Source organism: Actinomadura macra NBRC 14102 (genome assembly GCF_001552215.1).
Classification (GTDB): Bacteria; Actinomycetota; Actinomycetes; order Streptosporangiales; family Streptosporangiaceae; genus Spirillospora; species Spirillospora macra.
Genome location: NZ_BCQT01000007.1, coordinates 1 through 57,671, shown reverse-complemented (window position 1 = coordinate 57,671; position 57,671 = coordinate 1). Strand labels below are relative to the sequence as shown.

Annotated in this window: 41 protein-coding genes and 1 tRNA gene (1 of these 42 running past the window's edge); 17 read left to right on the top strand and 25 right to left on the bottom strand. The window is 74.1% G+C overall.

Annotated elements, in window-relative coordinates; genetic code table 11:
• The 3 genes in view from AMA02S_RS13580 to imuA' are tightly spaced (at most 9 nt apart) and all read right to left on the bottom strand, a layout consistent with a single transcriptional unit that may run on beyond the window.
• Positions 1-917, bottom strand: the start of a protein-coding gene (locus AMA02S_RS13580; protein WP_067457359.1) for an error-prone DNA polymerase. It extends 2,398 nt beyond the left edge of the window; the window shows 917 of its 3,315 coding nt (coding positions 1-917); the start codon lies at positions 915-917; its stop codon lies beyond the left edge, outside the window.
• Between the two features lie 9 nt (positions 918-926).
• A complete protein-coding gene (locus AMA02S_RS13575) occupies positions 927-2,507 on the bottom strand; it encodes a DNA polymerase Y family protein (protein ID WP_067457356.1) in 1,581 nt (526 codons plus the stop codon).
• Positions 2,504-3,295, bottom strand: a complete 792-nt coding sequence (imuA', locus tag AMA02S_RS13570; RefSeq protein ID WP_245667515.1) for a DnaE2-dependent mutagenesis accessory factor ImuA' — start codon at positions 3,293-3,295, stop codon at positions 2,504-2,506. The genes AMA02S_RS13575 and imuA' overlap by 4 nt, the downstream gene beginning before the upstream one ends.
• A 148-nt stretch (positions 3,296-3,443) precedes the next feature.
• Here imuA' and mtnA point away from each other — a divergent pair, with 148 nt between their 5' ends.
• Positions 3,444-4,514, top strand: a complete 1,071-nt coding sequence (gene mtnA / locus AMA02S_RS13565; protein WP_067457353.1) for an S-methyl-5-thioribose-1-phosphate isomerase — start codon at positions 3,444-3,446, stop codon at positions 4,512-4,514.
• Here the strand turns inward: mtnA and AMA02S_RS13560 are convergent.
• Entirely contained in the window at positions 4,504-6,630 is a 2,127-nt protein-coding gene (locus AMA02S_RS13560; protein WP_157430566.1) for a M28 family peptidase, read from the bottom strand. The two genes, mtnA and AMA02S_RS13560, sit on opposite strands and share 11 nt — an antisense overlap.
• A 123-nt stretch (positions 6,631-6,753) precedes the next feature.
• Between AMA02S_RS13560 and recD2 the strand changes: the two genes are divergently transcribed.
• Positions 6,754-8,985 (top strand): SF1B family DNA helicase RecD2, encoded by a 2,232-nt coding sequence (recD2, locus tag AMA02S_RS13555; protein WP_245667514.1) that lies wholly within the window; start codon positions 6,754-6,756, stop codon positions 8,983-8,985.
• 152 nt (positions 8,986-9,137) lie between these two features.
• Here the strand turns inward: recD2 and AMA02S_RS13550 are convergent, their stop codons facing one another.
• Entirely contained in the window at positions 9,138-10,667 is a 1,530-nt protein-coding gene (locus tag AMA02S_RS13550) for a peptide ABC transporter substrate-binding protein (protein WP_084265114.1), read from the bottom strand.
• 218 nt (positions 10,668-10,885) lie between these two features.
• On the opposite strand from AMA02S_RS13550, the gene AMA02S_RS13545 reads away from it, so the two are divergent.
• Entirely contained in the window at positions 10,886-12,337 is a 1,452-nt protein-coding gene (locus AMA02S_RS13545; protein ID WP_067457350.1) for an LVIVD repeat-containing protein, read from the top strand.
• Positions 12,338-12,423: 86 nt separating this feature from the next.
• Here the strand turns inward: AMA02S_RS13545 and AMA02S_RS44670 are convergent, their stop codons facing one another.
• The 3 genes from AMA02S_RS44670 to AMA02S_RS13530 form a co-directional block, all read right to left on the bottom strand.
• Positions 12,424-13,671 carry an FUSC family protein gene (locus AMA02S_RS44670; protein ID WP_281181876.1) on the bottom strand — a complete coding sequence of 416 codons (1,248 nt, stop codon included), beginning with the start codon at positions 13,669-13,671 and terminating at the stop codon, positions 12,424-12,426.
• 155 nt (positions 13,672-13,826) lie between these two features.
• Positions 13,827-14,360 carry a CGNR zinc finger domain-containing protein gene (locus AMA02S_RS44095; RefSeq protein WP_067457344.1) on the bottom strand — a complete coding sequence of 178 codons (534 nt, stop codon included), beginning with the start codon at positions 14,358-14,360 and terminating at the stop codon, positions 13,827-13,829.
• Between the two features lie 440 nt (positions 14,361-14,800).
• Entirely contained in the window at positions 14,801-16,285 is a 1,485-nt protein-coding gene (locus AMA02S_RS13530) for a type I glutamate--ammonia ligase (RefSeq protein ID WP_067457341.1), read from the bottom strand.
• A 76-nt stretch (positions 16,286-16,361) separates the two neighbouring features.
• Between AMA02S_RS13530 and AMA02S_RS13525 the strand changes: the two genes are divergently transcribed.
• From AMA02S_RS13525 to AMA02S_RS13490, 8 genes are all read left to right on the top strand, one after another.
• Positions 16,362-17,504, top strand: a complete 1,143-nt coding sequence (locus tag AMA02S_RS13525) for an amidohydrolase family protein (protein WP_245667512.1) — start codon at positions 16,362-16,364, stop codon at positions 17,502-17,504.
• Between the two features lie 65 nt (positions 17,505-17,569).
• The gene (locus AMA02S_RS13520) at positions 17,570-18,955 is read left to right on the top strand and encodes an FAD-dependent oxidoreductase (RefSeq protein ID WP_067457335.1); all 1,386 of its coding nucleotides are present in this window, start codon (positions 17,570-17,572) and stop codon (positions 18,953-18,955) included.
• Positions 18,956-19,243: 288 nt separating this feature from the next.
• Positions 19,244-21,400 (top strand): DUF4132 domain-containing protein, encoded by a 2,157-nt coding sequence (locus AMA02S_RS13515; protein ID WP_067457332.1) that lies wholly within the window; start codon positions 19,244-19,246, stop codon positions 21,398-21,400.
• A 32-nt stretch (positions 21,401-21,432) separates the two neighbouring features.
• A complete protein-coding gene (locus AMA02S_RS13510; RefSeq protein ID WP_067457329.1) occupies positions 21,433-24,726 on the top strand; it encodes a DUF4132 domain-containing protein in 3,294 nt (1,097 codons plus the stop codon).
• 15 nt (positions 24,727-24,741) lie between these two features.
• Positions 24,742-25,836 carry an ATP-binding protein gene (locus AMA02S_RS13505; protein ID WP_067457326.1) on the top strand — a complete coding sequence of 365 codons (1,095 nt, stop codon included), beginning with the start codon at positions 24,742-24,744 and terminating at the stop codon, positions 25,834-25,836.
• Positions 25,836-28,226, top strand: coding sequence for a DUF5682 family protein (locus AMA02S_RS13500; protein WP_067457539.1), 2,391 nt, complete (start codon positions 25,836-25,838; stop codon positions 28,224-28,226). The genes AMA02S_RS13505 and AMA02S_RS13500 overlap by 1 nt, the downstream gene beginning before the upstream one ends.
• Entirely contained in the window at positions 28,223-29,380 is a 1,158-nt protein-coding gene (locus AMA02S_RS13495) for a VWA domain-containing protein (RefSeq protein WP_067457323.1), read from the top strand. Before AMA02S_RS13500 ends, AMA02S_RS13495 begins: the two co-directional genes overlap by 4 nt.
• Positions 29,377-31,359, top strand: a complete 1,983-nt coding sequence (locus tag AMA02S_RS13490) for a YehQ family protein (RefSeq protein WP_067457320.1) — start codon at positions 29,377-29,379, stop codon at positions 31,357-31,359. Before AMA02S_RS13495 ends, AMA02S_RS13490 begins: the two co-directional genes overlap by 4 nt.
• A 103-nt stretch (positions 31,360-31,462) precedes the next feature.
• Here AMA02S_RS13490 and AMA02S_RS13485 read toward each other — a convergent pair whose 3' ends face one another.
• The 13 genes from AMA02S_RS13485 to AMA02S_RS13425 all read right to left on the bottom strand — a co-directional run bounded on the left by AMA02S_RS13485 (position 31,463) and on the right by AMA02S_RS13425 (position 44,614).
• A complete protein-coding gene (locus AMA02S_RS13485; RefSeq protein ID WP_067457317.1) occupies positions 31,463-31,831 on the bottom strand; it encodes a hypothetical protein in 369 nt (122 codons plus the stop codon).
• A 288-nt stretch (positions 31,832-32,119) separates the two neighbouring features.
• Positions 32,120-32,347 (bottom strand): hypothetical protein, encoded by a 228-nt coding sequence (locus tag AMA02S_RS44995; RefSeq protein ID WP_067457313.1) that lies wholly within the window; start codon positions 32,345-32,347, stop codon positions 32,120-32,122.
• Positions 32,317-32,643 (bottom strand): MBL fold metallo-hydrolase, encoded by a 327-nt coding sequence (locus AMA02S_RS44990; protein WP_067457311.1) that lies wholly within the window; start codon positions 32,641-32,643, stop codon positions 32,317-32,319. The genes AMA02S_RS44995 and AMA02S_RS44990 overlap by 31 nt, the downstream gene beginning before the upstream one ends.
• Positions 32,640-33,836 (bottom strand): vWA domain-containing protein, encoded by a 1,197-nt coding sequence (locus tag AMA02S_RS13470; protein WP_067457308.1) that lies wholly within the window; start codon positions 33,834-33,836, stop codon positions 32,640-32,642. The genes AMA02S_RS44990 and AMA02S_RS13470 overlap by 4 nt, the downstream gene beginning before the upstream one ends.
• A 2-nt stretch (positions 33,837-33,838) precedes the next feature.
• Positions 33,839-35,020 carry an AAA family ATPase gene (locus AMA02S_RS13465; protein ID WP_174550956.1) on the bottom strand — a complete coding sequence of 394 codons (1,182 nt, stop codon included), beginning with the start codon at positions 35,018-35,020 and terminating at the stop codon, positions 33,839-33,841.
• The gene (locus AMA02S_RS13460) at positions 35,010-36,314 is read right to left on the bottom strand and encodes an ankyrin repeat domain-containing protein (protein ID WP_067457302.1); all 1,305 of its coding nucleotides are present in this window, start codon (positions 36,312-36,314) and stop codon (positions 35,010-35,012) included. The genes AMA02S_RS13465 and AMA02S_RS13460 overlap by 11 nt, the downstream gene beginning before the upstream one ends.
• Positions 36,311-37,444 carry a leucine-rich repeat domain-containing protein gene (locus AMA02S_RS13455; protein ID WP_218004950.1) on the bottom strand — a complete coding sequence of 378 codons (1,134 nt, stop codon included), beginning with the start codon at positions 37,442-37,444 and terminating at the stop codon, positions 36,311-36,313. The genes AMA02S_RS13460 and AMA02S_RS13455 overlap by 4 nt, the downstream gene beginning before the upstream one ends.
• Positions 37,444-38,901 carry an SDR family NAD(P)-dependent oxidoreductase gene (locus AMA02S_RS13450; protein ID WP_218004949.1) on the bottom strand — a complete coding sequence of 486 codons (1,458 nt, stop codon included), beginning with the start codon at positions 38,899-38,901 and terminating at the stop codon, positions 37,444-37,446. The genes AMA02S_RS13455 and AMA02S_RS13450 overlap by 1 nt, the downstream gene beginning before the upstream one ends.
• Positions 38,902-38,932: 31 nt before the next feature.
• Positions 38,933-39,005, bottom strand: a tRNA-Arg gene (locus tag AMA02S_RS13445).
• Positions 39,006-39,062: 57 nt separating this feature from the next.
• Positions 39,063-39,995, bottom strand: a complete 933-nt coding sequence (locus tag AMA02S_RS13440; protein ID WP_067457300.1) for a DUF5954 family protein — start codon at positions 39,993-39,995, stop codon at positions 39,063-39,065.
• A 77-nt stretch (positions 39,996-40,072) separates the two neighbouring features.
• A complete protein-coding gene (locus AMA02S_RS13435) occupies positions 40,073-41,125 on the bottom strand; it encodes a rod shape-determining protein (protein WP_067457298.1) in 1,053 nt (350 codons plus the stop codon).
• A gap of 265 nt (positions 41,126-41,390) precedes the next feature.
• Positions 41,391-43,466 carry an ATP-binding protein gene (locus AMA02S_RS13430; RefSeq protein WP_067457295.1) on the bottom strand — a complete coding sequence of 692 codons (2,076 nt, stop codon included), beginning with the start codon at positions 43,464-43,466 and terminating at the stop codon, positions 41,391-41,393.
• Between the two features lie 86 nt (positions 43,467-43,552).
• Complete coding sequence (locus AMA02S_RS13425; protein ID WP_067457292.1) at positions 43,553-44,614, bottom strand: polyprenyl synthetase family protein; 1,062 nt, start codon at positions 44,612-44,614, stop codon at positions 43,553-43,555.
• 265 nt (positions 44,615-44,879) lie between these two features.
• Between AMA02S_RS13425 and AMA02S_RS42835 the strand changes: the two genes are divergently transcribed.
• Positions 44,880-45,959 (top strand): terpene synthase family protein, encoded by a 1,080-nt coding sequence (locus AMA02S_RS42835; RefSeq protein WP_067457289.1) that lies wholly within the window; start codon positions 44,880-44,882, stop codon positions 45,957-45,959.
• Entirely contained in the window at positions 45,956-47,497 is a 1,542-nt protein-coding gene (locus AMA02S_RS13415; protein ID WP_067457284.1) for a prenyltransferase/squalene oxidase repeat-containing protein, read from the top strand. The genes AMA02S_RS42835 and AMA02S_RS13415 overlap by 4 nt, the downstream gene beginning before the upstream one ends.
• On the opposite strand, the gene AMA02S_RS13410 is transcribed toward AMA02S_RS13415, so the two are convergent.
• The gene (locus tag AMA02S_RS13410; RefSeq protein WP_067457281.1) at positions 47,395-48,825 is read right to left on the bottom strand and encodes a cytochrome P450; all 1,431 of its coding nucleotides are present in this window, start codon (positions 48,823-48,825) and stop codon (positions 47,395-47,397) included. The genes AMA02S_RS13415 and AMA02S_RS13410 overlap by 103 nt on opposite strands.
• Before the next feature lie 214 nt (positions 48,826-49,039).
• On the opposite strand from AMA02S_RS13410, the gene AMA02S_RS13405 reads away from it, so the two are divergent.
• The 4 genes from AMA02S_RS13405 to AMA02S_RS13390 all read left to right on the top strand — a co-directional run bounded on the left by AMA02S_RS13405 (position 49,040) and on the right by AMA02S_RS13390 (position 53,841).
• Positions 49,040-50,074 carry a Rieske 2Fe-2S domain-containing protein gene (locus AMA02S_RS13405; protein WP_169806819.1) on the top strand — a complete coding sequence of 345 codons (1,035 nt, stop codon included), beginning with the start codon at positions 49,040-49,042 and terminating at the stop codon, positions 50,072-50,074.
• A 20-nt stretch (positions 50,075-50,094) separates the two neighbouring features.
• Positions 50,095-50,934 (top strand): PP2C family protein-serine/threonine phosphatase, encoded by an 840-nt coding sequence (locus AMA02S_RS13400; RefSeq protein WP_084265122.1) that lies wholly within the window; start codon positions 50,095-50,097, stop codon positions 50,932-50,934.
• Positions 50,935-51,013: 79 nt separating this feature from the next.
• On the top strand, positions 51,014-52,909 hold the full coding sequence (locus AMA02S_RS13395; protein ID WP_067457273.1) for an N-6 DNA methylase: 1,896 nt from the start codon (positions 51,014-51,016) through the stop codon (positions 52,907-52,909).
• Positions 52,910-52,929: 20 nt separating this feature from the next.
• A complete protein-coding gene (locus AMA02S_RS13390) occupies positions 52,930-53,841 on the top strand; it encodes a serine/threonine-protein kinase (RefSeq protein WP_067457270.1) in 912 nt (303 codons plus the stop codon).
• On the opposite strand, the gene AMA02S_RS13385 is transcribed toward AMA02S_RS13390, so the two are convergent.
• From AMA02S_RS13385 to AMA02S_RS42830, 3 genes are all read right to left on the bottom strand, one after another.
• The gene (locus tag AMA02S_RS13385) at positions 53,842-54,837 is read right to left on the bottom strand and encodes an aldo/keto reductase (protein WP_067457268.1); all 996 of its coding nucleotides are present in this window, start codon (positions 54,835-54,837) and stop codon (positions 53,842-53,844) included.
• A gap of 104 nt (positions 54,838-54,941) precedes the next feature.
• A complete protein-coding gene (locus tag AMA02S_RS13380; RefSeq protein WP_067457265.1) occupies positions 54,942-56,027 on the bottom strand; it encodes a C40 family peptidase in 1,086 nt (361 codons plus the stop codon).
• 255 nt (positions 56,028-56,282) lie between these two features.
• Positions 56,283-57,671: maltokinase N-terminal cap-like domain-containing protein (locus tag AMA02S_RS42830; protein WP_067457262.1), on the bottom strand; the 1,389-nt coding region annotated here is incomplete at its 5' end.

Here is a 57,671-nt window from a genome sequence, read left to right as displayed (position 1 = left end):
GCGCCGCTCCGCAGGTGCGCGGTGCCACCCGCGGGCAGCCACCCGACCATGTCGTCCAGGCCGCGCCGGGCCCGGACGGCGGCCATCGCCTGCGCCAGCCGGGCGTCGGGGCCGGGCGCCGCGAAGTGCACGTTGTTGGACGCGACGGTGTCCACCCCGGCACGGGCCGCCAGCGCGAACAGGACGTCGTTGCGGTGGTCGTCGCCGGGCTGGTCGTGGTCGACGAGCTCGACGAACACGTTGCCGCGCCCGAACATGCCGATCAGCCGGTGCAGCTCCCGCTCCGCCGCGGCGGGGCCGCCCGCCGCCAGCGCCGCCGGGACCGGGCCCTTGCGGCAGCCGGTGAGCACCGCCCAGTGCCCGTCATGCGCCCCGGCCAGCGCGTCCTGGTCGTACACCGGGCGGCCCTTCCGGCCGCCCGCGAGCTGCGCCGCCGTGATCGCCGAGCAGAGCCGCGCGTAGCCGGGCGCACCGCGGGCGAGGACCAGCAGATGCCGGCCCGCCGGGTCGGGTTCCCCGGTCTGCGGGCCCGGGAGGCCGAGGCTCAGCTCCGCGCCGAACACCGTCCCGACGCCCGCCTCGTCGGCGGCCCGCGCGAACTGCACCGCCCCGTACATCCCGTCGTGGTCGGTGATCGCCATCGTCTCGACGCCCAGCCGCGACGCCTCGGCGACCAGCGAGTCCGGGTGGCTCGCCCCGTCCAGGAAGCTGAACGAGGAGTGGCAGTGCAGCTCGGCCCACGGCACGCCGCCGGACGCCGCGAGCTCCGGGCGCCCGGGTTCCGAGCGCCCGGGTTCCGGGCGTCCGGGACGCGGCGGATATGGCTCCGGCGGCCTGTCCGTCCCTTTGGGGCCCCGCCAGGACAGCCGCTCCTCGAACTCCCGCCACGGGATCGGCGGATTGTGCCAGCCGGTCATCCGACGCTCTCAGTCATAGGTCGCCTCCACATGCCACCGGCCGCCCTCGACGCCGAGCAGGTACGCGGCGCCGTCCTCGGTGACGACCTGGAAGCGGGCGCGGCGGCGGGCGCGGGCGGGGTCCCACCAGCGTTCGTCCGCGGGCCAGGGACCCGTCCAGCCCGTCACCGCCGCCGTGGCACCGTCGACCGCCAGCGCGGCGGGCGCCGCCGACACCGCGCAGCGCGCCGACACCGCGACCGGGTCGCCCGCCGCGTCCACGACCTCGGCGCGCAGTGCCCGCGGCGGGACGGCGGCCGGCGCGGGCGCCGTCACCCGGCCCGGCCACGGCCCGTCCGGGACGCCGCCGGGCGGCAGGTCGCCGACCGGGACCCGGACGACCTGCTCGCCCGGCCCGCGCCCGCCCGTCAGCACCGGGCGCGTGATCGCGGCGTGGCCGAGCAGCGCCTGGACGCGGTCGGCGGCTCGCGCGATCCGGTCGGTGATCGAGGACCGGCCCCACAGGGCCTCCTGGCGCCCCTCGTCCGGGACGAGCTGGTCGGGTGTCAGCTTCAGCCACGCGACCCCGCCCCAGAGCGTCTCGCCTGACTCCTCGCCCGTCCCGTCCAGGGCCGGCGTCTCGATGCCCTCGGGGTCCGTACCGGGCGCCGGGCGCTCGCTCCGCCAGGCCGACAGCTGCCACCGGACCCGCTCGGCCACCGCGAGCGCGGACAGCCGCCCGTCGTGCCGCCACAGCCGCCGCAGGACGCGCCCGTCCGCGAACCCGACCGACGCCTCCAGCCGCACGCAGGTCAGCCCGCCCGCCGCGAGGCCCTCGTGCAGCTCACCCGCAAGCCGTTTCGCCGCGAACACGATCTGCTCGGCCTGCCCGGCGGGCGGGTCGAAGTCGTCGCGCACCGACAGGTCCGCAGCGCCCGGGAGGGGGGCGAGCGGGCGCGGCTGCTCGCCGCGCGCGAGCCGGTGCGCGAGCGCGCCGTCCGCGCCGAACCGTTCCGCGACATGCCCGGTCGGCAGTGCCGCGAAGTCCCCGAGGGTCTTCACGCCGAGCCGCCGCAGCAGGTCCGCCAGCTCCGGGCGGTCCAGCACCGACAGCGGGTACGGGGCGAGGAACTCCGCCGCGCCGCCCTCGGGCACCACGACACCGCCCTGCCCGGCGCGGGCGGCCAGTTCGGCGGCGAACAGCCCGTCCGCGACGCCCGATCCGCAGTCGTGCCCGGCTTCCACCACCGTGTCCTGGACGAGCACGCGCAGCGACTCCTCGCCGCCGTAGAACCGGGCGGGCCCCCGCGCCTCGATCGCGCACAGCCCCGGCCGCACGACCTCCACCCTCGGCGCCAGCTCCGCGACGGCTGCGGCGACGTCCTCGAACAGCCGCCCTTCGACGTCGGGGTCGCGCTCCCGGACGGCCAGCTCGGGGCACCGCCGCTGCGCGTCCCGGATCCGCTGCCCGCGCCGTACGCCCTCGGCCCGCGCCGCCGCCGTGCACGCCACGACCCGCCCCCGCACCACCACCGCGCCGGGCGTCGCCGCCTCCATCCCGGTCGCCGTCGCCGGCCAGTCCGGGCACCACACCACCAGCACCCGCGTCACGCGATCTCCTCCTCGGGCGACGTGTGGACGGGTCCGCCGGACGAGACTTGCCCTCTGCCGTTGCGGGGGGTGGGGGGCGTCGTTCCCTCACCGGGGTCCGCGCCCGGGACGACCGTCAGCGCCGGGACGGAGTCGTCGTCGGCGACGGCGCCGTCCGGGCCGGGGAACCAGAGCCGGGCGCGGCGGCCAGCACCGGACCCCTCGGCCACCACGTCGGCGAGGCGACCGCGCAGCCGCCCGTGGCCGTCGCCGAGGCCCTGCCAGGCGATGTCCTCCAGCCGCAGCCGGAGCCGGACGCCCGGCCAGCCGCCCGCGTGCGCGCCGGTCAGGGCCAGCACGCAGCCGTGCTTGCGCGCCAGCGCCGACAGGCGGCGGACGGCCGCGGCGGCGGGCCGTTCGGGCGGCCGGAGCAGGATCAGCTCCACGGCCTCGGCGAGCGCGGCGACCACGTCGGGCCAGCGTTCGCCGGGTTCGTCGACCAGCAGTAGCCGCTCGGGCACCGCACCCATCCCGGCGGCGGCGAGGACCCCGAAGTCCGGTATGCCGACGACGCCGCACCAGCCGCCTGTCCCGTCTTCCCCGCCGTGCGCGCCGACGCCCGCGACGAGCGCAAGACCGAGGGACGACGCGCCGGGCCCGGACAGGCCCACGATCGAGCCGGGCCGCAACCCGCCGCCGGGGATCACCGGCCGCAGCGCGGGCAGCACCGGCACCGCCGCCGGACCGGCCGTGCCGGCGGCCGTGCCCTCGCTGCTGGCCGCGACGTTGCGCAGCGCCGCCTCCGGCACGGACGTCCCTCCCTCCGGTGTCTGCACACAATTTCGAACACAGATTCGACTCGTGTCAAGTTCTCGCAGGTCACAGAGGTGCTCGCGATCACGCGAAAAGCCCGCCGGCATAGGGCCTCGCGTCATTTTTCGCGGCAGACTAGACGGCATGGACAACGAGGTGCGGACCGTGGAGTGGACGGGCGACGGGCTGCGGCTGCTGGACCAGACCGTCCTGCCCGGGCGGGTGGAGCACGTGGTGGTCCGCGACGTCGCCGCGCTCGTGGACGCGATCCGGCGGCTGGTCGTGCGCGGTGCCCCGGCGCTCGGTGTCGCGGGCGCGTTCGGCGTCGCGGTCGCGATGCGCCAGGCCGACCGTGAGGGCTGGGGCCGCGCCGCGCTGGACGAGGCGATCAGCCGGGTCCGGGAGGCCCGCCCGACGGCGGTGAACCTCGCGGCGGGCGTCGACCGCGTCCGCCCGCTCGTCACCGCGGGCGTCGCCGCCGTGGTGGCCGAGGCCCAGGCCGTCCTGGACGAGGACGTGCGCGGCAACCAGGCGATCGGCGCCGCCGGCGCGGCCTGGATCCTCGACCGTCTCGGCGACCGGACGCTGCGCGTGCTCACCCACTGCAACGCCGGCGCCCTCGCCACCGCGGGCTGGGGGACGGCTCTCGGCGTCGTCCGAGCGCTGCACGCGCGGGGCCGCGTCGAGATGGTGTACGTGGACGAGACGCGCCCCCTGCTCCAAGGGTCCCGCCTCACCGCCTGGGAGCTGGCGCGCGCCGGGATCCCGTGCGCCGTGCAGGCCGACGGGGCCGCGCCGAGCACGATCCTGCGCGGCCTCGCCGACGTCGCCGTGATCGGCGCGGACCGGATCGCCGCCAACGGCGACACCGCCAACAAGATCGGCTCGCTGGGCGTGGCGCTGGCCTGCGCGGCGGCCGGGGTCCCGCTGGTCGTCGCGGCGCCGTGGAGCACCGTCGACCTGGCCCTCCCGGACGGGCGGGGCGTCCCCATCGAGGAACGCCCCGCCGCCGAGATCCTGACCTGGAACGGTGTCCCCACCGTCCCGGACGGCGTGGCCGCCCACAATCCGGCCTTCGACGTCACCCCCGCCCATCTGGTGACCGCGCTCGTCACCGAGACGGGCCCGCTGGAGGTCGCGGCGGGCGAGACCCCCTCAGCGGCGAGGGCGGCGGCGAGGGCGGCGGCCGGAGCCGCCCATCGCCTCAGGGAGTGAGCGTCCGGGTGGCGGCCCGCAGACTGGCGCGGAGGCGGGCCTCGTACTCCTCCGCGGTGTCGGGGTCCTCGTCCACGAACAGCGCGTCGTAGAGGGCGGGCAGCCGTTGCGTGGCGTAGCCGGTGTCGATGCCGGGCGCGTAGATCTGGTGCCGGTACCAGGGACGACCGGGCAGGCCCGCCGAGGTCAGCAGGTCCCGCTCGGTCTGCATGATCTTGTCGTTGAGGCGGCGGAACGCGGTGGTGTCACCCTCGCGGAGCGCCTCGTCCGCGCGCTCCTGCAGTGCCTCCGCCGCCCGCTGCCACGCCTTCGCCTGGGCGATGGAACGCGAGACGTCCACGACGACGGACCCCAGCCGTTTGCGCTGCTCGGCGGTGAAGTCCGCGAGGTACCGGGCGGTCTCCTCGGCGTACGGGCGGTAGCCGAGCGCCACCACGTCGGCGTTGGCGAGCCGGAGCGTCGCGATGCCGACCAGGCGGGACATCGCCGCGTGGTACTCGAACTCCGGGTCGCCGAAGTGCGACGTCCAGTAGTGGTCGTCGCAGGCGCAGTGGTAGTTGCCCGACGATCCCGGCGTGGACGAGCCCAGGTCCATCGCGGGCACGCCGAACCGCTGGAAGAACGCCTGGAAGTCGGAGCCGCCGCCGATCCGGCTGATCGGCGTCGCGCCCTTGTTCTGCGCCTTCCACGCCTCGTACAGCGTCCCGGACGTCCCGGGCCAGCCGACCTCCTTGGCGGCGTCGACGACGAACCGGTCCAGCGCGGGCGTCGCCGAGGCGCCGAACTGCGAGCCGCCCGCGCCGTCCATGTTCACGTAGGCGACGGCGTTGCGGAGATCGCGTTCCCGCTGCTCGGCGTACTCGGTGGAGCCGAACAGCCCGTACTCCTCGCCGTCCCAGGTGGCCAGGACGACGGTGCGCTTGGGACGCCATCCCTGCTTGAGGAGGCTGCCCAGCGCGCGGCCGATCTGGAGCACGTTCTCCGCGCCCGAGAGGTTGTCGACACTGCCGTACGTCCACGCGTCATGGTGCGCACCCAGGATGACCTCCTGGTCGGGACGCTCGCTGCCGGGGATCCGCACCGTCACGTCCCACAGCGGACGCACGCTGAACTCGTTCTCCAGGTCCAGGTGGACCTTCGTCCCGCCCGGCCCGAACCGGTAGCGGAACGGCAGCCCACCCTGCCACTCCTTCGGGACCTCCGTGCCCTTCAGAGCGCGCAGCAGCGGCTCGGCCGCGCCGTAGGAGATCGGCGTCGTCGGGACGAGCCCCTCCAGCATCGGGGCCTCGGACGGATCGATCCGCCGCGCGCCCTTCACCGCGGGCCAGCCGGGCGTCTGCGGGTCGCCCGCCGCGAGCTGGATCTGCGCGATGCTGCCGCGCTGGATGCCGTCCGCGGCGCGCCACGGCCCGTCCGGGTACACCTTGCCGCGGGTGAACCCGTCATCGGCCGGGTCGGAGTAGATGAGCACGCCCTTGGCTCCGTGCCGGGCGGCCTCGCGGGGCTTGATGCCGCGGAAGACCTGCCCGTAGCGGGCGAGGACGATCTTCCCCTTGACGGAGACGCCGCTCTTGGCCAGCAGCGCGAAGTCCTCGGGACGCCCGTAGTTGGCGTACACGACCTCCCCCCGGACGTCCCCGGACGGCGACATCCCGTTGTGCCCGGGGATGACCTGGTCGAAGTGCTTCTGCCAGGGCTGTTGCTTCTCCTTCACCGGCAGCGTCCTGTGGTCCGGCGCGGTCATCTCGACCGTGACCCGCTTCGGCATCGACAGGTACGCGTAGTAGGTCTTGATCTCGGGCTCCAGCCCGTACGACTTCAGCCGCGCGACGATGCGTTCGACCCGGTGCCGGTCACCGGTGGTGGTGGTCAGCCCCGGTTCGCTCGCCAGTTCGGCGTCCAGGGCGCGGGCCTCCTTGGCGGACGGGACGGCGCTCAGCAGTTTCTCGTACTGCCGCTGCCACTTGGCGTTCTCCTCGGTGAAGCCTGCGATCGGATCGGGCCGGGCGGGCGCCGCCTCGGCGGGTGGGACGGCCGCCGCCATGGCGAGCGTGACGGCCAGCGTGACGGCCGGGGCGCACAGCGCCGCCAGGGCCGGGGTTCGGGAGCGGAACACCAGCGTTACCTCTCAGTACTCTCGGTACGAGTGCGCCCGGACCGTACGTCGCGATCACCGGAAGATCCAGAAGCGCTGCCGGATCCGGCCATCATGTCGGCGGGATCCGCCATCATGGACGCTGTGTCGAGTCCCCCCACGACCCCCGCCGCCACGCCACGGCCCGCGGTGCTGGAAGCCGTCCTGGAGCGCGTGACCTACGCCAACGAGGACACCGGCTACACCGTCGCCCGCGTGGCGACCGAGAAGAGCGGCGCCGACCTGCTCACCGTGGTGGGGGCGCTGCTCGGCGCGCAGGTGGGCGAGAGCCTGCGCCTGACCGGACGGTGGCGGTCACACCCGAAGTACGGCAAGCAGTTCGAGGTCGAGTCGTACTCGACCGTCCTGCCGGCGACGGTGCAGGGCATCCGCCGCTACCTCGGCTCCGGGATGATCAAGGGCATCGGGCCGGTGATGGCCGACCGGATGGTCGGGCACTTCGGTACCGACATCCTGCGCGTCATCGAGGAGGAGCCCGGACGGCTCGTCGAGGTCCCCGGGCTCGGCCCGAAGCGCACCAAGCGGATCGGCGAGGCGTGGGAGGAGCAGAAGGCCATCAAGGAGGTCATGGTCTTCCTGCAAGGTGTCGGCGTCTCGACGTCGCTGGCCGTCCGCATCTACAAGCAGTACGGCGACGCCTCCGTCGACACCGTGCGGCGCGAGCCCTACCGGCTGGCGGCGGACGTGTGGGGAATCGGGTTCAAGACGGCCGACACGATCGCGCAGGCCGTGGGCATCCCGCACGACAGCCCCCAGCGCATCAAGGCCGGGCTCCAGTACACGCTGTCCGAGGCCGCCGACGACGGGCACTGCTTCCTGCCCGAACCCAACCTGGTGACGGCCGCGGAGAAGATCCTCGGCGTGCCGCGCGAGCTGATCGTCCCGGCGCTGGAGGAGCTGGCGCGCGACGAGGGCGTGGTCCGCGAGCCGATCCCCGGCGCCGGGGACGACGCGGCGACGATCCCGGCCGTCTACCTCGTCCCGTTCCACCGCGCCGAACGCTCCCTCGCCCGCGGGCTCCGCGAGCTGCTGGACGCCCCGACCGACCGGCTCCAGGCGTTCGCCGGCGTCGACTGGGACAAGGCGCTGCCGTGGCTGAAGGAGCGCACCGGCCAGGCCCTCGCGCCCGAGCAGGAGGAGGCCGTCAAGCTCGCGCTGACGTCCAAGGTGGCGGTGCTGACCGGCGGGCCGGGCTGCGGCAAGAGCTTCACCGTCCGCTCGGTGGTGGAGCTGGCCGCCGCGAAGAAGGCGAAGATCGTCCTGGTGGCGCCGACCGGGCGGGCGGCCAAGCGGCTGGCGGAGCTGACCGGGCACGAGGCCGCGACCGTCCACCGCCTGCTCCAGCTCCAGCCCGGCGGCGACGCCAAGTTCGACCAGGACAGTCCCTTGGACGCCGACCTCGTCGTCGTCGACGAGTGTTCGATGGTCGACCTGATCCTGGCCAACAAGCTGGTGAAGGCGATCCCGCGGGGCGCGCACCTGCTGCTGGTCGGGGACGTCGATCAGCTTCCGTCGGTCGGCGCGGGGGAGGTGCTGGCCGACCTGCTCGCCGCGCGGGCCATCCCGCGCGTCCGGCTCACGAAGATCTTCCGGCAGGCGCAGCAGTCCGGCATCGTCGTCAACGCGCACCGCGTCAACTCCGGCGAGCACCCGCAGACCCGCGGCTTCCCCGACTTCTTCCTGTTCGCCTGCGAGGAGCAGGACGAGGCCGCCGAGCTGACCGTGGACGTCGTCGCCCACCGCATCCCGCGCAGGTTCGGGCTCGATCCGCGCCGCGACGTGCAGGTCCTGGCGCCCATGCACCGGGGCGCCGCCGGGGCGGGCGGTCTCAACACGCTGCTCCAGGAGACCCTCACACCGCACGACGACGCCCGCCCGGAGCGCCGCTACGGCGGGCGCGTCTTCCGGGTCGGCGACAAGGTCACCCAGCTGCGCAACAACTACGACAAGGGCGAGGCCGGGGTCTTCAACGGGACGGTCGGCGTCGTCACGTCGGTGTCGCTGGAGGAGCAGTCGCTGACCGTCCTCACCGACGAGGACGAGAGCGTCGACTACGCCTTCGACGAACTGGACGAGCTGGCCCACGCCTACGCCATCACCATCCACCGCTCGCAGGGTAGCGAGTACCCGGCCGTCGTCATCCCGCTCACGACCGGCGCGTGGATGATGCTGCGCCGCAACCTGCTCTACACCGGGATCACCCGCGCGAAGAAGCTGGTCGTCCTCGTCGGCTCCCGCCGGGCGCTCGCCGCGGCCGTCCGCACCGCCGGTGCGGGCCGCCGCCACACCGCCCTTGCACATCGCCTGATCCCCTGACACCGACCGGCGCCGCGTCGCCGTCCCGCCCGACCGTGTCCAGCAGCGGCTGGAGGGGACCGCCGCGGTCCTGGCGGCCCTCGGCGCGCTGCCCGCGCTGGTCGGACCGCGCGCCAGGGCAGGTGGCGAGGTGGGCGGACGGGCCGCCCGGATCAGTCCTGGACGCTCAGCCGATCGAGACGCAGGCCGGTGAACGCGCCGGCGGTGACGCCGCGGACCCGCTCCGACCACACCAGGTGGTCGTGCGCCGACCACAGCGGCATCGCGGGCATGTCGCGCAGCAGCGCGCTCTCCGCGAGCCGTGCCGGGATCACACCGTCCTCGGCGGTCCCGGCCTCCTCGGCCTCGGTGACGAGGCCGCCGGCACCGTCCGGGTCGAGGCTCGGCGCGGCCTCCAGCAGCGCCGCGAGCGAGGCGACGGGAGCCGGGTAGGCGGCGGTCGCGTGGACCGCGAACGGGCCGTCCACCGCGTGCTCGTCCAGGGCCTTGCGCAGGTCGGGGACGGGGTGCGGCCGCGCGTCCAGGGACAGTTCCCCGTGAAGCTGGTCGGCGACGGCCTTCACCCACGCGTCGTCGCCCGAGCCCGCCTGGTACCAGAGCGTGAGGGGGCCGGTCAGTCCACCCGCGTCCTGCAGCGCGGCGACCGCGGCCCGCGAGTCGTGGACGCACAATCGGCACTGGCCCGCGCGGTGCCCCGGCAGGATGCCCGGCGCGACCAGCGAGTCGGCGGGGGAGTACTGGTGCCCGAGCGCACCCTCGGTCACCGCGGACCGGTCGATCGCCATGGACAGCGCCGTCCGCACGGTGGGCGAGGACAGCCGCTTCCGCCCGCTGGGGAACGCCAGGTAGGTGACGCTCCGGCCGGGGACGGCGCGGTGGCGGTCGTCGAAGTCGGCGTCCATCGACCCGTGCCGCGCGGTCGGCACCCGGGTGGCGACGTCCAGGTCGCCGCTCTCCACCGCGGCGTACTGGCGGGCCGCGTCGGGCATCGCCTCGACCACGACCTCCCGGCCGCCGCCCGGACGCTGGAGGACGATCTCGCCGCCCGTCCGCGCCTTGACCCGCAGCGGGCCGTTGCCGACCGGGCTCCGCGCGTACGACGCCCAGGCGCGCGACCCGAGGACGCCGGCGGGCATCGGGAAGAACGCCGGGTCTCCGAGCAGCGCGGGGAACCCGCTCAGCGGGCGGTCGAGCGTCACCTCGAACGTCCGGTCGTCGGTGACCTTCAGCCCGTCCACGCCGTCCGCGCGGGGATGCCCGGCGCCCTTCACGCGGGCCACGTCGGTCAGCAGTCGCGCGCCTGCCCATCCTTCGCGCAGGACGGCCGTCCAGGCGCCGGTGAAGGAGCGGGACGTGACGGGCGAGCCGTCGGAGAAGGTGCCGCCGGGCCGTAGCCGCACCGTCCAGACCCGGCGGTCCTCGCTCGTGACCGACTCGGCGGCGGCGTTGACGGGTGCGCCCGTCGCCGGGTCGTAGGACACCAGGCCCGTCCACACCGCGTTCGCGATCATCCGTCCGGTCATGTCGCGGACGTCGCCGGGCAGCAGCGTCGCGGGTGCCGGCGCGCCCACCGAGATCCGCGGGTCGGCCGGGTCGCTCCGCGCCTTGAGGGCCAGGACCGGGGCCACCAGCACCACGACGGCACCGGTGACCAGGGCGGCGGTGCGCGGGGCGCTCTTCAACGGCCTCTCCCGGGAGGGCGGGGGCGGGACGCGGGGAAGCGTACGGCACCGGCGCCGGAGGGTGGAAGAGCGACCATGGACCGACCGGCCCCGCACTCCCGACAGTCGCCACCTGCTCTTACGGTGCTGAGTCCAATTCGTGACATACCGCCCTGTTGATCATCGTTCCAACTCTGGTCACACTGACGCTGCGCAGATCGTTCGAAGTGGAGGCGCCCATGACCCCCCGCCCGTTCTCCCGCTCGCCACGCCGGACGCGTCGGCTGATCCAGGGCGGCGGAGCCGTCGCGGCCTCGCTGGCGCTCATGGCCGGTTCGGCCTGGGCGTGCCCGCCCGAGCCCGGATATCCGCAGTCCGGCGCCACGGCGGCAGCGGAGGACGAGGGCCAGGGCGGCCACGGCGGGCACTATCACCGCCCCGCCGCAAAGAGCGCCGAGCCATCCGAGTCGATCAAGAACGTGCGGCGCGTCGGCGGCGTCTCCGACGCCAAGGGCGCCATCTCGCTGATGTTCATCGACTACGGCCACGGCCGCCACAAGCGCACGATCCTCTACGCGACGGGCGAGTTCGGGCTGAAGGCCTACGACATCACCGCCGACCCGCGCGTTCCCACGCTGGTCGGGCAGCTCAACATGCCCGGCATGTGGGAGACCGAGGACACCGACTTCGACCCCAAGCGCAAGATCATCTACTTGTCCCGGGACCCGCGCGCCTTCGGTGGCACCACCGCCAAGGGCGAGTCCGGCGTCTACGTCGTGGACGCGTCCAAGCCGGAGAGCCTGCGGCAGATCACTTACGTCAAGGTTCCGGCCGGACACACCACCACGTGCGTGAACGACTGCAAGTACCTGTGGACGGGCGGCCCGTCCAAGGCGGACTGGATGCCCGCCGACTGGGGCGGGCGGCCCGTCTGGGTCACCGACGTCCGGGACCCGGCCAATCCCAAGGTGCACCAGGACCCGATCGACACCGGGCGCAACGACGGCAAGACCGACTACACCCATGACATCCAGGTCGACTCCGACGGCGTCGCCTGGGCGTCCGGACGCGGCGGCGTCCGCGGCTACTACACCACCGGCCGCCACTACGACCCGCTGAAGAGGCAGTGGCGCCGCGCCACCGCGATCGACCCCGTCCCGTATGCGGGCGGCGGGCTCGACGAGGCCACGACCAACTCCACGTTCATGCACAACAGCTACCGGGCCGTCGGACGGACCCGGAGCCAGGCCGCGGACCCGCGCAGGTGGGGCAACGGCAAACTGCTGTACGTCACCGAGGAGACGTTCAACGCCGGCTGCGCCAACGACGGGCTGCTCGTCATCGCCTCCCTCAAGGGCTCCTACGACGGCCAGGGCTGGCGCTCCACCCCGGAGAAGAAGTTCCGCCTCCAGACCGTCGCCACCTGGGGTGTCGCGGGCCAGGAGGGCAGCGACCCCACGAGCGACGACTGCTCGGCGCACTACCTCGACGTCCGGAACGGCGTGATCGTCCAGTCGTTCTACTCGCAGGGCACCCGGTTCCTGGACGTCAGCGACCCCACCAACCCCCGGCAGGTCGCCTACTACCGCCCCGCCGACGCCGCGTCCTGGCAGCCCTACTGGCACGGCAGGTACGTCTACGTGGCCGACAACACGCGCGGTATCGACGTTCTGGAGCCGACCTTCCGCTGACCTTCCCGCCGGCCCCGACCCCGGCCGGCGCACCACGCAGAGGCCCGTCCCGACCCCCATGGACGGGCCTCTGCCCGTCCCGGGCCCTACCGGAAGTGGTAGGGGCTGTCGGAGTCCCGTGCGGCGCGCTCGGCGGCGGCCACCGCGGACGCCGCGGCCCTGCGGAGCTGGTGACCCGCTTGCCGGACGACCCGTATCGGCCGCTCGGGCAGGTGCCGGGTCGCGCCGCGATGCCGCCGCCAGTGCTCGCGGGCGCGGGCGCGATGCTCCACCCGCAGGTGCTCCAGGAGCCGGTCGAGGTCCATGGAGATCTCCCCGTACAGCGGCCACAGGTCACCGGCGGCGGCACGCTCGTGCAGCTCCTGGGCGAGCCGCGCCCGGCGCTCCCGCGCGATGTCGACCTGCACCTCCAGGTCCTGCTCGGCCTTGAACGGCCGCGCGTCGCGGTCCAGGTCGGAGCGGGCGAGCCGGCCGTAGGCGGCGATGCTCGCCGCGACCCCGGCCAGCGCGTCCGCGAGCTGCGGGCGCAACTGGGGATCGGTCAGCAGCCGGCCGTGCCCGCCGAGCCGCTCGTCGTCGGCCAGCGACCGGGTCAGCCCGCGCAGCGACAGCGTGAAGTGCTCCATCGTCTCGACGGCGTTGCGCAGCGCCACGCCCGCGTCGACGAGCCGTCGGGCGCGGGTCCGCGGGTTGAGCCGGACGCTCTGCTCTGCCGCGCCGAGCGCCTGGTCGGCGCGGGCGAGATCGCGGGCGAGCCGCTCCGCCTCCTCCTGCCAGCGGGCGGCCTCGTTCTCGACCGGCTCGCCGCGCAGACCCTCGGCGATGTCCTCGATCAGCGCCCGCAGCCGCTCGGCGATGTTCTGGACGGCCTCCTCGGCGGGCCGGACGCGCACCGAGGGCACCAGCAGCGTCGCGGCCAACCCGGTCGCCGCGCCGATCAGCGTCTCCCAGAACCGCTCGGCGGCGCCGGACTCGCTGGCCGCGCCCAGCGCGAAGATCAACATGGTGCTGATCGGCACCTCGAGGACGTGCTCACCGAGCCGGAGCACGTGCCCGATGACGAGGGCGGCGAGGATCGCCAGCCCGAGGCTCCACCAGGAGAACCCCACGGTGCTCGCGAAGAGCACCGCCACCAGCACCCCCGAGGTGACCGAGGCGACCCGCAGCATGCTCGACTTGATCGTTTCGTACACCGAGTACTGCACGACGAGCAGCGCGGTCAGCGGCGCCAGCAGCGGTTGCGGGCCGCCCTCGGGCAGCACCGCCAGCGCCAGCACGAAGGACGCGACGGCGGTGACGGTCAGCCGGGCGATGCGGAAAGCGGTGGACTGCACCTCCGTCGCCACCTGGAGCGGTGAACGGTCGGTGCGGCGGCCGGGTCGAAGAAAGGCGAAAGGCATCTGTGCACGCAGGTGATTGGTTACTCGATCAGGTACCCCTGGCTCAAGGGGTTCCAGAACCTCTTTCTTCCCACATCCCGGCAAAACTCTCAGGGGCGCCTGCGGGCGCGGAAGGCGGCGACGTTCGTCCGGTTGGCGCAGGTCTCGGAGCAGAAGCGGCGGCGGCCCGAGCGGGAGGTGTCGGCGTAGACGCGATCGCAGCCCCCGGCCGCGCAGACGCCGGTCCGGCCGAGACCGTGCTCGACCACCAGTTCGGCGAGGTTCATCAGCGTGGTGGCGCGGAAGCGGTGCGGCAGCCGGGACGAGGGCGGCGCGTAGTGCATGTGCAGCCCGTGCGGCTCGTGGTCGGCCAGGTGCGGGTGCATCGGGATCTCCAACATCAACTCGTTGAGCAGGGCCATCGCCTCCTCGACGGTGGCGGCCTCGAAGAACGGGCGCAGCGTCCGCCCCCAGTGGCGGAACGCCTCGGCGTCGCGTGCCTCGAACTCCTGCCAGATGAACTCGTTGTCGCGCAGGATGCGGCGCAGCGCGTCCACGGAGGCATCACCGGACACGCTGGTCACCGCGTTGACCAGGGCCACCGCGGCGGAGACTCCGTGGCTCTTGTAGCCAGTGATCCGCATTTGTCCCGGCCTCCACTCCCGCACCCGCTCTGTAGTTGATATCTTGATTTTAACCCTTACATGGCTTCCTTGAGGATGCGCGGTGGAGGAATGCCCACGCTGTGGCTGGCCCCAGACCGAGGTGTACGAGGTCCTCTCACGACACCTGACCTCCGAGGGCGTGGTCAGTTACACCCGCTGCGCCTGCGGTGAGATGCAGGTGAGAGTCCAGCCCTACGCCCCCGGCGCCGTCCTCACCACCGGACCCAAGGCAGCACCCCCAAACCCGTCCTAGCGCCCGACCTATTCGTCCCAACCGCCTCAACCGTCACGCGAGCGCACTACCTGACCCGGTGGGGCAAAGCCGAAGGCGAGCCTCACCGGGGGAAGATCGCGAAGCGATGACGCGCTCGCCCGAGCCCCTGGGCCGGATTGCGCAATGCAGCCGGGGTGGAATCAACTCAGTGCCGCCAGCGGGTCGCGGCGGCGATCTGCTCCGGGGTCGCGTCGGCCAGCAGGGCGATCTCACCTCGGCGGACGGTCGCGACCGTGTCGGTCACCGCCTCGCCGAGCGCCTCCCGCAGGACGGCGTCCGCCTCGAACGCCGCGACCGACTCGGCGAGCGAGGACGGCAGCTCCATGATCCCTCGTGCGGCCCGTTCGTCGGGTGCCAGCGTGGCCGGGTCGACGTCCACCGGATCGGGCAGCGCGGCCTCGGCGGCGAGCCCGGCGCGCCCCGCGGCCAGCAGCGCCGCGAGCGCGAGGTAGGGGTTCGCGGCTCCGTCGAAGCACTTGATCTCCAGGTTCGCCGCGCCCGCGCGCTCCCCGTCGGCGCCGGTGACCAGCCGCAGCGCCGCCTCCCGGTTCTCCAGTCCCCAGCAAGCGAACGCCCCCGCCCAGTGGGACGGGACGAGCCGCAGGTAGCTGGCCACCGAGGGGGCGCCGACCGCCAGCAGCGCGGGCAGCCGCTCCAGGATCCCGGCGGTGAACGACTGCCCGGCCCCGGTCAGCCCGTACGGTCCGTCGCCGCCCGCCATCGCGTTCGCGGCCCCCTCGGCCTGACCCCGGGGCGTGTCCGCCTTGGCCCGCGGCGCGTCCGCGTCGTCGCGGGCGTCGCCGGTGCGCCACAGGCTCAGGTGGACGTGCGCGCCGTTGCCGACCGAGTCCGCCTCGACCTTGGGGGAGAACGAGGCGATCAGGCCGTGCTCCATGGACACCGCCCGGATCGTCTCCCGGACCAGGACGGCGGTGTCGGCGGCACCGACCGGGTCTTCGGCGGCCACGGAGATCTCGTACTGCCCGGCGGCGTACTCGGGGTGGAGTTGCTCGACGGTGACGCCCGTCGTGTCGAGGGCCCGGAGGAGGTCGCGGAGGTAGCCCGACAGCTCGCTGACCCGCGTCATCCCGTAGGCGGGGCCGTGGCAGGCGGGGGAGAAGCCGTCGCCGTGGCTTTCCGACAGCGCCCACTCGATCTCGAACGCCGCCCTCACCGTCCAGCCGTCCGCGGCGAGGCGCGCCATCTCGCGGCGCAGCAGGGCCCGGGTGTCGAGCGGGTGGACGGCGCCGTCCTGCGCGTACCGGTTGGCGGGCGCGTGCGCCCAGCCCGGCAGCGCGGCCATCGGGACGAGCCGGTCCAGGTCGGGATGCAGGCGCAGGTCGCCCGCGGGGCCGCCGATGAACCGGCCGGACACGATCGAGTCGTCCAGGAGGAAGACGTCGAACACCGGTGACATGCCGACGCCCCAGGAGGCGGCGTGCTCCAACCGTCCCACCGGGACGGTCTTGGTCCGGGTGATCCCGCTGACGTCCACCCAGGTGAGCGCGACGGCGACGACCTCCTGCCCGGCGAGTCGGCGGGCGGCCTCGGCGGCGCGGGCGCCGAGCCGGGCCCGCTCGTTGCCGTCGAGTGCCCCGTCGAAGGCGGCGGTCTGTCCGGAATCATCCACAGTGAGGCTCCTGAGAGGAGTTGGCGAGGGGGCGGGCGGCACGGGCTCTGCCCGTATAGGCATCGTAGGAAGAACCGTGGGTGCTTTTCAGGGGAGGGAGACGGGTGTCGTGCTCGAATGGCTGGAGTCGTTGGGCCTGGCGGACCATCACTGCCATGGCGTCCTCGATCGTGATCTCGACCGCGCCGAGTTCGAGGGGATGCTCACCGAAGCCGAGACTGGCGGACCGCCGGGCGTGAGTCCGTTCGACTCGCAGATCGGTTTCGCGCTGCGGCGGTGGTGCCCGCCCGTCCTGGACCTGGAGGCGCACGCCGGACCGGAGGAGTACCTCGCGCGGCGCGCCGAGTTGGGCGCGGCCGAGGTCAACCGCCGCTTCCTGACCGCCGCCGGGCTGGAGTCCCTCTGCGTGGACACCGGGTACACGCCGCAGTCGATCCTGGAGCCGCGCGACCTCGGCCGGCTCGCCGGCGCGGCGGCGCACGAGGTCGTCCGGCTGGAGACGGTCGCGGAGCAGGCCGCGCGGGACGGTGTCGCCGCGTCGGGCTTCGCAGACGAGGTGCGCGCCCGCGTCGCCGCGTACGCCCCGGCGGTCGTGGGGGCCAAGTCGGTCGCCGCCTACCGCGCGGGGCTGGAACTGGCGGGCGCGCGCCCGTCCGCCGCAGAGGTGTCGGCGGCGGCCGGGCGGTTGCTGCGCCAGGAGACCCCGCGTGTGTGCGACGAGGTCCTGCACCGCTTCCTGGTGTGGTGCGCGTCCGACGCCGGGCTGCCGGTGCAGTTCCACGTCGGGCTCGGGGACGTGGACGCCGACCTGCGGCGCGGCGACCCGCTGCTGCTCATCGGGCTGTTGCGGGCCCTGGACGACGCGGGGACGCCGGCGCTGCTGTTGCACAACTATCCGTTCCACCGGCAGGCGGGCTATCTGGCCCAGGTCCTCCCGAACGTGTACGTGGACGCGGGGCTGGCCACCCACAACCTCGGGCACCGCGCGCCGGCGCTGATCGCCGAGCTGTTGGAGCTGGCGCCGTTCGGCAAGGTGCTGTACTCCTCGGACGCGTTCGGCTTGGCCGAGCTGTACCACCTCGGCGCGCTGCTGTTCCGGCGCGGCCTCGCCGGGATGCTCGCCGGGGGTGTGCAGGACGGGGCGTGGACGGCGGCGGACGCCGAGCGCGTCGCGGCGCTCGTCGCGTCCGGCAATGCCCGCCGCGTCTACCGTCTCTAACGCCGGCACGCCCTCCGCCGCCGGGCCCCGGGTACGCTCGAAACGATCACTGGGGAGGTCGGGACATGGCCGGACGCGAACGGCTGGTCGTCATCGGGGGCGACGCGGCCGGGATGAGCGCCGCGTCGCAGGCCCGCAGGCGGCGCGGTCCGGACGAGCTGGAGATCGCCGTGTTCGAGCGCGGGCACCACGCGTCCTACTCGGCGTGCGGCATCCCCTACCTCGCGGGCGGTGTCGTCGCTGACGCGGACGCGCTGATCGCCCGCACGCCGGAGGAGTTCCGCGACCGTGACATCGACCTGCGCCTGCGCACGGAGGCGACCGAGATCGATCTGCCCGGCGGCCGGGTGCGGGTCCGCGGTCTCGACGGGGGCGGCGAGCGCTGGGAGGGCTACGACCGGCTGATGGTCGCCACCGGCGCGGTGCCGGCACGGCCCCGCCTGCCCGGCGCCGACGCGGAGGGCGTGCACGGCGTGCAGGTCCTCGACAACGGCATCCGGATCCGGCGCGTCCTCGACCGCGACGGGCCGCGCCGGGCGGTGGTGGTGGGCGGTGGCTACATCGGCCTGGAGATGGCCGAGGCGATGGTGTCGCGCGGCCTTGAGGTGTCCCTCGTGGACGTCGCGGACCAGCCGATGCGCACCCTCGACCCGGATATGGGCGCGCTGGTCGCCGACGCCCTGCGCGACATCGGTGTGCGTCTATATCTGGGTGAGCCGGTCGAGGGCTTCGACACCTCCGGTGGGCGCGTCACCGCAGTCCGCACCGCGGACCGCTCGCTGCCGGCCGATCTGGTCGTGCTCGGGCTCGGCGTGCGGCCGGGCAGCGACCTGGCCCGCGCGGCGGGGATCGAGGTGGGCGCGACGGGCGGGATCGTCACCGACCGCCGGATGCGCACCCGCGCCGACGGGGTGTGGGCCGCGGGCGACTGTGTCGAGACCCGCCACCTCGTCTCCGGGGCGCCCGTCGCCATCGCGCTCGGGACGCACGCCAACAAGCAGGGCCGCGTCGCGGGCGTCAATCTCGGCGGCGGGTACGCGACGTTCCCCGGCGTGGTCGGCACGGCCGTCGCCAAGATCTGCCAGGTCGAGGTCGCGCGCACCGGGCTGAACGAGCGCGAGGCGGCCGAGGCGGGGTTCGAGACGATCAGTGTCGTCGTCGAGTCCACCACCCGCGCCGGCTACTACCCGGGTGCGACGACGATGCACACCAAGCTGGTCGCCGAGCGCCGCTCGGGACGCCTGCTGGGCGCGCAGATCGTCGGCGAGGAGGGTGCCGCCAAGCGCGTCGACGGCCTCGCCGTCGCGCTGTGGAACGGCATGACCGTTGAGGAGATGACGGGACTCGACCTCGGCTACGCGCCGCCGTTCGCCCCCGTCTGGGATCCGGTGCTGATCGCCGCCCGCAAGGCCGCCGAGCGCGTCGAGGAGGACATGCGCGCGGCACCGTGACCGGCCCGCTGGGGCATCACCGCGCGGCCTCGGCCAGGGCTCGCCGCACGTCGGCGAGCGGGTCGCCGGTGTCCTCGATCCCGGCGGAGAACCGGACGAAACGGGCGCCACCGCCGTGCGCCCTTCTCTGCCGGGCGGACGTCCCGCTTCGACCGCTGGCGCCCCGTCTCCGATCTCCACGCGTCCCTCCCGAAAGGCCGGTCAACCCTCTTTCTCTCCTGTCGGAACGCGCCCTGTCGGACGGCCGCACTAGCCTGATGATCACCCCCCGGACGAAGGAGCCCCGCGATGGTCGACGCCCTCCCACCCGTGCTGGCGAGCCCGCCCTGGGCGGCCCGGCGGGACGATCCGGAGCCGGTCGTCGTCAAGGGGCTGAAGCCACCGCCGCCCCGCGCGGCGTGGGCGCCGGGCGAGCGCGAGGAATGGGCGTCCGCCGCCGGCGCCCCGCCCCCGTCGCCCGACTGGGAGGACGCCCTCGCCCAGCAGGGGCGCGGGAGGCTGTTCAACCGCCATGCCCAGGTGACGCTCTTCAAGCACGGACCCGCCGACCGCCTCGTCCCGCTGCTGGCGAAGTGGCGCCCGGAGATCGACTTCCAGAAGCGTCCGATGGAGCCGATCGTGGCGCGGTTCGGGGTGGACGCCGTCGCGCCCGCCGTCCACGCGGCCAAGCGCCGCCCGGTGGAGGGCGGCCCGGCGCTCCTGCCGTTTCTCGACGCGCGTGTCGCCCGACTGGTCGCCGGTTGGCTCCCCGGACGCGGCGACGAGGCGCGCGAGACCGCCCGGTCCTGGCTCGTCCGGCACGGCGTGGAGGCCGTCCCGTACCTGCTGCCCGACGCGCTGGGCGTCCGCGAGAGCCTGCGGGAGAAGGCAGGGACCGCGCTGCGCGTCCTCGCGGCCGCCTACTCCCCGGAACGCGTCATCGAGGCCGCCCCCGACCACGGGCCGGCGGTCGCGGCCATCGTCGCCGGCGTGCCCCGCCTCGACCCCGGCGACCCGTGGCTGATCCGGCTCGTCGACCCGCCCGCTCCCGTCGCCTGGACGGACGCGCCCACCCTTCCCCCGGTGACGCTCGGCGGTACCGCCCTTGCCCCGGAGACGGCCGCCCACCTCGTGACGATGCTGGCCTTGTCGACTCCGGACCGGCCGTTCCCGGGGCTCGCGGAGGTACGCGCGGCCTGCGAGCCCGGCTCCCTCGCCGCCTTCGCGTGGGCGCTGTTCGAGCGCTGGGAGGCCGCGGGCGCGCCGCCGGACGGCGTCTGGGCGCTGACGGGGCTCGGTGTTCTCGGCGACGACACGACCGTCCGCCGCCTCACCCCCATCATCCGGGCCTGGCCGGGCCAGACCCTGCATCATCGGGCCGTGCGGGGCTTGGACGTCCTCGCCGCGATCGGCACCGACACGGCGCTCGCCCACCTTGACGGCATCGCGCGGAAGGTGAAGTTCAAGGCCCTCCAGGCGGAGGCCGGCAGCAAGATCAGACAGGTCGCCGCGCGCCTGGGGCTGACGGACGAGCAACTCGCCGACCGGCTCGTCCCCCGCTTCGGGTTGGACGGCGCGGGGACGTTGATCCTCGACTATGGGCCGCGCCGCTTCACCGTCGGCTTCGACGAGCAGCTCAGGCCCTACGTCACCGACGAGGCCGGACGGCTCCGCAAGTCGCTGCCCAAGCCCGGTGCGAAGGACGACCCGGCGCTCGCGCCCGCCGCCCATCAGCGCTTCGCCGACCTCAAGAAGGACGTCCGCGCCGTCGCGGCCATCCAGGTCCGCCGCCTGGAGGCGGCGATGCTCACCGGGCGTCGCTGGGAGGCCGGGGAGTTTCGTGAACACCTGGTCGGCCATCCGCTCCTGTGGCACCTCGTCCGCAGGCTCGTCTGGACGTCCGGCGGTGTGGCGTTCCGCGTCGCCGAGGACGGCACCTTCGCCGACGTGCACGACGACGCCGTCACCCTCGCCGGCCCCGCCGCCGAGGTCGCCCTGGTCCACCCGCTCCACCTCGGCGGCGATCTCGCCGCCTGGGCGGAGGTGTTCGCCGACTACGAGATCCTCCAGCCGTTCCCGCAGCTCGGGCGGACCGTCCGCGCGCTGACCACCGAGGAGTCGGCGGCCTGGCGGCTGCCCCGCTTCGAGGGGATCACCGTGCCCACGGGCGCCCTGCTGGCGCTGGAGAAGCGTGGCTGGGAGCGCGGTGCCCCGGAGGACAACGGCACCCAGAACTGGATCGAGTACGGGACGGGTTCCGCTCGCGTCGTCCTCAGCCTGCACCTGGGCATCCAGATCGGCGATCCCTTCGGCCGCGACCACGACACCGTCACGGCGGTCTGGATCACCGACCGCCCGTCCCGCTTCCTGCCGGCGGACGGGTCGGGCCGCACCTTCGCAGAACTCGAACCCGTGACCGCCTCGGAAATCATCACCGACCTGGAGAACCTCACGCAAAGTACGTGAACCGTCAGAGTGCTCCGCTACGGTGAGGCGGCATGGAAGATCACCTCCCCGCTCTCCCCGCCGAAGACGTTCTGACGATCCCGGAAGCGTGGCGCAAGTCGCTGCACGCCCGGCGCGGTGGGGCGCCGGGCCCCGAGATCAAGCGGGCCGCGGCCGCACCGAAGGCCGCGCGCAAGCTCGTCGAGGCCACCGGCGGCGCGGTCGACTCGCTGCTGAAGGGGGAGGCCGGGGACCAGGCGCTGACCGAGGCCGCGCGCCGGTACCTGGACGGGGCGGACGACGCGGCGGGGGCGGCGGTGATCGCGGCCGTCACCTCGCTCGGCACCCCGCGGGCGAGCGCTGCGGTGAACCGGACGTTCGTCGACGCCTGGGTCGCAGAGCACGGCATCGGGTTCGCCGCGTGCGCGGTGGTGGAGCGGAGCCGCACGCAGGCGATCCGGCGCGGCGGCGGTGACTGGGTCGGCACCTGGGTCGGGGCTGAGCATCGCAAGAACGATGACGGCGGCGGGGCGGCCGAGGAGACGCTGCGGCGGGTCCGGGGCCTGCTCGCGGTCGCGGCGGAGCACGAGTACGCGGACGCGGTGGAGCGGCTTGCGGCCCACCGCCTCACATGGTCGATGCGGTGGATCGTGTCGTACCTCGCCCCGACACGCGAGGACTGGGTGGACGAGTGCTGCGCCGCGCCCACCCCCGCGCCGAGCGGCGGCGGCCTGCGGTGGCTGATGTACTCCGCGCTCGGCACACCCGCCCAGCTCGCAACCCCGCTCATGGCGAGGGGGCTGTTCTGGAAGGACGCGACCCGCGCACTGCTCGTCACGATGGCGGACGGTGTCGGCCCCGGCGCCCTCGACTTCTTCCTCGCCAACGCCGGGAGCGGTCACCTGGAGTCGGCTGATCGCCGGCGCCTCTACGAGACGATCGCCCTCCTGCCGACGGACGAGGCGTTCCAGGGACTGCTGGACCGGATCGACCGCAAGCACGTGCGGCCCGCCCTCGGCGAGGCGATGAAGCGGTTCCCGGTACGGGCGCTGCGGCTGCTGGCGCGCGCCGGCGCCGACGACCTGCTCGCGGAGCACGTCATGCTGCACCCCGAGGTGGTCGAGGCGGCCCAGCCGGGCCTGCCGGGTGACGTCCGCGCCGAGGTCGAGCGGATCGCGGCCTCCTCCGTCCGGGTGCCGGACGCGCCGGAGGACGTGCTGCCCGCCGTCCTGACGGACCCTTCGTGGGAGCGGGCTCGCCGCCCCGCCGTGGCCGGCCTCCAGGCGCCGCCGCCGCGGCTCGCGTGGCTGGACGGCGAACACCGGGAGTGGCTCGACGCCGATTCGGGCGTTGGCGCGCCGGAGGGCGCGGACTGGGCCATGCTCGTCGAGGGTTATACGTCCGGCGACCACAAGACCGGGTCGGTGCAGCTCATGGTGCACGGCCCGGAGGAGCTGATCCGGCCGCTGCTGCCCGGCTTCACCGGCTTCGCCCGCCGTGATGCGCACCGGTGGACGCGCCCTCTCGCCGCCCGGTACGGACTGGACGCGCTGCCCGTCGCCGTCCGGATGGCGGAGGCGTATCCCGACACCTGCGCCGATCCGCTGCTGCCGTATCTGGACGAGGGGGTGGCGCTGCTCGCCGCGGACTGGCTCGCCCGGCGAGGTAAGGGTGCTGACGCCGGACGCCGATGGCTCGATCGGCACGGCCTCGACGCGGTCCCGCTGCTCGTCCCGGCGGCGCTCGCCACGACGGCCAAGCGGTGGCGTCCGGCCGAGCACGCCCTCCGCCACCTGAACGGCGCGCATGACCTCGCTGGGATCGTGGCGGCGACGCGGACCGCGCACGGCGACGAGGCCGCGGCCGCGATCGGGGAACTGCTGGCGGCCCATCCGGCGGGGACGGGACTGGTCCAGCCGCCGAAGATCGGCGAGTGGCTGGACCCGGCGGTCCTGCCGCAGGTGCTCCTGCGCGGTGGGGATCGGGCTCTGCCGCGCGAGGCGGCGCGTCGCCTGCTGGAACTGCTGGCGATGTCCGTTCCGCACGGAATGGAGGAGATTCGGCGGGTATGTGAGCCGGAGTCCGTCGCGGAGTTCGGGTGGGCGTTGTTCCAGAAGTGGCGGGAGGCCGGGAAGCCTTCCAAGGACGGTTGGGCGCTCACGCAGCTCGGTCGCAGCGGCAATGACGCGACGGTGCGGCTGCTGACACCGGTTGTGCGCGCCTGGCCGGGCGAGGGTGGTCACAAGCACGCGGTCACCGGCCTTGGTGTGCTGGCCGAGATCGGGTCGGACGTGGCGTTGATGCACCTGCACGGCATCGCGCAGAAGGTGAAGTTCAAGGGGCTCCAAGGCGAGGCGCAGGCGCGGATCCGTGAGGTCGCCGATCGGCTCGGCCTGAGCACCGAGCAGCTCGCCGACCGTCTTGTTCCCGACTTTGGGTTGGACGCCGACGGTTCGATGACCCTCGACTACGGGCCGCGTCGTTTCCGCGTTGGCTTCGATGAGCAGCTCAAGCCGACCGTCGCCGACGAGGACGGCAAGCCGCGCAAGTCCCTGCCCAAGCCCGGTGCGAAGGACGATCCCGAACTCGCTCCGGCCGCCTCCAAGGCGTTCGCGGCGCTGAAGAAGGACGTCCGGACCGTCGCGTCGAGCCAGCTGATGCGGCTGGAGCGCGCCATGGTGACGCAACGGGAGTGGACGGCGGGTGAGTTCCGCGAGTTCGTCGTGGGCCATCCGCTCGTCCGGCACCTCGCGCGTCGCCTCGTGTGGGTCGCCTCCGACGGGGACACGGTGTCCACGTTCCGGATCGCCGAGGACGGCACGTTCGCGGACGTGGAGGACGAGGCGTTCACGCTGACGGAGTCCGCCGCCGTCCGCGTTGCGCATCCCTTGCACTTGGACGTCGCCGCTTGGGGAGAGGTGTTCGCCGACTACGAGATCCTCCAGCCGTTCCCGCAGCTCGGACGGGCCGTCCACGCCCTCACCGAGAAGGAGCGCGACGGCGAACGGCTCGATCGGTTCGAGAACCTGGCCGTCCCCTTCGGTCGCGTGGCCGGGCTCGTCCGGCTCGGCTGGGAGCGCGGCGAACCGCAGGGCGGCGGCAACGAGACCTGGATCTCGCGGCCCGTCACCGGCGGCCGCCACCTCGTGATCGGGCTCGACCCTGGCCTGTCCGCCATGGAACTCGGGGCGAACGGCGACTACCAGACCCTTGAGCATGTGTGGCTCGCCGACGAGCCCGGCGAGTACCGCTACCGGAAGGACAAGAAGTCGACGCTCCGCCTCGGTGACCTGGACGCGATCACCGCGTCCGAGGTGCTCGCCGAACTGACCGCCCTCACCGTCTGACCCCCGGAACAGGACATGACGAAGGACACCGACGACTATCAGCGGCCGCCGGCCGAGGTCCGGTTCGCCGACGAGCTGACGCGGCTGCGGGAGGAGGACACCGGGCCGCGGCCCCCCGGCTGGGCGCTGAGCCTGACGGCCGCGCGGCGGTTCATCGTCGGGGACCCCGCGGCCGGTGTCACCCGCAAGTTCGTCGGCGACACCTCGCTCATCGACCGGGCACTGGTGACGCTGGCGACGAGCCGGGGGCTGATGCTGGTCGGGGAACCGGGGACGGCGAAGTCGCTGCTGTCGGAGCTGATCGCGGCGGCGGTGAGCGGGACGTCCACGCTGACGATCCAGGGCGGCGCCGCCACCACCGAGGACCAGATCAAGTTTTCCTGGAACTACGCGCTGCTGGTGGCGGAGGGCCCGTCCACGCGGTCGCTGGTCCCGGCGCCGCTGCTGGACGGGATGGCCGAGGGGAAGATCGTCCGGTTCGAGGAGATCACCCGCTGCCCGCTGGAGGTCCAGGACGCGCTGCTGTCGCCCCTGTCGGACCGGGTCCTCGCGATCCCCGAGCTGTCCGGGCGGGACGCGATGGTCTTCGCCCGGGACGGGTTCAACGTCATCGCGACCGCGAACACCCGCGACCGCGGCGTCAACGAGATGAGCGCGGCGCTCAAACGGCGGTTCAACTTCGAGACGGTGTTCCCGATCGCCGACTTCGCGACCGAGTTGGAGCTGGTGGAGGCGGAGGCTGCGCGGCTCCTGGAGCGCAGCGGGGTCGGTGTCGCGCCGCGCAGGGACGTCCTGGAGGTGCTGGTCACCACGTTCCGGGAGCTGCGGAACGCCACGACGGAGGAGGGCCGGTCGATGGACCGGCTGTCGGCGGTGATGAGCACGGCGGAGGCGGTGTCGGTCGCGCACGCGGTGGGGGTGCGGGGGTGGTTCCTGCGCGGCGAGGCGGGCGGTGCCGCCGACATCGTCGAGTGCCTCGCGGGCACGGCCGCCAAGGACAGCCCCGACGACCTGACCCGGCTGCGCCGCTACCTGGAGCAGCAGGCACCGAGGCGCGAGGGCGAGCAGTGGAAGGCCCTGCACGCCGCCCGGCACCTGCTCCCCGGCTGATGGCGGTCACGTTCGTCGGGGTCCGGCACCACAGCCCCGCGTGCGCGCGGCTCGTCCGGGACGTGATCCGGCGGTTGCGTCCCGCGTACGTGCTGGTGGAGGGGCCGGCCGATTTCGGGGACCGGCTGGGGGAACTGCTGCTCGGCCACGCGCCGCCCGTCGCGATCTTCAGCCACTACCGGGACGCCGAGCGGATGCACGCGTCGTGGACGCCGTTCTGCGCCTACTCCCCAGAGTGGGTCGCACTCACCGAGGGCCGCGCCGTCGGAGCGGAGCTGAAGTTCATCGACCTGCCCGCGTGGCATCCTGCGCTCGGCGAGCGCCGCAACCGGTACGCTGACGCCGAGCGCCGCTACGCCGAGGTCACCGAGCGGCTCTGCCAGGAGTTCGCCGTTGATAACACCGACGTCCTCTGGGACCACCTCTTCGAGATCGCGGACGGGGACCTTCCCGAACGGCTCGGCGCGTACTTCGACCTGGTCCGAGGGGAGTCGGAGGCCGGACCGGACGACGCGGACCGTGAGGCCTACATGGCCGAGTGGGTGCGGGCGGCAGTGCACGCGTCGCAGGACGGGGCGCAGGACGGCGCGGGGGACCGTCCGGTGGTGGTCGTGACCGGCGGTTTCCACAAGCCGGCGCTCGAAACGCTCGTCGCGCGGCACGCGGGGGAGGGCGGGACGGGCTGGCCGGAGGTGCCACGGCCTCCCGACGGTGCGACGGGCGGGAGCTTCCTCGTCCCGTACTCGTTCCGGCGGCTGGACGCGTTCACCGGCTACCAGTCCGGGATGCCGTCGCCGGAGTACTACCAGCGGTTGTGGGAGGCCGGGCCCGACGCCGCGGCGGCGGCGCTCACCGAGACCGTCGTGGCGCGGTTGCGGGGGCGCCGGCAGGTCGTGTCGACCGCCGATCTGATCGCGGCACGGACCCTCACCGAGGGGCTGACCCGGCTGCGCGGCCACCGTTCGCCCGCCCGCACCGACCTGCTGGACGGGCTGGTCGCCGCGCTCGTCACCGACGACCTCGACCAGCGGCTGCCGTGGACGGCGCGCGGGGTCCCCGCTCCGGGGGCGCATCCCGCGGTCGCCGAGATGGTCGCCGCGCTCAGCGGCGACCGCGTCGGCCGCCTGCATCCGGACACCCCGGCGCCACCGCTGGTGCACCACGCCACCGCCGAGCTGGAGCGGCTCGGCCTCGACCGCGGCGGACCGGTCTCCCTGAAGCTGGCCGAGCCGCGGGGGCTGGAACGCAGCCGCGCGCTGCACCGGCTGCGCGTCCTGCGCGTCCCCGGGTACACCCACGAGTCCGGGCCTCTCCTGGGTGGGGGGACGACACCCCACACCCCTCGGAGCGGCCTGGAGGCCGGCGCCGACCTCGTGCTGGAGGAGCGCTGGCGGGTGGACCCGCCGGACCCCGCCGGTCCCCGGCTGCCCGCGCTGATCGAGGCGGGCGCGTACGGGCCGACGCTGCCGGACGCGGCCGCCGCCGCGCTTGAGGAGCGCATGGCACAGGCGGGCGCGAACATGGGCGGGCTCGCCGAGGTGCTGTTCGACGCGGCGCTGTGCGGGTGTACGGGCCAGTCCGACCGGATCGCCGGATGGATCCGCGCGGGGATCGCAGGCTCTGCCGACGTGCCCGCGCTCGGCCGGGCGCTGGAGGTCGTCCTCGGGCTGTGGCGGCATGACGGCCTGCTCGGGACCGCCCGCAGTTCCCTGTTCGGCACGGTGATCGAGGAGTGCACGGCCCGGCTGCTGTGGCTGGTGGAGGGCGTCCGGGGCGGCCCGGCGCCCGCCGATCTCGGGCGGCTGCGCGCCGTCCGCGCCGTCCGGGACGCGCTGCTGCACGCCGCGCCCCGGCAGGGCATGGGCGGGCTCGGCCTGGACCGGGACGCGGCGCTCGGCGTCGCCCGCCGGGTCGCCGCCGACGACGAGGCACCGCCCGACCTGCGGGGCGCCGCGTTCGGGCTCGCCCGCTCGCTCGGCGACGCCGGCGACCCGGCCCGCGCGGTGCGCGGCGCGGCCGGCCCCCGGGTCTTCGGCGACTGGCTCGCCGGCCTGTTCGCGCTGGCCCGGCAGGAGGTGCTCGACCCGGACGCCGCCGTCCTCGACGTCCTGGACGAACTGGTCTCGGACCTCGGCGAGGCGGACTTCCTCATCGCGCTGCCCGCGCTGCGGCAGGCGTTCGAGTTCTTCCCGCCCCGCGAACGCGCGACGATCGCGCAGGGACTGCTGGACCGCCGCGGCCTGCGCGGCCCCGCCCGCGCGCTGCTGCGCACCAGCGCCGCCCCACTGGTCGTCGCCGAGGCACGCGCCCTGGAGGAACGCGTGAACCGGGCGCTCGCCGCCGCCGGGCTCACCGGAGCCGCCGGGCTCACCGGAGGGGAACCGTCATGACCACGCCCGACCTGGAACGCTGGCGGCTGATCCTCGGCGCGCCCGCGGAGGAGTCCACCGGCGCCCTGGCCGAGTTGTCCGCCGAGCGCGACAGGGCGCTCGGCTGGCTCTACGGCCGCGACCCCGAACTCGAACGGCAGGGGGTGCGGACCGAACGGGCGGGCGGCGCCCCTCCGGACCGCTCCGACGACCGCACCGGTGGCGACGGCCCGTCCGTGCTCACCACCGTCGACTGGCTCGACGCCATCCACCGGCTCTTCCCCAAGGAGACGATCGAGCGGCTCGAACGCGACGCCGTCGAACGCTACGAGATCCACGAGATCGTCACCGATCCCGCCGTGCTGGAGCGCATCGAGCCCGACAAGGCGCTGCTGCGCGCCGTCCTGCGTACCAAGCACCTGATGAGCCCGGAGGTCCTCGCGCTCGCCCGGCGCATCGTCGAGGCGGTCGTCCGGGAGCTGATGGACAAGCTCGCCACCGAGGTCAGGGAGTCCTTCCACGGGACGCGGTCGCGGCGCCCCAGCCGGATCAAGAACTCCCGCAACTTCGACTTCCACGGGACGGTCCGCGCCAACCTCGCGCACTACCGTCCGGACGATCGGCGCCTGTACATCGAGCATCCGCGGTTCCTGTCACGGACGCGGCGCCACGTCGAGCAGTGGCAGATGATCCTGCTGGTCGACCAGTCGGGCTCGATGGTCGGGTCGGTGATCCACGCCGCCGTCACGGCCGCGTGCCTGTGGGGGCTACCGGGGCTGCGTACGCACCTGGTCGCGTTCGACACCTCCGTCGTGGACCTGACGTCCGATGTCACCGACCCCGCCGAGTTGCTGATGAAGGTGCAGCTCGGCGGGGGCACCGACATCTGCCGCGCGGTGACCTACGGCGCCGGGCTGGTCGACAACCCGCGCCGCGCGATCGTCGCCGTCGTCAGCGACTTCTACGAGGGCGGGGACGTGCACGGGCTCGTCCGCGAGGTGCGGCGGCTCGTCGAGCAGGGCACGCACGTGCTGGGGCTGGCGGCGCTGGACGAGGAGGCCAACCCGTCCTACGACCGGGGCACGGCGCAGCGCCTCGCCGACGCCGGAGCGCACGTCGGCGCGATGACGCCGGGCCGGCTCGCCGCGTTCGTCGCCGAACGGATCGGCCGGTGACCCGCGCCGACCTGCTCGCGCTGACGCCCGACGCCCTCGCCGCCCTCGCCAACCGCGGCCTGGTCAAGCGCGCCGCGAAGGACCTGGACGCCGGGAACGGGCCCGCCGTGACCGAGGGCCCGGACGGTGGCGTGCACGGCGTCTTCCCGGACGGGACGGAGGCGACGCTCCCGCCCGGCGCCGGGCTGGAGGCCGCGACCTGCACCTGCGCGGCCATGTCCACCTGCCGGCACCGCATCTGTCTCGTCCTGGCCTACCAGCGCGACTCCGCAGGCGAACTCGAACCAGAGACAGGGCCCGGACCAAAGACAGCGCCCGGAAGAGAGGTCGAGACCGCCGCGGGTTGGTCGCCGGGCGCGTTCGACGACGGGGCGCTCGCCCGCGTCCTCGGACAGCGGGCCCTCACCGCCGCGCGGCGGACGCTCCGCGCGGGTTACGCGGCCCGCGTCCACCGGCCGTCGGCGGGAGACCCGGTGGCGCGCGTGGAGCTACCGTCCTGCACGGTGCGGTTCCTCGTCCCGGGCGAGCTCGGCTACGTGGACACCGACGCCGTGGCGGTGGTGCGCGCCGAGGTCATCGTGCTGGCGGCCTGGGCGTTCCGCGCCGCCGACGAGCAGGCCCCCGACAGAGCCGACGTCCGGGTCGACGTCGGCGGCAAGGGCGAGGGCACGGCAGCGGGGACCGGGTTGGAGACCGCGCTGGAACTCGTCGACCACGTGCTCCTCGACGGGGTGGTGCACGCGGGCCCGGTCCTTGCGACGGGCTTGCGGCGCGCCGTCGCGGAGCTGGCGGCCGGAGACCTGCACTGGCCCTCCGCCGCCGTGAACGAACTGGCCGAACAGATGGACGCCTACCACGAGCGCCGCGCCGACTACGACTCCGGACGGCTCGCCGCCCTGCTGGCCGAGGTCTACGCCCGCCACCTGGCGGCGGGGAGCGGCGCCCCTCGCACGCAGGTGCTGGGCACGGACGAGTCCGCAGAGACGCCGCTGCGCCGAGTCCGGCTGGCCGCGCTCGGCTGCCGCGTGGGCGGCACCGCGGAGGTCCGCACCGCCGACGTCTATCTCGCTCACGTCGACACCGTGCTCGTCCTGAAACGGCAGTGGGCGGTGCCGGACGGTGAGTGGATGACCGGGGCCGACCTCGCCGGACGCAGAATCCTCGGGACGTCGCTGCGCGCCCTCGCCGGCGCCAACGTCGTGTCGGAGACCGCGACCCGCAGCGCGGGCCGGGTCGTGCGCGTCGCGCCGGGCCGGGTCGCCAGGACCACGGTCACCCCGCTCGGCGACGCATGGGACGGACTGCCGGACGCGCTGCTCGTCCGCGACCTCAAGGCGGCGGAACGGGCGCTGGACGCGCTCCCGCCGAGGCTGGTTCGGCCGAGGGTGGAGGCGGAGCTGGTCCACGTCATCGCGGTCGCCGAGGTGCGCGATGTCGGCTACCACCCCGGCGACCAGCGGCTCGACGCGGTGGTCGCCGACGAGGCGGGGACGACCGCCACGGTCTCCGCCGACTACGCGCCGTACCGTCCGGGTGCCCTGGACGCCCTGGCCGAGGCCCTCGCCGCAGGTCCGCGCCTCATCGGCGGCGCCGTCCGCAGGGACCGCGGCGGCCTCGTCATCGACCCGTTCGCCGTCAGGACCGACGATGGAATCGTCGTCCCCGACCTTGCGCCCGGTGCCGGCGGCGCCGCCCTGGACGGCCCCGCCGCCCGCCCACGGGATTCCTTGGGCTCGGTGCTGGAGGATGCCCTAGCCGTCTGCGCCGAGGCCGCCCAGCGGGGGCTGTCGCACGTCCCGCGCGGGCTGCGCGACCGCATCGCCCGCGCCGAGAAGGATCTGGACCGGGTCGGTCTCCGGGCCGCCGCCGCGACCATTGCGCGCTTCGCCGCCGCCCTGGACGGCGACGACCCGCACCTCATGACGCGGACCTGGGCTGACGCCCACATCCGCCTCATCACCACGGCCGAGCACCGCTGACCGTCCACGAAGGGGCCCCTGGCCCGGCCGAAGACCGGGGAGCGGGACGCACGGACCGGCCCCGGTCGCGGTGGGCGACCGGGGCCGGGAGCGGGGACGCGTATCAGTCGGCGCAGATCGCGTAGACGCTGATGCCGACGTCGTTGTAGCCGTCCTGGCGGCCGATGCCGATCCAGCTGCGACCGTCAGGGCTGGGGAACGATCCGACGAGGATCGCCCTGTTGCCCTGTGCCTCGGCGCCACCACCGAGAACCCGCTTGGTGCCCGGGCAGGTGAGCGTGCGGCGCTGGAAGTTGGGCACGTTGGCGTTGGGCAGGGCCACCAGCTGGTAGCCGGGGGGCAGGGCGGCGGCCCGCGCGGTCGTCGAGCGGTGCCCGGTGGTCTCCGCGGACTGCGCGGCGGCGGTCGTCGCCAGACAGGCGCCGGCGGCCAGGGTGGCCAGCGAGATGGCGGTGATCTTCTTCGAGAACATGTTTTCTCCTCGTTCGGGGGTACCTACCACGAGGAGTTTCCTATTGATGACTCTGAGTTTCCATAGCTATATGTGATCCTTCAATTACTGTACGCATCTAACGATGGTTATGTGGCGCGCGTCCTGCCCTGCGCATCACGCTCACGTGCGGTAATCAAACGAGGTGGGTGGCCACGGTGACCGTATGCGGTCACGGCAGCCACTCCTCACCCGCCGGTGACGACCGTCGGGAAGGACCCGCGAGGACGGCGTGGTCGCCGCGTGCGGACATGGGTGCGTACGGGCTGGTCAGGCGCGGCAGGTCAGCGGCCGGCCGCCGTTGTAGGTGATCATGTCGTCGAGTGCGGAGACCAGGTCGATGGGCGCGCCGGGGGCCAGTCCGTCCAGCTCGGCGTACGCGCGGTGCAGATTGCCGACGATGCGCTCGGGGTCGGTCAACTCCGCGTACTCGCCGAGATCGGTCTCCCGTGCCGCCTCCAGCGGCGTCAGCCCCGCCGCCTTCGCCTCGGTAGCCACGTGCTGGACGAACCGCGCGTATCCAGGTAGTTGCCGAAGGTGTGGTCGCCGTGGTGATGGGTGTTGACCAGCGTCCGGACGGGACGCGGCGTCACCGACCGGATCGCCTCCAGGTAGGCACGGGTCCGGCGTTCGGTCGAGCAGGCGTCCACGCTTGTCACGCCGCGCGTGCCCGCGAGGAACCCGGTGTTGTTGATCCACCAGGTGCCGTCCGGCTGGATGTAGGCGAAGATCCCGTCCGAGACCTCCTCCAGACGGGGGCTCGCGAGCCCGTCGCGGTCGGGCGCGTCGCTCATGAGGGTCTCCCAGCGGTCGGGCCCAGGCGGACGGTCTCCACCCAGGACGGCGGGTCGGGCGGCGCGTCACCGACGAGTGCGGCGACGAGCCGGCAGGAGGGGGCTTCGGCGGGCCACGGGGTGAAGCCGTCGGTGAGGACGATGACGACCTGCGGGCGTTCGCGCGCCCCGAGCGCCGCGGCGATCCCGACGCGCATGTCGGTTCCGCCGCCGCCGTCCAGTTCGACCTGCCCGGCCGAGCTCACGCGCGACACCGCCCGCACGTCGGCGTCGCAGGCCAGCACGCTCACCCGGTTCCCGCGCACGCCGACCTCGCGCAGCACCCCGGTCACCTCGGCGAGCGCCGCCGCCAGGTCGTCCTCGCCCATCGAACCGGAGGTGTCGATCACGATCGCGACGCGGGGCAGCGGCCGGCGCAGGCTCGGCAGCACGACCCCGCGCATGGCCGGCGTGCGGCGCGACGGCCGCCGGTAGCTGTAGTCGACCGCGCCGCCCGCCCACGCGACCGCCTCCCGCACCGCGCCCGCGAGGACGCGCCGCCAGTCCACGACCGGTTCGAGGACCTCCTCCGCCCAGCGGCGCCAGCCGCCGGGCAGCGCGCCCCGCGCCCGCTGGTGGCCGCGCATCGCCTCGGCCGTGGCGCGCCGTAGCGCCTGCGCCTCCATCGCGCTCACGGCCGGCGGGCCCGTCCCGTCCAGTTCCCACGGCACCGGGCGGCCGTGCGCGCCCGACCCGCAGTCGTGGTGCGGCCGCGGCGGGATGCCCGGCAGGTACTCCTCGAACAGCCGTCCCTCGTCCAGCCCGAAGTCGCGCGGGTGCATGCCGCCCGCGGGAAGGACCAGACCGTCCGCGAGCAGGTCGTCGTTGATCTCGCAGTCCTGCGCGATGTTGACGCGCGCCGGGTCGCGCTGGTCGGCGGCGGGCAGCCGCTCCGCACGGCCGTGGTGGTCGCGCAGCAGGTGCGCGGTCTCGTGGATCCAGACGCCCGCCAGCTCCGGGACGGGCGTCGCGTCCACGAACGCGGGGGAGACGTAGCAGCGCCAGTGCCGGTCGACGCCCATCGTCGGGACGGCGTCGCTCGGCACGACCGTCAGCGAGTACAGCGCGGACGCCAGGTAGGGGCGGTCCGTCGCCGCCCGGTAGCGCGCGGCGAGCAGCTTCGTCCGGTCGAGCGCGACGGGGCCGCGCGGCATCGCTACCCGCCGCCCGGCAGCGCGCCGGACAGCTGCAGCAGGTCGATGAACCCCTCGATACCGCTCGGGACGGGCCAGTCGGTGTCGCGGAGCGCGGCCAGGTCGCCCGCGGCGCGCGCGGCGATGTCGGGGACGCCCGCGTCCACCGCCTTGGCCAGCACCTCCCAGCCCGCCTCCCAGCGCCGGCGGGTGCAGTCGCCCTGGACGGACGCGACCACGGCGGTCAGGAACGCCAGCTGCCGGTCGCCGCGCTCGGGCAGCGCGAACGCGGACGGGTTGGCGAGCACGCGGTCGGGGTCCGGGAGATCCAGCTCTTCCAGGTAGGACAGCAGCTCAAGCCCGGCGCCGTCGCCGACGGCGCCGACCACCGCGGCGGCGACCGCGTCCCGCGCGGCGCCGGTGGCGTAGCCGGTCGCGAGCAGCCGCAGCGCCATCTCCCAGCTGCGCGGCGACGGCCACGCCCCGCCGCGCGCCTCCGCGTCGGAGGGCAGGTGATGCGCCAGCCCTGGGCGCGCCGTGAGGAACCCCGACACCGCGCCGCGTGCCCGCGCGACGGCCGCCGCGGCCTTGGCCCCGTCCACGACCGGGACGGTCAGCTCGGGCCAGGTGCCCGCCATGCCCCGCGCGACCGTCCGCGGGTCGTGCGTCCAGTGCAGATGGACGAACCGGTTCGCGAGCGGCGGGCTCAGGTGCCAGCCGTCCGCCGCGCTCGCCGGCGGGTTCGCGGCGGCGACGACCCGGACCGGACCGGGCAGCGCCAGGCTCCCGACCCTGCGCTCCAGGACGACCCGCAGCAGCGCCGCCTGTACCGCCGGCGGCGCCGACGACAGCTCGTCGAAGAACACGATGCCGCGTCCGGCGCCCGCGAGCCGTACCGCCCAGTCGGGCGGCGCCATCGGCACTCCGGTCACGGCCGGATCGTCCCCGATGACCGGCAGCCCGGCGAAGTCGGACGGCTCGTGCACGCTGGCGATCACCGTCTCCAGCGGGACGCCGAGCCGTCCCGCGAGCCGCTCCATCCCCGCCGACTTGCCGATGCCCGGCTCCCCCCACAGCAGTACGGGGACGTTCGCCGACACCGCGAGCGCCAGCGCCTCCAGCTGGGCGCTGCGCGCCGGCTCGGTGCGCCACGCGCCGGCGCGGGCGTTGAGCTCGTCCGCGGCGGCGAGGAGGTCAGCCGGCACGGAGCCACTCCAAATCGTCCCGTCCGTTCGACTTGATCATCTCTGTCAGGCTCCTGCCGTACCGGTCGGTCGTGTCCGTGCGCGCCCCCGCCTCTACCAGCGCTCTGATCAGCGCGACCGGGCCGATCTCGCAGACCGCGGCATACAGCGGCGTGCGGGTGTTGTGGTCGAGGTCCTCCAGGCCGAGCCCTGCCTCCAGCAGCCGCGGCAGCAGCACCTCGTGATCCAGCGCGCTGAGCGTGTGCATGAGCGTCCGCCTGCGCCCGTCGCGGACGAACGGGTCCATCCCGGCGTCCAGCAGCCGCAGCACGCCGTCGGTGTCGCCGTGCTGCGCGCGCAGGAACAGGTCCTCACGCTGCTCACGCAGGCCGCGGGGCAGCCGTCCGTCCCCCGACCGCCACACCCGGTGGACGGCGAAGCATCCGGGGATCTTCCCGCCGAACCCCGCCAGTGCCTGCTCTCGCCGCTGCTCGGCCGCCGAGTGCGGCATCTCCAGGCCGCCGTGGCCCGACCGGACCTCGTGCCACTCGCCCCGGCACCGCACCCGCACCGCCGCCGGCCGCTCCACGCCTGGCGGCCCGTCCGGCCGGTCGGGGACGGGACGGGCCGGGAACAGCGCGGCCGAGACCAGCGGGTGCAGCTCCGCCGGCGTGATCATCCCGGCGCGCAGCAGGTCGAGGTCGGGCAGGCGGCGCCCCTGGTGCTCCTCCAGCTCCGGGTTCTCGGCGGACGCCGCGTCCTCGTGCGCGAGCCGCGCGAGCGGGCGCCGGCGTCCCCCGCCGGTCGTCACGGCCAGGGCGGAATGCCGGAGCAGGTCGCCGGCGCGCCGGGCGTCGAACAGGTGCGGCGCGGACGTCCAGTCCCGCGCCCCGGGCGACCACGGGCGCACCGCCAGCGTCAGCCGCTGCGGGCCGCAGAGCAGGGCCGGCGTGTCGACGTGCAGGACCGGGGCGGGCGCGGGGGCGCGGTCTCCGCCGTAGCGCCCGAGAGCGAGCGACAGCCGGGCCACGAGGCCCGTTCGGCCGCCACCCGAGACCCGGGGCAGGTGCCAGCGCAGCAGGTCGGGCGCGAAGTGCCGGAGGTCGTCGGCCAGCTCCGCCGCGGCCTCGGCGCCGTACTCGCCGGCGACGCCGTCCAGGTCGAACGCGACGTCCACGTTCGCCGCCGCGCACGCGCCATGCCAGTCGCCCGCCAGCCGCCGCGCAGTGGCCTTCTCGATCATCGAGCGGGGCACGGCGTACCGGCGGATCCGCCGGTACGCGGCCAGCTCCTCCCGCGACGGCGCGCCGATCAACGGTAGACGCTCGCGATCGCGCGCAGGTCGGGATGGGTGCCCGCGGCGGGGCGCAGGCGCCCGGTGAACGCGCGCTTGACCTTGCGCGGCACGCCCGGGCCGAGCCCGACGTACTCCAGGCGCGTGCCGTCGCCGACCTTCGCCAGCAACGTTTTCGCGCCGCGCCCGGTGATCCCGGTGTGGCGCAGTTCGAGGCGGCGGAGCGGGCTGCGGGACAAGGCCGCGGCCAGCGCCGCCGCGCCGTCGTCGCCGGTGGCGTTGGGGGGCGCGCCGAGCGCCCGCTCGGACGGCGGGCGGCCGAGGTCGAGCGCCTCGATCCGGCCGAGCGCCCCCGCGAGGGCCCGCGCCCCGGCGGGGCCGACGCCGTTGCCGCCCAGCCCGAGCCGGACGGGACGTTCGCCGGAGCCCGCCGCGTCCGCGAGGTTCGCCGCGCCGTCGTCGCCCAGGTGGTTCGCGGGCGCGTACAGCTCACGGACGCCCGCGTCGCGCAGCAGCGCCGCCAGCACCCCGGCGGCGTCCGGGCCCAGCCCGTTGCCGCCGAGGAACAGCCGCTCCAGCGGAGTCTCCCGCGCCGCGAGCGCGTCGAGGAGAGCGCGTAGCCCGGTCAGGCCCAGACCGGTGTTGACGAGGTCGAGCGTCCGGATCGTCTGGTTGGTTCGGAGCATCCCGGCCAGTGCCGCCGCGCCCGCGTCGCCCACCGGGTTGCGTTTCAGCCACAGCGCCCGCACCTCGCCGTCCGCGGCCAGCCGCCCGGCGAGCGCCGCCGCGCCGTCCGCGTCGATGCGGTTGCAGCCCAGGTAGAGGGTCCGGACGCCGTGGCCGGGGTCGAGGGCGTCGGCGATCGCCTGGGCGCCGTCGCCGCCCATCGCGTTCGTGCCGAGCAGCAGGTGCACCGCGTGCGGCGACGCGACCGCGGCCGGGACGAGCCGCGCGACGCCCGCCGCGCCGAGGCCCCGCTTGCACAGGTCGACCCGCCCGTCGCCGCGCAGAGTCCCGAGCGGGAACGTCTCGTCGGCCTCCAGCGGCGCGCCGTCGGCGAGCCGCGCCAGCAGCGGGCCGAGCGCGGCCGGGTCGGCGAGCGGCACGGCCGGGTGCTCGATCGCGGGGCAGCGTACGGGGGTCGGCTCCATCACCACTCCACCGGTCGGTAGTCCTTCAGGAACAGGCCGGACAGCCGCTCGCCGCCGACGCCCCGCACGATCGGGTCGTACACGCGGGCGGCGCCGTCGATCACGTCCAGCGGCGGGCGGAACCCCGCCGCCCGCTGCGCGAGCTTGCCCGGATGCGGCCGCTCGTCGGTCACCCAGCCGGTGTCGACGCTGGTCATGTGGATGCCGGCCGCCGCGTAGTCGGCGGCGGACGTGCGGGTCATCATGTTCAGCGACGCCTTGGCCATGTTGGTGTGCGGATGGCGGACGGTCTTGTGCACGCGGGAGAAACTGCCCTCCATCGCCGACACCTGCACCACGTACCGGTCGGGCCACGGCGACGCCTCCAGCAGCCCGCGCAGCCGCGCGGTCAGCAGGAACGGCGCGAACGCGTTCACCATCTGCACTTCGGCCCACTCGGCGGGATCGACCTCGTGCAGGCGCAGGTTCCAGCTGTTGCGGGCGCGCAGGTCCAGGGGCTCGCCCGTCTCGTCCGTGCGTCCGGAGGGGAACAGGGCGTCGTCTCGCAGTGCGAGGTCCGCCATGGCCCCCGGGGCGAGCGTCGCGCCGGGCCCCGGGGCGAGCGCGGTGCCGGGCGCCGCCTGCGCGACGTCCACCCGCGCGGCCGGGCCGGTCAACGGCAGCGCCTCCGCCGCGCGCACGTCCCGGTGGTAGGCGGCCGGCCGGCGGACGGTCTGCGCCGCGTTGTTGACCAGGACGTCCAGATGGTCGAACCGTGCGTGCACCGCCTCCAGCAGCCCCGCGACGCCGGGCAGGTCGAGCAGGTCGACGCCGTGGACGTGCAGCCGTCCGAGCCAGTCGCCGCAGTCGTCGACCGCCGCGAACCGGCGTGCCGCGTCACGCGGGAAGCGGGTGGTGACGAGCACCTCCGCGCCGTCCCGCAGCAGTTTCAGCGCGACCTGGAAGCCGATCTTCACGCGCCCGCCCGTCACGACGGCGCGTCGTCCGCGCAGGTCGCACCGCGCATTCCGGCGCGCCGCGTTCTCCCGCGCGCACGCCGGACACAGCTGGTGGTAGTCGGGATGGACGTCCCGAAAGGGCGCCTTGCACACGTAGCACCGCCGTGCCGCCGCCAGCACCCGCTGCCCGGCGCGCGGCGGCCGGGCGTCCGCGCCTGCGGCCGGCCTGGCGTCCGGGGACGGGTTCTGGTCCTGGAAGCGCGTCGTGGCCGCCAACAGCGCGAGATCGTTACTGCGCCGCTCGGCGCTCCGGGCGGCCTTGCGGGCCTTCTTGCCCGCTCGGTGCACCTGCGCGGCGGCTTCGTGCACGGTGCGCCAGCGGGGGTCGTCGGGGGACGCGGACCGCGCCAGTTCCAGCAGCCGCAGGCATGCCGCGAGGTCGGCCGGGTCGGGTGCCTGCACCGGTGGCGGCTCGTCGGCCTGCTCTGCCGGTGGCTGCTCTGCCGGGACGGTCGGCACGGCACTCCTCGCTCCCCGGGGGTGGACGGGGCAGGGCCGACCGGATTCGAACCGGCGTCCTCCAGCGTGCGGCGGTGGCGCGACGACCTCTGCGCTACGGCCCTGCCGTGCGGCAGCCTAGCGAAGGGCCCGGACGTCCCGCCCGCGGATCCGGTGCCCAGTCAGCCCTCCTCGGCTTCCTCGTCGGAGGGGCGGGCGGCCTCCGGGCCATCCGGGCCCACCCTGATCATCCGCACGACCCGGACGATACGGAACCGCCGCCCGCACGCCACGAACTCCACCCCGCGGTCGGCTTCGACGCGGTCGGCGGCCCGCGCGTACTCGGCGAGTTCACCGGGACTCGGCGGCGGCGCGCCGTCCGGCGAGTAGCGGGGCAGGATCACGCGGAAGTAGTGCGCGAGCGCGGCGCGGGCGTCCTGCGGGCCGTCACCGCCGGTCAGCGGCCGCCACCGGTCGTCCAGATCCTCCACGACGGTGAACTCCGGCGGCAGCAGCACGACACCCGGATGGTCGCGGATCGCCGTGACGGCCTCCCGGCGCAGGCCGTCGGGGACCGTCCCGGCGGCCGGGACGAGGCTCAGCAGTTCCAGCCGGAGCGCCGCGTCGGACGGGCCGACCGGTGCGGTCGGATCGATGGTGAACGAGCGGAGCGGGCCCTCCTCGGTGTCGGTCGCGCGGACCGGTTCGGGCCCGTCGTCGCCGAACCGCGTGAAGCCCAGTACCCGGATGATCCGGTACCGGCACCGGCCGGCCGCGAAGTCGTTCTGGGTGGTCGCCTCGCCGACCTCCGGGTCGCACCGGTCGGCGATGGCGAGCATCCGCTCGCGGACGCGCCGCTCGAACCGCCCCGCCCCGCGGCGCAGGTGCATCGCCAGATCGACGCGCGCCCCGTACGGTTCGATCGCGCCGAGGTGCAGGATCCGCCATGCGCCGGCGGACCGTTCGGCGACGCCGAAGTCCGGTGGTCCCGCGCCGACGATCTTGGGATACACGCGCATCCGCTCGGCGGCCTCCTGGTCACGGACCGCCTCGACGGGCCCGAGATCCCTGACGAGGTTGATCAGGTCGTATCCGGGCATCCCCTCGATGGCCATGTACCCATCGTGACGTCACAGCGACCCGTACGTGACGGAAACGGCCACCCGGTCACCTCGTTTTGCCGAATTGCGGGTCAGTACTGCGGGACGGTGGTCAGTAGATGCGGGCGCGGTGTGATGTCGCGGGCGGGATGCTGGGCGCCGGCGGTGCGCAGCACGTCCGCCGCGCCGATCACGGCCGCGTCGCCGGTGTCGTCGCCGAGCCAGGCGCTCAGTCCGGTCCGTTCGCGGATCAGCCGCTCCAGCCCTGGCAGCCGCGCCGACCCGCCGGTGAGCGTGACGCCGACGTTGAGCAGTTCCCCGGAGATCTCGGGGGAGCAGCCGCCGAGACCGGTCCGGACGGCGTCCACGATCTTGGCGACGGGACCCTCGATGGCGCGCTGGACGTCGGCGGTGGTGAGCACCAGCCGCCGGGGCAGCCCGGACTCCACGTCCCGTCCCTCCACCATCGCCTGGCGCATCGGGTGCCGTCCCACCGGGGGCACCGCGCCGACCGCCACCTTGGCCGACTCCGCGGCGGCGAGCGAGAGCGACACCCCGTGCTCGCGGCGCACCAGCGCGACGATCGAGCGGTCCAGGGACGTGCCGCCGACGTGCGCGGTGTGCGAGGTGACGAGGCCGCCGAAGGCGATGACGCCGACATCGGTGACCTCGGCGCCGATATCGGCGATGACCGCGATCTCGGGGCCGGCCTCGGTCATGCCCATCCCGACGGCGGCGGCGATCGGCGTCGGCACCAGCGTCAGCCGTCGCGCACCGGCCTGATAGGCGGAGAACTGCAGTGCCCGGTAGTGCACGGACGTCATCCCGCTCGGTACCGTCATGACGAGGCGGGGCCGGGCCATGTAGTGGCGCCGGTGATGGGTGCGGACGAGGTGCCGCATCAGGTACTCGGCCTCGTCGGTCTCGGTCGGCGCGCCCTCGCGGATGGGCCGCACGAGCGTGACGTCGGGATTGCGCCCCGCCATCTGCTGCGCGGGGACGCCCAGCGCGAGGATCTGCCCGGTGCGCCGCGATCGCGCCAGCAGCGAGGGCTCCCGGCAGACGACCCCGCGGTCCTTGACGTGCATCCGCACGGTCGCGCTGCCCAGGTCGATCGCTGTGTCCCGGCCCGCGTAGTCCCACATTCCTGTCCCCCAATCGCCCCGGAATGCTGCACGGAGTCCTGTTCATGCCCTCGTGGTTCGCGGCGATGCCCACGGCCGGGTAAGCGAATGGCAACGACCCGGCGACCACCGATCCGAAATGTCGGACAGCACCCCCAGGGCGTCCCGTCTATCGGCGGCCCAACGTCCGGGGTGCGCCCAAGAGATCATCTACTTGGTCACCGGCGGGGGAGCGCCGCGTCACGGTGATCACCGCCTCCCGGTGATGGCCGCGTCACGGTGATCGCTACGTCCCGGTGATCGCATAGGTGATGCCGTCGTCGGGGGACGTCTGGAGCCCGGTGCTGTAGGCGGCGTCGTACGCCTCGTCGCCGAGAGCGGAGCGCAGCCTCCGCTCGCACGCGGACCGCGCGGCGGCGAGCTCCGGCGAGCCGAGCTGGGGCAGGCCGTGCGCGCGCCAGATCCGCTGCCCGATCCCGGTGAGCCGTGCAGCCCGTCCCGGCTCGCCGGTCGCGGCGACGGCCATGGCCAGTGCGTCCAGGCACAGTGCCATGAACCAGGTGTCGTGCAGCGGCCGCTTGGCCTCCAGCGCGTCCCGCGCGTGCCCGGCAGCGGACGCCGCGCGCCCGAGCCCGAGCTCGGCCAGCGCCTGCACGTAGTCGCCCCACGCCTGCAGGCAGCGTTCGCCCGTCACGGCGCTGCACACCCGCGACTCCTCGGCGAGGGCCGCCGCCTCCTCCAGATCGCCGAGCTGCACGTGCGCGAACGCGCGGACACCCCGTTCGAGGTACCAGACGGCCTCCTCCACGCCGCCGCGCGCCGGATCGGGCTCCAACGCGCGCAGCACGGCGACGGCCGCGCCGTTCTCGCCCCGCAACGACAGCACGGACGCCTCCAGGAACGCGGCGGCCGTCTCCGCGGACGGCTCGGTGTCCGCGCGGCACATCGCGGCGCATTCCTCCGCCGCGACCAGGTCTCCCTGCGAGAGCGTGATGAGGCCGCGCGCCCACGCCGCCCGTGTCCGCCTCGGGTCCGGGCCCACCGACGCGGCGAGCGCCCGTTCCAGGTAGTGGCGTCCCTCACGCTGGAACCCGCACGCGTACCAGTAGAACCACAGCGCCCCGGCCAGCTCCAGCGCGTCGCCCTCGTCCCGGGGGTCGGCGAGCGAATGCTCCAGCGCGACCCGCAGGTCCGAGTGGACGGCGCGGACCCGCTCGAACCAGGAGACCTGCCGGCCGCCCATCCAGCACGCGTAGGCGCGCCGGGCCTGGTCGATGTGGAAGTCGCGGTGCCGCCGCGCGATCTCCGGCTCCTCGCCCAGCTCGCGCAGCCACCCGGCGCCGTACTCGCGGACGGTGTCGAGCATCCGATAGCGGGCGTGCGGGCCGGCGCCGTCCTCCAGCAGGATCGACTTGTCGACCAGGCGTTCCAGGACGCGCGGAATGTCGGCGGCGGCCAGCGGACCGCCCGCGCACACCTCCTGGACGGTGCGACGGTCGAATCCCCCCGCGAACACCGACGCCCGCGCCCACAGCAGCCGCTCGGAAGGGCCGCACAACTCGTGGCTCCATCCGATCGCCGTCCGCAGCGTCTCATGCCTGCCCGGCTCCCGGCCGGGACCTCGCGCGAGCAGCCGGAACCGGTCGTCGAGCCGGTCCGCGACGGCCTGCACCGGCAGCACCCGCAGCCACGGCGCGGCCAGTTCCAGCGCCAGCGGCAGGCCGTCCAGCCGGCGGCACAGGCGCACCACGTCGGCGTGGTTCGCCTCGTCCACCGCGAAGCCGGGGACGGCGTGCCGGGCGCGTTCGATGAACAGCCGCACGCCGTCGCCGCCGTCGGCGCCGTCCTCGACGGGCAGCGGCAGAAGCGTGTGGACCCGCTCGCCGGCGACCTTGAGCGGCTGCCGCGTGGTCGCCAGGATCCGGAGCCCGGGCGCGTCCGCGAGCAGCTCGGCCACCAGTTCGGCGCACGCGTCCGCCAGATGTTCGCAGGTGTCCAGGACCAGGAGGATGGAACGGGGGGCGAGGAAATCCGCCAGGACGGCGCCCAGCGGCCGCGTGCCCTGGTCATGGACGTTCAGTGCCGCCGCGACCGCATGCGCGAGCAGTAGTGGATCGCGCAGCCGGGACAGCTCCACCAGCCAGGCCCCGTCGGAGAATCGGTCCTGGACACGGCGCGCCGCCTCCAGCGCGGTGCGCGTCTTGCCGACGCCGCCGACCCCCGTCAGGGTGACCAGCGGCGACGACTCCAGGAGGCCGTCCAGCTCGGTCAGCTCCACCGTTCGTCCCACGAGGCTCGGCAGCCCGGCCGGCAAGTTCCCGGCCCGCCCTCCACCGGCGCCTCTCGTCGCCGAAGTGCTCATCGTCCGACCGTAACCGTGGAATCGCTCGCGGTGAGGCGAACGGCCGAAGCCGGTCTGTGTCCGGTTCAGGACTGGCGGTGATGGATTCAACCGGCGCGGGCGCCGACCAGCTCGGCGACGGCGCGCAGGTCCGCGGCGGGGCCGGGCAGCGGTCCGGCGGCGTCCAGGCAGGCCACCGCGCCGGCGAGGTTCTCGGCGGCGAGCCCGGCGGCCAGCCGGCGGGCGCCCGTGCGCTCGACGAGCGCCGCCAGATGGGACAGGACGGCGGGGGAGAACTCCGCGTCCGTCTCGTAGGCGGCGGCCAGCTCCCGGCCCGCCGCGGTGCCGGACGCGAGCGCCGCCACCACCGGCAGCGACCGCTTGCGGCGGGCCAGGTCGCTGTGGACGGGACGCCCGGTGCCGCGCGGGTCGCCCCAGATGCCGTGCACGTCGGCGGCGAGCTGGAGCGCGTGCCCGAGGCGCTCGCCGAACATGCGCATCAGCCGTACCTGCTCCGTGCCGCCGCCGTGCATGGCGCCGAGCGAGCACGCGCAGCCGAGCAGCGACGCGGTCCTGCCGGCGATCACCTCGTGGCAGTCGTCCAGGGTCGCGCCGGGCGCCGACGCCAGCCGTAGCGCGGCGCTCTGCCCGGCGCACAGGTCCTGGAGCCCGGCCGAGAGGTCGCGCAGCGCGCGAGACGCCACGTCCGGGTGGCCCGCGGCGAGGGTGTCAACGGCCGCGACCAGGAGCGAGTCACCGGCCAGCATGGTCTGCGGGATCCCGAACACGGTCCAGGCGGCGGGCCGGCGCCGGCGCGTGGCGGTGCCGTCCATGAGGTCGCCGTGCAGCTGCGAGAAGGTGTGGACGAGTTCCACGGCGACGGCGGCGGGGAGGGCCCCGGCCGGTCCGGCCCCGACCGCCTCCCCGCACAGGAGCGCCAGCGCGGGACGGATCGCCTGCTCGCCGCCGTCGGCGCCCGCGGGCCGCTCGTGCTCGTCCCACCAGCCGAGGTGGTAGCCCGCGACGCGGCGGACGTCGGCCGGGAGCCGGTGCACCGCCGCGCGGAATGCGGGCGCGAACACCGCGCCGGTCCGCGCGAGCGCCCGCCCGCCATGCCCGGCGCGCCCGGCGCCTTCGGTGAGCGGTGGCGGTGCCTCGGTCGCCGTCATGCTCTTCCCTCCAGTGGTTCGTCCCGGCAAGTCGAGGCCACCGTAATCCGAACCATCCAGAACACGTGGAAGGCATGGCCGGGCGCGCCGGGATTACCTTTCCGTGAATGTTTCCAGACCTTGTCATAACGTGGCAAAGGCCCCGGCCGGAAGGGGAGCCCCGGCGGCAAAACGAGGATCAAGGGGCCGGACTTCCTGATTGCCTCGGCGACGACACGGCGAACTCGCCACACCAATCCTCAAGAAACGATCGGCAAGGTTGAAAATGGACACGGAAGAAAGGGGCATCGAAGGGGAGGCGTTCCCACCCCTGGACGTGCTCGCCGCCGCGGACGCGGCCGTCGCCGCCACCCGGCTCACAACGCGCGCCACCGAGTGGGCCGAGCGGCTCGGCCCGCCGTTCGATCCGGCGCTCGCGCCGATGTGCGCGCTGCCCGCCGCGTTCGTCGCGCCCTGGATGTCGCGCCGCGGCGCCCGCCTGACCGTGCGGACCGGACTGTGGATCTTCGCCCTGGACGCCTGGACGGACGGCCCCGCGGCCCGCCGCGAACCCGTCCGCCTGCGTGTGGACCTGGCCGCCCTCCGCGCCGTCGCCCGTGGCACGGCCCCGGCGAAGGACGCCCTGGGAACCGCACTGGCACAGATCCGGGACGACGTCGCGGCCTCGCCGGCGATACTGCCCCCGTGGCAGCGGGCCGTGGACGCGGCCCTGGCCGGCGCCCTCTTCGAGTACGAGGCGGCACTGCGGATGCGGGCGGGCGGCCCCGCCCCCACACTCGGCGAGTACCTGCGGCACGGCGCCGCGAGCATCGCCCTCGCCCCGCTCGTGCTCGCGATGTGGTCGGACATGTCGCCCCCCGCCCCGGCCGGCGCGTGTACGGCGGCGCCACCCGCGACCTGTGCACCGGCACCTTCGGCGTCCGCAACGACGGTGCACGCAAGATCAGTGGCCGCAAGATCAGTGCCTGCAACCTCGGTGCCCGCGAGATCAGCGTCCGTCACGTCAGCGTCCGTCCGATCAGGGTCCATCACATCGGCGTCTGGCACATCAGCGTCTGTCCCAGCAGTGCTGCGGCGGCCCTTGCGGGACGCCTGTCTCGCGGTCCGGCTGGCCAACGATCTGCGCGGACACCACCGCGAACGGGACGAGGGGGTGGTGGACGCGCTCGCCCTCGGGCTGCCGCCCGACGAGGTGCGATGCCGGATCACCCGGCATGTCGCGCGCTGTCGGCGCGGGCTGGGCCCGCACCTCGGCGCGCAGCCGGGCCCGGCGCTTGCGCTGGAACGCCAGCTCTTGTGGTCCGTGCGCCACTACGAGCAGTTCGACGCCGGGCACGCGGCATGATCGGGCGGGACTTCCGGGCGGAATCGTCCACGCGCCACAGGGCGGAGGCGCTGCTCGGCCGGTTGGGGACCGGTGGTTCGTTCGGGCCGTGCCCGTACACGACGGCGTGGCTGTCCCGGCTACGCCGCGACGACGGCGCGGTCCGCTTCCCGCGGGCGCGGCGATGGCTGATCGGCCACCAGCGGTCAGACGGCTCGTGGGGCGGGGAGGTGGAACTTCCGCACGACCGGACCGTCTGCACGCTCGCCGCGGTCGTCGCGTTGACCGACCCGGGTCCGCCTCTGCCGGGACGGATGGGCGCGGTGCGTGCGGGGCTGGGCTACCTGCGTGCCCATTCCTCCGCGTGGCGCGGGGCCGCCACCGGGGAGACCATAGGGTTCGAGATGGCCGTCCCGTTGCTGCTCGGCCAACTGTCCGCGCGAGGGCTCGACCTGCCCAGCGGGGACTGGGCCGACCTCACCAAGACGCGGCAGGCGAAACTGGACCTCATCCCCAGGGACCGCCTCCTCGGCGAGCCCACTTCGCTCATGTACTCCCTGGAGACCATCGAACCTGATCCTGCGCTGCGCGCGCTCGCACGCTTCACCGCGCCGGACGGTTCCCTGGCCAACTCGCCGTCCGCGACGGCCGCGCTCTGGACGGCCGGGGGCGGTGGCAGAACGCTCGCGTACCTGGAGGCCGTGGCCGAGCTCGACCCCGACGGGGGTGTCCCGGCCCTCTATCCGACCGAGGCTTTCGAACTGGCCTGGGTGCTGCACCACCTCCAGCGGGCCGGGCTCCTCGGCGCCGGGACGGCCGCCGCCGGCCGCTGCCTGGGCCGGCTGCGGACGCTGCTCGGTCAGCGCGGTCGGATGGGCCTGAGCGGCGGGTTCCCGCTGCCCGACCCCGACGACAGCGCGATGGCGATCATCGTGCTGGACGCGGCGGGCCACGACGTCCGGCACCTGCTGGACGGACTGCTCGCCTTCGAGGGCGAGCACTGCTTCTTCACCTATCCGGGCGAGCGGGACGGGTCGGTGACCCCGAACGCCCGCGTGCTGGAGGCGCTCGCACTGCGCCCGGACGCGTATGCGCGGCCGATGAGGAAGGTCGGCGAGTTCCTCCTGGAGACCCGCCGTGAGGACGCCTGGTGGTACGACAAGTGGCATGTGTCGCCGTACTACGCCACAGCGCAGGTGACGTTCGCGCTGACCAGGGCAACGAGTGTGCCACTGGACCGGACCCTGGCCTGGCTGCTCGACACCCAGCGGCCTGACGGATCCTGGGGCTGGTACGGGCGCGGCACGCCGGAGGAGACGGGCTGCGCCGTCCTCAACCTGGACGCGCTGGCACGTCACGGCATGCGCGTGCCCGCATCAGTGTGGGGTAGGGCCCGCCGCTATCTGCGCGACCATCTCGACGGGCCCTTCCCCGAGCTGTGGGTAGGCCGGAGCCTCTACACGCCGTACGTCGTCTCGTCCTCGACGGTGCTGGCCGGTGCGGAACTGGCCTCCGCGTATGCCGCCGTACATGCCGACACCCGTTGCGCCTTGCCGTAGCCGTCCGAGGGCCGGTGCTTCACGGTCATCGGCAGGTGGTCCGGACGGAGCGCTCCGGACGCCCGTTCCCGGACGCGGTTCCCATCCGCCGGTGTCACCGTCCAGCGCGCGGACACGGTCGCGACGATGACGGTCATCTGGATATAGGAGAAGTGGTCGCCGATGCACTTCCGGGGGCCCGCACCGAACGGCACGAAGTTCTCCCGCGGCGGCGGTGAGAGCCACCGGTCGGGATCGAAACGGAGCGGGTCCGGGTAGAGGGCCGGATCCCGGTGGAGGGTCGTGGGACTGAACAGCAACTCGGCCCCCGCGGGGATCCGGTACCCACCGAGATCGACGTCCGTTCGCGCGCGCCGGGACATCATCCACGCGACGCTGTGGAGCCGGAGCGTCTCGTCGATGAGGCGTCGCGTGTACGTCAGCTCGGGCAGGTCGGCGAACTCGACGGGCCGCCCGTCCAGGACCGTGTCGAGCTCGCCTTGGAGCCTCGCCTGGACACCCGGGCTGCGGCCCAGCTCGTGGTACAGCCACGACAGCGTGGACGGGACGGTCTCGGAGCCGCCCGCCAGGATGGTCACGACCTCGTCCCGCAGCCGCTCGGGCGTCATGGCCGCGCCCGTGTCCTCGTCCCGCGCGTCCATCAGCATCGACAGCAGGTCGTCCCGCGTGCGGGACGGCGTGCGGCGCTCCTCGATCATCCCGTCCACGATCTCCCGTAGTCGTGCGGCGACCCGGGCGAATCGCCGGTTGCCGGGGGTCGGCAGGCGCTCGGCGAAACGGGGGAGCACCGCACGCAGCGGGATCTCCCGCAGGAACACCGTCACGCAGTCGTCGATCTCGGCGACGATGGCGTCGTCCAGGTCGGTGCGGAAGAGGGCCCGCAGGGCCCCGGCGGCGCTCGTCCGGTGCAGCGCCTCGTCCATCGCGACGCGCTGCCCGTCCCGCCACGATCCGGCGAGGACGTCCGCCTGCGCGCGCATGACGCCGGTGTAGCCGAGCAGCCGGGCGCGGTGGAAGGACGGCAACATCAGCCGCCGCTGCCGCAGGTGCGTGTCACCGTCGGAGGTGGCGAGGCCGTTGCCGAGGATCGGGCGCGCACGGTCGTAGGCGAGGCCTCGGACGAAGGAACCGGCGTCGGTCACCAGCATCCGCCGCAGCAGGTCCGGCGAGTTCACCACGTAGACGGGCCTCGGCCCGACGTGGAACAGCACGACCGGCCCGGCCGCGCGCAGCGACTGGAGCAGCCCGACGGGGTCGCGGAACAGCCGGTGGGCGTGGCCGAGCAGCGGCAGGCGCCCGGGGGCGCGTGGAACGGTCAGGGCCGGCATCGAACTCCCTCTCATCGTGGGGCGAATTCCCCACCGGAATGGAACCCGCCCCGCTCCCGTGACCGGCCTTTCAGCGGGATGTTCAAAGAGAATTTTACCTAAGCACGGAAAGGGCTTGACTGGGCAAGAGAATATCTCCCTTCAAGCGGGCTTACCGCGGTTACCGCACTGAGATCGTCGATGCTGTCGTTGCCGACTCTCGAAAGGTTTGCCCGTGAATACGACAATTTCTCCCATTTCTGGTTCGCGTGCTCTGCCGCCCTATCCGGACGGCTGGTACGGCGTCGCGTTCAGCGGCGACCTGCGGCCCGGCGGCGTCCTGCGCCGCCGGTTGATGGGCGAGGACGTCGTGCTCTACCGCACCCGCCGGGGCCTGACGCGCGCCGTCCGGCCGTACTGTCCGCACCTCGGCGCGCATCTCGGCCACGGGTCCACGGTCGAGGGCGAGAACCTCGTCTGCCCGTTCCACCGTTTCGCCTTCGCCGTGGACGGGACGTGCGTCGCCACCGGCAACGGTGCGCCGCCGCCCAGGACCGGCCTGGAGCACCTGGAGATCTGCGAGATCGACGGGATCGTCCTCGTCTGGTGGGACGCGGCCGGCGGCCCGCCCCGGTGGAAGGTCCCGCCGGTCATGGCCGACGGCTTCCCCGCGCCGATCAGACGGTTCCACCGGCTCACCGCGCACCCGCAGGACATCGTCGAGAACACCGTCGACATGGGCCACTTCACCGCCCTGCACGGATACCGGTCCGCGCGGATCAGGGAGCTGGACTTCGACGGCGCGAGCATGCGCGCGGACGTCGTCACACGGCGCGGGTTCCCGCCGCTCGGCGCGCTGGAGTTCTGCTTCGTCGCCCGCGCGTACGGGCTCGGCGTCAACTCGGCGCGGGGCGTCGTGCCGAGCCTCGGCCTGGAGGTGCAGGCGTTCTTCCTGCAGACACCGACCGATCCCGGCGAACTGGAGTTCCGCGCGCTGCTCGCCCTGCGCCTCACGCGGCCCCGCCGCCCGAAGCTTCTGGCGTGTCCCGCGGCCTGGCTGGCCACCCGTGTCATCGGCCCGACCATGTGGGCGGACGTCCGGGAGGACTTCCCCATCTGGAACAACCGCGGTTACCTGCGCCGCCCGAGACTCGCGGGCGGCGACGGACCCATCACTCCGTACCGCCGCTGGGCAGCCCAGTTCTACACCGAGGCCGACGCCGCCCCTGCAAGCCGTATCCAAGAGAAGGTCGCTTGTGAATTGAGTTAATGCGTGCTTCCATGGTGTGCATGGCTCACCATGTGCTTCGGTTCGCGGCGGGGACGGACGTCGGGCAGCGGCGAAAGGTGAACGAGGACTCGGCCTACGCGGGTCCGCGGCTTCTCGCGGTCGCCGACGGGATGGGCGGCCATCCGCACGGCGACGTCGCGAGCCGCGCCGCGATCACCGCCATCGCCGAGCTCGCCGCCCGCCTGTCCCCGGACCTCCCGGCCGGGGACGATCTCGCGGCCGATCTCGCCGCCGTGGTCGCGGGCATCACCAGGCGCCTGGACGACCTTGGCCGGCAGGACGCGGAGCTGCGGCGGATGGGCACGACATTGACCGCGATGGCCTGGGGCGGCGCCGGGTTCACCGTGGCGCACGTCGGCGACAGCCGCGGCTACCTGCTGCGTGACGGGGCGCTCGTCCAGATCACCCGCGATCACACGATGGTCCAGTCCCTCGTGGACGGGGGGCAACTGACGATGGAGGAGGCCGCCCGTCATCCGCGTAGCTCGGTGCTGGTGCGGGCGTTGCAGAGCGGAAGCGACGCCCACCCGGACATCTACCGTCAGGACGCGCGGCCCGGCGATCGGTTCCTCCTCTGCTCGGATGGCGTGTTCGGATACGTCCCCCATGAGGCGATCCGATCCGCGGTGGCCGGGTCGGCGGAGCCGGAGCGTGTCGTCGCCCGCCTCATCGACCTCGCCAACGGCGCGGGCGGTCCCGACAACATCACCTGCGTCGTCGCCGACGTCCTCCCGGCGTCGGCCGGCGCGGGGGAGCGGGTGCCGCTGACGATCGGCGCCGCCGGCCGCGATGCCGCCGGGCCTCTCGCGCGGCTGGGCCGGCGGCTGCGCCGCGCGTGAGACACCTTCTGTCCGTTGACTCGGTTCACGGGCGTTCTCCGGGCGGACCGGTGTTCCGAAGATCAAGTAGGGTGGCGCCATGACCGGGGACCCGAGCGTGACCGCGGGCGACATCGCCCGGATCGCGGGTGTCGGGCGCGCGACGGTCAGCAACTGGCGGCGTCGCCACGAGAGCTTCCCCCGCCCCGTCGGCGGGACGGCGGCCAGCCCGTTGTTCTCACTCGCCGACGTCGAGGGCTGGCTGGAGCGCAGCGGCAAGCCGTTCGAGGTCTCCCTCGGTGACCGGCTCTGGCAGCGGCTCCGCGCAGCCGATGACGACTTCCGGCTCGCCGACCTCGTCGGCTGGGCGGGCCTGCGGCTGCTGGAGACGCGCGGTGGCGTCGCCACGGACCCCGCCACGGACCCCGCCACGGACCCCGCCACGGAGCCCGCTATGGCGCCCGGCGAGGCGGCCCTCAAGGTGTCCCGGCCTGATGTCGACCCGTCGGCGGCCGACCCCGAGCTGCCCCGGATGCTGGACGGGCTCGCCGCCGAGCGCGGCCACCGGGACGCGTTCACCTTCCTCTTCGAGCGCTACATCGCGGCGCATTCGCGGCGCCTCGACGTCACGCGCGGCGACGTGGCGCGGCTGATGACGCGGCTCGTCTGCCGCGAGGGCGACATCGTCCTCGATCCGGCCTGCGGCCTCGGCACCCTGCTGCTGGCCGTCCCGGGTGCGCGCCTCGCGCTCGGTCAGGAGAGCGACCCGGCCGCCGCGCGGATCGCCGCCGTCCGGCTGCTTCTGGCCGGGACGCCCGCCGAGATCGTCGCCGCCGACTCCCTGCGCGGCGACGGCTTTTGCGGGGAGGTCGTGGACGCGGCCGTCTGCCATCCGCCGTTCGGCGACCGCGCCTGGGGCCACGAGGAGCTGACCGGCGACCCCCGCTGGGAGTACGGGCTGCCGCCGCGCGGCGAGCCCGAGCTGGCCTGGGTGCAGCACTGCCTCACGCACGTGCGGCCCGGCGGCCGGGCCGCGGTGCTGATGCCGTCCGCGGTGGCGGGCCGCCGTCCCGGCCGCCGCATCCGCGGCAACCTGCTGCGCGCCGGCGCGCTGCGGGCCGTCGTGACGCTCGCCCCCGGGGGACCCGATCTGTGGCTTCTGCACCGTCCGGGCCCTGGCGAGCCGCCGCCGGCGCGGGTCCTGCTGCTGGACGTCGACGGCGACCTCGACCGGGTCGCCCGAGAATGGGACCGGCACGCCGACGGCGCGGACGGCGAGTTCGCGGTGCCGGTCGTCGACCTGCTGGACGACGAGGTCGATGTCAGCCCGTCCCGGCACCGCCCCCGGCACAGTGGTCCCGCGTTCGGCCGTCGGTTCGCCGACGCCGTCGAGCGGCTGGCCGCCGCGGCCCCCGAGCCGCCGCGCGTGGAGCTGCTGCCCGAGCAGCGGCCGCTGCCGTTCACCACGATCTCCGAGTTGGCGAGGGCCGGGGTGCTGACCATCGTGCACGCGCCGACGCGGCTCCCCGCGGGCGGCGGCGTGCCGGTGCTCACCGCCGACGACATCACCGCCGGGACGGGGCCGTCGGGCGCCGCGGCCGCCGATCCGGGCCTGATCCCGCTCCGGGAGGGCGACGTCGTCGCCACCGCCGCCGGATCCGCCCGCGTCGTCGACGGCGAGAGCGCGGCCTCCGGCGCCGTCCTCGGCCCCTATCTCACCCTCTACCGTCCGGACGGCGCGCGGCTCGACCCGCATTTCCTCGCCGGTTTCCTGACCTTCGCGCACACCCGCACCGGTACCGGCTCCAGCCGGATGGACCTGCGGCGGATGCGCATTCCGCGGTTGTCTCCGGACCGGCAGCGCGAGTACGGCCGCGCCTTCGCGGAACTGCTCCAGCTGACCGCGACATTGCGGGAAATGTCGACCCTTGGCGATGCCCTCGTTCGGCTAAGCTTTGACGGGCTGGTGGACGGCCATCTGCGTCCCCGCCGATAGCCCCCTGGAGGCCCGCCCCGATGCTCATCGCCGACCGGTATGAGCTCGACGAACTCCCGCTCGGGCGCGGCGGGATGGGCGCCGTCTACGCCGCCGCCGACACCCGCCTCGGCCGCCGGGTCGCGGTGAAGTTCCTCTCGCTCCCCGGTGGCCCGGACGACGAGTTGGAACGGCGCTTCATCCGCGAGGCGCGCATCCTCGCCCGGCTGGAGCACGCGGGCGCCCCGACCCTCTACGACTTCGGCACCTTCGAGCAGCGGCTCTACCAGGTCATGCAGTTCATCGACGGCGTCACGGTCGCCGATCTGATCGCCGAGCACGGGCCGGTCCCGGTCGCGTGGGCCGCCGGGATCACCGCGCAGGCCGCCGCCGTCCTGTCCGCCGCACACGCGCTGTCCATCTGTCACCGCGACCTCAAGCCGACCAACCTGATGCTGTGCCCGGACGGCAGCGTGAAGGTCCTCGACTTCGGGTTGGCCGTCCTCGGTGACCCCGACGTCACGCAGTTCACGCGGCACGGCCAGATCCTCGGTACCCCGGCGTACATGGCGCCGGAGCAGATCGAGGAGGGCGTCGCCGGGCCGCGCAGTGACCTGTACGCGCTGGGCTGCGTCCTGCACGAGATGCTCACCGGACGTCAGCTGTTCGCCGGGCCCACCGCCTACGCGGTGTTCGACAAGCACGTCCGGGAACGGCCGCCGCCCGTTCCCGGCGTGCCCGCCGAGCTGAACGCCCTCGTGCAGGACCTGCTGGAGAAGAAGCCCGAGAACCGGCCGCCGGACGCGCCGTCCCTCTACGAACGCGTCCGCCCCTTCGCGGGTGACCTGCCGCTCCTGCCGGGCTTCCTGGAACCGGCGTCCACGCCCAGCCCAGAGCGGATGTATGCGCTCATCGTCGGCCAGGTCCTCACCGGCGCGCTCCAGCGCGGCTGACTACCAGGCGAACGCCTCCGGCGCCGGTCCGGGGCCCGGGAAGATCTCCTCCAGCGCGGTGAGGAATTCCGCCGGGAGCTCCTGGTCGACCGCGCGCAGGGCCGAGTCGAGCTGCTCACGGGTGCGGGGACCGACGATCGGGCCGGTGACCTCCGGGCGGCTGAGCAGCCATGCGAGGCCGGCATCGCCGGGCGCCGTGCCGTGCTCGTCGCACAGGTCCTCGTATGCCTGGATCCGTGCCCGCTCCACCGGGTCGGCCAGCATCTTCGCCGCGCGTCCCGACCGCGACCGGGACCCGCCGCCGTCCCGTTCCTTGCGCAGGGCGCCGCCGAGCACCCCGCCCTGCAGGGGCGACCACGGGATCACGCCCAGCCCGTAGGCGTCCGCCGCCGGAATGACCTCCATCTCCGCGCGCCGCTCCACCAGGTTGTACAGGCACTGCTCGCTGACCAGGCCGAGCGTCCCGCGGCAGGCGGCGGTCTCGTTGGCCTGTGCGATGCCCCAACCGGGGAAATTGGACGAACCGACGTACAGCACCTTGCCCTGCTGAACCAGAACGTCCAGCGCCTGCCAGATCTCGTCCCAGGGCGTCGAGCGGTCGATGTGGTGGAACTGGTACAAGTCGATGTGGTCGGTGCCGAGGCGCTTCAGCGACGCCTCGGCGGCGCGCCGGATGTTCAGCGCCGACAGCCTGCTCTGGTTCGGCCAGGGCGCGTCCGGTGCCCCCATGTCGCCGTAGACCTTCGTCGCGAGGACGGTCTTCTCACGGCGCCCACCGCCCTGGGCGAACCAGGAGCCGATGATCTGCTCGGTGCGGCCCTTGTCCGCGGCCCAGCCGTACACGTTCGCCGTGTCGAAGAAGTTCACGCCCGCGTCCAGCGCCGCGTCCATGATCGAGTGGCTGTCGGCCTCGCCGGTCTCGGGGCCGAAGTTCATGGTGCCGAGCACGAGGCGGCTGACCTTGAGGCCGGTGCGGCCGAGCTGCGTGTAGTCCATGATCCGCAGCCAATCACCCCGGGTGGGTTCCGGGTCAAGTACTGCCCTGGTGCGCCAGGCCCGGCCGGACGGGCGCGCGCCTCGTCCGGCCGGGCCCGCGCGGGTCAGCGGGCGTCGGCGGCCGTTTCAGACGTGACCGCCGTCGTGACCGCCGTCTGGGGCCGAGCCCCGGACCTTGGCCGAGGTGCCGGAGCCTCCGGCCGGGCGCCCTTCACGGGCTTCCCGTGGCTCGCGTGCACCTGCGGTCTCGGGTGGCTCGCACGCGGCTTCGCGGGCCTCGGCTGGTGCGCGGCCGGTTTGGCGGGCGGCTTCGCGGCCGGCTTCGCGGGCGCGGCGGATCCGGCCTGGCCCGTGGCCGGGATCGCGGGCCTCGGCTTCGTCCCGGGTGCCTCGACGTCGTTCGCGGCCGTGTCGGTCGCCGTGTCGGTGGCCCCGACAACGGGGTCGGGGTCGGGGTCGGGCGGTGGTGCGTCGCTTGGCGACGCGCTCGGGACGACGCCTGACTTTCTCCCGTCCATTCGGAAGTCATCTGGCATTTCGGTGGTAGGTGGATTCGACGCAGTATCGGGCGGTTTCAGATTAGCCTCGTCATGCTGCGTGGCGTTGTCCTGTGCGCTCATCCGGTCGATCTTGTCGACGAGTTCCCGGATGGAGGGCGACCACTTCTTGTAAGCGGGCGCCCCGGGACGCACGGCCCCGGCGAACTGCCTCTTCCGCGCGGCGCCGAACTTGTCGATCCTGATCGTGGAGCCGCGGTTCGGCGCGTGCAGGAACTTGCCGTCGCCGAGATAGATCCCCACATGGCTGCGGCCATGGAAGAAGATCAGGTCGCCGGGGCGCAGGTCCTTGAGGCGCACCTTCCGCTTCACTCCCGAGTACTGGGAGTAGGTGACGCGCGGAAGCTTCACGCCCGCCTTGCGCCACGAGGCCATCGCCAGGCCCGAGCAGTCGTATCCGCCCGGTCCCGCGGCGCCCCAGCGATACGGCTTGCCGATCTGCTTGCGGGCGAAGGCCAGGGCCTTCTCCGCCTTCTCCTTCTGGCCCGCCTCACGCGTGCGGTACCGGTCGTACGCCTTGACCTTGCTCAGCGTCGCCGCGTCCAGGTCGAGCCTTTTCAGCACGACCGGGTTGAGCTGTGCCAGCGCCTGCGTGCCGGCCGGAAGGCTGACGGCGAGCCCGGTGACGGCCACGGTGACCGCCGTCCGGACGATCGTCTGTTTTCGTACGCTCGTTCCGCCGTGACGGGGCCGGCCGGGGAATGCCCGGGTCCAGCTGCGCTCCCGATCCGAGTGGCGTGCTTCGCACATTCGCGTGCTCCGTTTTCCTGGTGTCGGATGATCTACTGCCGACAGTTCGGGTACCCGTTGATCGGGGTCGAATGGGGAGCACGTCCCGATTTTACATGATCATGGTTTGGAATTGGGGGCGGCGTTTCGTGTCTTTGATCATGTGGTCAGGTGGGCGAGCGAGCGGAGCGGTACCGGCAGCCATCCCGGCCGGTTCTGCGCCTCGTACCGGACCTCGTAGACGGCCTTCTCGAACTCGAACGCGCGCAGCAATGCCGCGTGCGCGGCGGGGTCGGTCCCGCCGGCGGCCGCGTAGCCGCGGCAGAACACGGCCCGGTTGCGCGCCGCCCAGGCGTGCGCGCGGGTCTCCAGCCTGCGGCCGGACTCGGGCGGCACGGTGCCCGCCCTGGCGATGAGGAACCGCGCGGCGTACTCGAACGAACGCAGCATCCCGGCGACGTCGCGGAGCGGGTGCGCGAGGGCTCGGCGCTCGCCCTGCGTACGGGCGGGCTCGCCCTCGAAGTCCAGCAGCGTCCAGCCGGACTCGGTCCGCAGGACCTGACCGAGGTGGTAGTCGCCGTGCACGCGCTGGACCCGCAGCGGCGCCGCCTGCGCGGCCAGGTCCACGAACGCGCCGGTCAGGGCCTTCGCGTGCGGCGACAACTCCGGGACGGCGCCGCAGGTGGCGGTGAGTTCGGCGGTCATCCGCGCGGCCATCGCACGCACCTCGTCGGCGGGGACGGTCGTCACGCCGAACGCTCCGGCGAGGGCGCCGTGCACCTGCGCGGTGGCGGCGCCGAGCCGCTCGGCCTCGGCCGCGAAGTCCCCGCCGGCGGCGCTGGCGTCCAGTTCCGCCCACTCGTCCTCGCCTGGCGGCATCGCGTGCGCGTACCAGTCGCGGACGCTGGCGATCGCGAGGCTCCAGCCGTCCGCGCCGGTGCGCAGGTAGTCCGACAACAGGCCGAGCGTGACCGGCTCACCGTCCACGCCGTCCCTGGACTCCATCTCGATCCATCCGAGGACGGCCGGGACGTGCGCGCACCCGGCGCGGGTCAGCGCGAGGTTGACCTCCAGATCGAGGTTGACGCCGCGGCTCAGCCGCCGGAAGAGCTTGCAGATGTAGTCGTCGCCGAACAGCAGCGAGGTGTTGCTCTGCTCGGTGGTGATGGGCAGGCTCGTCAGGTCGGTCCGGATGTCGGCCCCGGTGACACGGCGGAAGCGCAGCGGACCGACGGTCGCCTCGCCGGCCAGGTCGTCCAACAGCGTGCGGGTCAGGTCCGGATCGTGGGCGGCGTCGTAGAGGTGCGCCTGCGGACCGTCCGGATCGTCCTCGGCGTAACCGCCGATCTCGACGTGCCGGAGCCGGTCCGGCAGGTGGCGGCGGATGCCGAGGAGGAGCTGGTAGTGGTCGGTGGTGGTGTTCTGGCGGACGTCGAGGACGAGGTGGTGGAGGCCGGGGTCGCCGGGGACGAGTTCGGTCGAGGTGTCGATGGTGAGCTCGTCGATGGGGCTGTCCTTGCCGCCGAACCACCGCTGCCGGGGCAGCCA

What these genes read in the sequence shown, in the direction of transcription:
- AMA02S_RS44095 (WP_067457344.1), bottom strand. Translation starts at nt 14,360, where the DNA reads ATGCGGATCACTGGCTACAAGAGCCACGGAGTCTCCGCCGCGGTGGCC.
- AMA02S_RS13400 (WP_084265122.1), top strand. Translation starts at nt 50,095, where the DNA reads ATGGCTCACCATGTGCTTCGGTTCGCGGCGGGGACGGACGTCGGGCAG.
- AMA02S_RS13500 (WP_067457539.1), top strand. Translation starts at nt 25,836, where the DNA reads ATGGCGGTCACGTTCGTCGGGGTCCGGCACCACAGCCCCGCGTGCGCG.
- AMA02S_RS13390 (WP_067457270.1), top strand. Translation starts at nt 52,930, where the DNA reads ATGCTCATCGCCGACCGGTATGAGCTCGACGAACTCCCGCTCGGGCGC.
- AMA02S_RS13410 (WP_067457281.1), bottom strand. Translation starts at nt 48,825, where the DNA reads ATGCCGGCCCTGACCGTTCCACGCGCCCCCGGGCGCCTGCCGCTGCTC.
- AMA02S_RS13415 (WP_067457284.1), top strand. Translation starts at nt 45,956, where the DNA reads ATGATCGGGCGGGACTTCCGGGCGGAATCGTCCACGCGCCACAGGGCG.
- AMA02S_RS13435 (WP_067457298.1), bottom strand. Translation starts at nt 41,125, where the DNA reads ATGTGGGACTACGCGGGCCGGGACACAGCGATCGACCTGGGCAGCGCG.
- AMA02S_RS13505 (WP_067457326.1), top strand. Translation starts at nt 24,742, where the DNA reads ATGACGAAGGACACCGACGACTATCAGCGGCCGCCGGCCGAGGTCCGG.
- AMA02S_RS13425 (WP_067457292.1), bottom strand. Translation starts at nt 44,614, where the DNA reads ATGACGGCGACCGAGGCACCGCCACCGCTCACCGAAGGCGCCGGGCGC.
- AMA02S_RS13395 (WP_067457273.1), top strand. Translation starts at nt 51,014, where the DNA reads ATGACCGGGGACCCGAGCGTGACCGCGGGCGACATCGCCCGGATCGCG.
- AMA02S_RS42835 (WP_067457289.1), top strand. Translation starts at nt 44,880, where the DNA reads ATGGACACGGAAGAAAGGGGCATCGAAGGGGAGGCGTTCCCACCCCTG.
- AMA02S_RS13485 (WP_067457317.1), bottom strand. Translation starts at nt 31,831, where the DNA reads ATGTTCTCGAAGAAGATCACCGCCATCTCGCTGGCCACCCTGGCCGCC.
- AMA02S_RS13470 (WP_067457308.1), bottom strand. Translation starts at nt 33,836, where the DNA reads ATGCCGCGCGGCCCCGTCGCGCTCGACCGGACGAAGCTGCTCGCCGCG.
- AMA02S_RS13545 (WP_067457350.1), top strand. Translation starts at nt 10,886, where the DNA reads ATGACCCCCCGCCCGTTCTCCCGCTCGCCACGCCGGACGCGTCGGCTG.
- AMA02S_RS44990 (WP_067457311.1), bottom strand. Translation starts at nt 32,643, where the DNA reads ATGAGCGACGCGCCCGACCGCGACGGGCTCGCGAGCCCCCGTCTGGAG.
- AMA02S_RS13385 (WP_067457268.1), bottom strand. Translation starts at nt 54,837, where the DNA reads ATGGACTACACGCAGCTCGGCCGCACCGGCCTCAAGGTCAGCCGCCTC.
- AMA02S_RS13495 (WP_067457323.1), top strand. Translation starts at nt 28,223, where the DNA reads ATGACCACGCCCGACCTGGAACGCTGGCGGCTGATCCTCGGCGCGCCC.
- AMA02S_RS13455 (WP_218004950.1), bottom strand. Translation starts at nt 37,444, where the DNA reads ATGGAGCCGACCCCCGTACGCTGCCCCGCGATCGAGCACCCGGCCGTG.
- AMA02S_RS13520 (WP_067457335.1), top strand. Translation starts at nt 17,570, where the DNA reads ATGGCCGGACGCGAACGGCTGGTCGTCATCGGGGGCGACGCGGCCGGG.
- AMA02S_RS13510 (WP_067457329.1), top strand. Translation starts at nt 21,433, where the DNA reads ATGGAAGATCACCTCCCCGCTCTCCCCGCCGAAGACGTTCTGACGATC.
- AMA02S_RS13430 (WP_067457295.1), bottom strand. Translation starts at nt 43,466, where the DNA reads ATGAGCACTTCGGCGACGAGAGGCGCCGGTGGAGGGCGGGCCGGGAAC.
- AMA02S_RS13515 (WP_067457332.1), top strand. Translation starts at nt 19,244, where the DNA reads ATGGTCGACGCCCTCCCACCCGTGCTGGCGAGCCCGCCCTGGGCGGCC.
- AMA02S_RS13440 (WP_067457300.1), bottom strand. Translation starts at nt 39,995, where the DNA reads ATGGCCATCGAGGGGATGCCCGGATACGACCTGATCAACCTCGTCAGG.
- mtnA (WP_067457353.1), top strand. Translation starts at nt 3,444, where the DNA reads ATGGACAACGAGGTGCGGACCGTGGAGTGGACGGGCGACGGGCTGCGG.